Source organism: Pseudoxanthomonas mexicana (assembly GCF_001556105.1).
GTDB lineage: Bacteria > Pseudomonadota > Gammaproteobacteria > Xanthomonadales > Xanthomonadaceae > Pseudoxanthomonas_A > Pseudoxanthomonas_A mexicana_A.
Genome location: NZ_LSIF01000009.1, coordinates 1 through 56,387, shown reverse-complemented (window position 1 = coordinate 56,387; position 56,387 = coordinate 1). Strand labels below are relative to the sequence as shown.

General features: G+C 64.4%; 53 protein-coding genes and 4 tRNA genes (1 of these 57 running past the window's edge). 18 read left to right on the top strand and 39 right to left on the bottom strand.

The window, feature by feature from the left end:
- Window positions 1-276: the 5' portion of a hypothetical protein gene (locus tag AX730_RS01385; RefSeq protein ID WP_062350822.1), read on the bottom strand. 24 nt of this gene lie to the left of the window's left edge; the window shows 276 of its 300 coding nt (coding positions 1-276); it begins with the start codon at window positions 274-276; its stop codon lies off the left edge, out of view.
- Between the two features lie 119 nt (window positions 277-395).
- On the opposite strand from AX730_RS01385, the gene ftsY reads away from it, so the two are divergent.
- The 3 genes from ftsY to AX730_RS01370 all read left to right on the top strand — a co-directional run bounded on the left by ftsY (window position 396) and on the right by AX730_RS01370 (window position 3,038).
- Window positions 396-1,619, top strand: coding sequence for a signal recognition particle-docking protein FtsY (gene ftsY, locus AX730_RS01380; RefSeq protein WP_062350819.1), 1,224 nt, complete (start codon window positions 396-398; stop codon window positions 1,617-1,619).
- Window positions 1,620-1,712: 93 nt separating this feature from the next.
- A complete protein-coding gene (gene mutY / locus AX730_RS01375) occupies window positions 1,713-2,765 on the top strand; it encodes an A/G-specific adenine glycosylase (protein WP_062350815.1) in 1,053 nt (350 codons plus the stop codon).
- Between the two features lie 3 nt (window positions 2,766-2,768).
- Window positions 2,769-3,038 (top strand): oxidative damage protection protein, encoded by a 270-nt coding sequence (locus AX730_RS01370; RefSeq protein WP_062350812.1) that lies wholly within the window; start codon window positions 2,769-2,771, stop codon window positions 3,036-3,038.
- A gap of 18 nt (window positions 3,039-3,056) precedes the next feature.
- Here AX730_RS01370 and AX730_RS01365 read toward each other — a convergent pair whose 3' ends face one another.
- Window positions 3,057-3,509, bottom strand: coding sequence for a DUF6491 family protein (locus AX730_RS01365; RefSeq protein ID WP_062350809.1), 453 nt, complete (start codon window positions 3,507-3,509; stop codon window positions 3,057-3,059).
- A gap of 176 nt (window positions 3,510-3,685) precedes the next feature.
- Here AX730_RS01365 and AX730_RS01360 point away from each other — a divergent pair.
- From AX730_RS01360 to AX730_RS01345, 4 genes are all read left to right on the top strand, one after another.
- Window positions 3,686-3,761, top strand: a tRNA-Phe gene (locus AX730_RS01360).
- A gap of 131 nt (window positions 3,762-3,892) precedes the next feature.
- Complete coding sequence (locus AX730_RS01355) at window positions 3,893-4,603, top strand: rRNA pseudouridine synthase (protein WP_062350805.1); 711 nt, start codon at window positions 3,893-3,895, stop codon at window positions 4,601-4,603.
- A gap of 129 nt (window positions 4,604-4,732) precedes the next feature.
- Window positions 4,733-5,017, top strand: coding sequence for a hypothetical protein (locus AX730_RS01350; RefSeq protein WP_062350802.1), 285 nt, complete (start codon window positions 4,733-4,735; stop codon window positions 5,015-5,017).
- A gap of 511 nt (window positions 5,018-5,528) precedes the next feature.
- Window positions 5,529-5,849, top strand: coding sequence for a hypothetical protein (locus AX730_RS01345; RefSeq protein ID WP_062350798.1), 321 nt, complete (start codon window positions 5,529-5,531; stop codon window positions 5,847-5,849).
- 164 nt (window positions 5,850-6,013) lie between these two features.
- On the opposite strand, the gene AX730_RS01340 is transcribed toward AX730_RS01345, so the two are convergent.
- Both AX730_RS01340 and AX730_RS01335 read right to left on the bottom strand, forming a co-directional pair.
- Complete coding sequence (locus tag AX730_RS01340) at window positions 6,014-7,477, bottom strand: MFS transporter (RefSeq protein ID WP_062350795.1); 1,464 nt, start codon at window positions 7,475-7,477, stop codon at window positions 6,014-6,016.
- Between the two features lie 124 nt (window positions 7,478-7,601).
- Window positions 7,602-10,145 (bottom strand): glycoside hydrolase family 3 protein, encoded by a 2,544-nt coding sequence (locus AX730_RS01335; protein WP_232310143.1) that lies wholly within the window; start codon window positions 10,143-10,145, stop codon window positions 7,602-7,604.
- A gap of 942 nt (window positions 10,146-11,087) precedes the next feature.
- Between AX730_RS01335 and AX730_RS01330 the strand changes: the two genes are divergently transcribed.
- From AX730_RS01330 to dxs, 4 genes are all read left to right on the top strand, one after another.
- The gene (locus AX730_RS01330) at window positions 11,088-11,561 is read left to right on the top strand and encodes an LEA/WHy family protein (protein ID WP_062351022.1); all 474 of its coding nucleotides are present in this window, start codon (window positions 11,088-11,090) and stop codon (window positions 11,559-11,561) included.
- Window positions 11,562-11,599: 38 nt separating this feature from the next.
- Entirely contained in the window at window positions 11,600-13,396 is a 1,797-nt protein-coding gene (locus AX730_RS01325) for an acyl-CoA dehydrogenase C-terminal domain-containing protein (RefSeq protein ID WP_062350789.1), read from the top strand.
- Between the two features lie 94 nt (window positions 13,397-13,490).
- Window positions 13,491-14,144 (top strand): HNH endonuclease, encoded by a 654-nt coding sequence (locus AX730_RS01320; RefSeq protein WP_062350786.1) that lies wholly within the window; start codon window positions 13,491-13,493, stop codon window positions 14,142-14,144.
- 127 nt (window positions 14,145-14,271) lie between these two features.
- Window positions 14,272-16,179, top strand: coding sequence for a 1-deoxy-D-xylulose-5-phosphate synthase (gene dxs / locus AX730_RS01315; protein ID WP_062350783.1), 1,908 nt, complete (start codon window positions 14,272-14,274; stop codon window positions 16,177-16,179).
- Between the two features lie 21 nt (window positions 16,180-16,200).
- Here the strand turns inward: dxs and AX730_RS01310 are convergent, their stop codons facing one another.
- The 13 genes from AX730_RS01310 to uvrB all read right to left on the bottom strand — a co-directional run bounded on the left by AX730_RS01310 (window position 16,201) and on the right by uvrB (window position 28,097).
- Window positions 16,201-17,226 (bottom strand): TraB/GumN family protein, encoded by a 1,026-nt coding sequence (locus tag AX730_RS01310; RefSeq protein ID WP_083537629.1) that lies wholly within the window; start codon window positions 17,224-17,226, stop codon window positions 16,201-16,203.
- A gap of 89 nt (window positions 17,227-17,315) precedes the next feature.
- Complete coding sequence (locus AX730_RS01305; RefSeq protein ID WP_062350778.1) at window positions 17,316-17,786, bottom strand: cupin domain-containing protein; 471 nt, start codon at window positions 17,784-17,786, stop codon at window positions 17,316-17,318.
- Between the two features lie 105 nt (window positions 17,787-17,891).
- Window positions 17,892-17,968, bottom strand: a tRNA-Pro gene (locus tag AX730_RS01300).
- Window positions 17,969-18,054: 86 nt separating this feature from the next.
- Window positions 18,055-18,411, bottom strand: coding sequence for a MerR family transcriptional regulator (locus tag AX730_RS01295; protein ID WP_055936060.1), 357 nt, complete (start codon window positions 18,409-18,411; stop codon window positions 18,055-18,057).
- Window positions 18,392-18,691 carry an integration host factor subunit alpha gene (locus AX730_RS01290; protein WP_055936063.1) on the bottom strand — a complete coding sequence of 100 codons (300 nt, stop codon included), beginning with the start codon at window positions 18,689-18,691 and terminating at the stop codon, window positions 18,392-18,394. Before AX730_RS01290 ends, AX730_RS01295 begins: the two co-directional genes overlap by 20 nt.
- A 56-nt stretch (window positions 18,692-18,747) precedes the next feature.
- The gene (gene pheT, locus AX730_RS01285) at window positions 18,748-21,141 is read right to left on the bottom strand and encodes a phenylalanine--tRNA ligase subunit beta (protein ID WP_062350775.1); all 2,394 of its coding nucleotides are present in this window, start codon (window positions 21,139-21,141) and stop codon (window positions 18,748-18,750) included.
- An 84-nt stretch (window positions 21,142-21,225) separates the two neighbouring features.
- Entirely contained in the window at window positions 21,226-22,221 is a 996-nt protein-coding gene (gene pheS / locus AX730_RS01280; protein WP_062350773.1) for a phenylalanine--tRNA ligase subunit alpha, read from the bottom strand.
- Between the two features lie 133 nt (window positions 22,222-22,354).
- Window positions 22,355-22,714, bottom strand: a complete 360-nt coding sequence (gene rplT / locus AX730_RS01275) for a 50S ribosomal protein L20 (protein ID WP_056878215.1) — start codon at window positions 22,712-22,714, stop codon at window positions 22,355-22,357.
- A 10-nt stretch (window positions 22,715-22,724) separates the two neighbouring features.
- On the bottom strand, window positions 22,725-22,922 hold the full coding sequence (gene rpmI / locus AX730_RS01270) for a 50S ribosomal protein L35 (RefSeq protein ID WP_014160066.1): 198 nt from the start codon (window positions 22,920-22,922) through the stop codon (window positions 22,725-22,727).
- A gap of 285 nt (window positions 22,923-23,207) precedes the next feature.
- Window positions 23,208-23,732 (bottom strand): translation initiation factor IF-3, encoded by a 525-nt coding sequence (infC, locus tag AX730_RS01265; protein WP_198146955.1) that lies wholly within the window; start codon window positions 23,730-23,732, stop codon window positions 23,208-23,210.
- Between the two features lie 50 nt (window positions 23,733-23,782).
- The gene (thrS, locus tag AX730_RS01260) at window positions 23,783-25,690 is read right to left on the bottom strand and encodes a threonine--tRNA ligase (protein WP_062351020.1); all 1,908 of its coding nucleotides are present in this window, start codon (window positions 25,688-25,690) and stop codon (window positions 23,783-23,785) included.
- Between the two features lie 235 nt (window positions 25,691-25,925).
- A tRNA-Val gene (locus tag AX730_RS01255) sits at window positions 25,926-26,000 on the bottom strand.
- A gap of 75 nt (window positions 26,001-26,075) precedes the next feature.
- The gene (gene uvrB, locus AX730_RS01250; protein WP_062350766.1) at window positions 26,076-28,097 is read right to left on the bottom strand and encodes an excinuclease ABC subunit UvrB; all 2,022 of its coding nucleotides are present in this window, start codon (window positions 28,095-28,097) and stop codon (window positions 26,076-26,078) included.
- Between the two features lie 152 nt (window positions 28,098-28,249).
- On the opposite strand from uvrB, the gene AX730_RS01245 reads away from it, so the two are divergent.
- Both AX730_RS01245 and AX730_RS01240 read left to right on the top strand, forming a co-directional pair.
- Window positions 28,250-28,816: a GspH/FimT family pseudopilin gene (locus AX730_RS01245; RefSeq protein WP_083537627.1), complete on the top strand. Its 567-nt coding sequence runs from the start codon at window positions 28,250-28,252 to the stop codon at window positions 28,814-28,816.
- 89 nt (window positions 28,817-28,905) lie between these two features.
- A tRNA-Asn gene (locus tag AX730_RS01240) sits at window positions 28,906-28,982 on the top strand.
- A gap of 140 nt (window positions 28,983-29,122) precedes the next feature.
- Here AX730_RS01240 and AX730_RS18265 read toward each other — a convergent pair.
- From AX730_RS18265 to AX730_RS01225, 6 genes are read right to left on the bottom strand one after another with little or no spacing between them, the layout of a single operon-like run.
- A complete protein-coding gene (locus tag AX730_RS18265) occupies window positions 29,123-29,542 on the bottom strand; it encodes a type IV pilin protein (protein WP_269746974.1) in 420 nt (139 codons plus the stop codon).
- A gap of 2 nt (window positions 29,543-29,544) precedes the next feature.
- A complete protein-coding gene (locus tag AX730_RS18260) occupies window positions 29,545-33,204 on the bottom strand; it encodes a PilC/PilY family type IV pilus protein (RefSeq protein WP_083537626.1) in 3,660 nt (1,219 codons plus the stop codon).
- 2 nt (window positions 33,205-33,206) lie between these two features.
- Window positions 33,207-33,773: a pilus assembly PilX family protein gene (locus AX730_RS18255; RefSeq protein ID WP_083537625.1), complete on the bottom strand. Its 567-nt coding sequence runs from the start codon at window positions 33,771-33,773 to the stop codon at window positions 33,207-33,209.
- On the bottom strand, window positions 33,770-34,618 hold the full coding sequence (locus AX730_RS01230) for a PilW family protein (protein ID WP_157074037.1): 849 nt from the start codon (window positions 34,616-34,618) through the stop codon (window positions 33,770-33,772). The genes AX730_RS18255 and AX730_RS01230 overlap by 4 nt, the downstream gene beginning before the upstream one ends.
- Window positions 34,619-34,638: 20 nt before the next feature.
- The gene (locus AX730_RS18700) at window positions 34,639-35,115 is read right to left on the bottom strand and encodes a PilV family protein (protein ID WP_232310144.1); all 477 of its coding nucleotides are present in this window, start codon (window positions 35,113-35,115) and stop codon (window positions 34,639-34,641) included.
- A gap of 5 nt (window positions 35,116-35,120) precedes the next feature.
- A complete protein-coding gene (locus AX730_RS01225) occupies window positions 35,121-35,678 on the bottom strand; it encodes a GspH/FimT family pseudopilin (protein ID WP_062350753.1) in 558 nt (185 codons plus the stop codon).
- A 128-nt stretch (window positions 35,679-35,806) separates the two neighbouring features.
- Here AX730_RS01225 and AX730_RS01220 point away from each other — a divergent pair, with 128 nt between their 5' ends.
- Window positions 35,807-36,877: a sensor histidine kinase gene (locus AX730_RS01220; protein WP_232310142.1), complete on the top strand. Its 1,071-nt coding sequence runs from the start codon at window positions 35,807-35,809 to the stop codon at window positions 36,875-36,877.
- Between the two features lie 10 nt (window positions 36,878-36,887).
- On the opposite strand, the gene ppnN is transcribed toward AX730_RS01220, so the two are convergent.
- From ppnN to grxD, 5 genes are all read right to left on the bottom strand, one after another.
- A complete protein-coding gene (gene ppnN, locus AX730_RS01215; protein WP_062350750.1) occupies window positions 36,888-38,270 on the bottom strand; it encodes a nucleotide 5'-monophosphate nucleosidase PpnN in 1,383 nt (460 codons plus the stop codon).
- Window positions 38,271-38,400: 130 nt separating this feature from the next.
- Entirely contained in the window at window positions 38,401-41,808 is a 3,408-nt protein-coding gene (locus tag AX730_RS01210; protein WP_157074035.1) for a TonB-dependent receptor, read from the bottom strand.
- Window positions 41,809-42,072: 264 nt separating this feature from the next.
- Complete coding sequence (locus AX730_RS01205; protein ID WP_062351011.1) at window positions 42,073-42,675, bottom strand: YhgN family NAAT transporter; 603 nt, start codon at window positions 42,673-42,675, stop codon at window positions 42,073-42,075.
- Window positions 42,672-43,418 (bottom strand): SDR family NAD(P)-dependent oxidoreductase, encoded by a 747-nt coding sequence (locus tag AX730_RS01200; protein WP_062350747.1) that lies wholly within the window; start codon window positions 43,416-43,418, stop codon window positions 42,672-42,674. Before AX730_RS01200 ends, AX730_RS01205 begins: the two co-directional genes overlap by 4 nt.
- A complete protein-coding gene (grxD, locus tag AX730_RS01195; RefSeq protein ID WP_062350744.1) occupies window positions 43,415-43,735 on the bottom strand; it encodes a Grx4 family monothiol glutaredoxin in 321 nt (106 codons plus the stop codon). Before grxD ends, AX730_RS01200 begins: the two co-directional genes overlap by 4 nt.
- Before the next feature lie 158 nt (window positions 43,736-43,893).
- Between grxD and AX730_RS01190 the strand changes: the two genes are divergently transcribed.
- Window positions 43,894-44,472, top strand: coding sequence for a superoxide dismutase (locus AX730_RS01190; protein WP_062350741.1), 579 nt, complete (start codon window positions 43,894-43,896; stop codon window positions 44,470-44,472).
- A 75-nt stretch (window positions 44,473-44,547) separates the two neighbouring features.
- Here AX730_RS01190 and AX730_RS01185 read toward each other — a convergent pair whose 3' ends face one another.
- Window positions 44,548-45,690, bottom strand: a complete 1,143-nt coding sequence (locus AX730_RS01185) for a 5-(carboxyamino)imidazole ribonucleotide synthase (protein WP_062350739.1) — start codon at window positions 45,688-45,690, stop codon at window positions 44,548-44,550.
- Window positions 45,687-46,196, bottom strand: coding sequence for a 5-(carboxyamino)imidazole ribonucleotide mutase (purE, locus tag AX730_RS01180; RefSeq protein ID WP_062350737.1), 510 nt, complete (start codon window positions 46,194-46,196; stop codon window positions 45,687-45,689). The genes AX730_RS01185 and purE overlap by 4 nt, the downstream gene beginning before the upstream one ends.
- A gap of 64 nt (window positions 46,197-46,260) precedes the next feature.
- On the opposite strand from purE, the gene AX730_RS01175 reads away from it, so the two are divergent.
- Genes AX730_RS01175 through AX730_RS01165 form a run of 3 tightly spaced genes read left to right on the top strand, consistent with a single transcriptional unit; the run spans window position 46,261 to window position 47,736 of the window.
- Window positions 46,261-46,530, top strand: a complete 270-nt coding sequence (locus AX730_RS01175) for a Trm112 family protein (protein WP_062350734.1) — start codon at window positions 46,261-46,263, stop codon at window positions 46,528-46,530.
- Complete coding sequence (nadC, locus tag AX730_RS01170) at window positions 46,527-47,393, top strand: carboxylating nicotinate-nucleotide diphosphorylase (protein ID WP_062350731.1); 867 nt, start codon at window positions 46,527-46,529, stop codon at window positions 47,391-47,393. The genes AX730_RS01175 and nadC overlap by 4 nt, the downstream gene beginning before the upstream one ends.
- Before the next feature lie 7 nt (window positions 47,394-47,400).
- A complete protein-coding gene (locus AX730_RS01165) occupies window positions 47,401-47,736 on the top strand; it encodes a DUF3301 domain-containing protein (protein ID WP_062350728.1) in 336 nt (111 codons plus the stop codon).
- Window positions 47,737-47,779: 43 nt separating this feature from the next.
- Here AX730_RS01165 and AX730_RS01160 read toward each other — a convergent pair whose 3' ends face one another.
- The 9 genes from AX730_RS01160 to AX730_RS01120 all read right to left on the bottom strand — a co-directional run bounded on the left by AX730_RS01160 (window position 47,780) and on the right by AX730_RS01120 (window position 56,192).
- Window positions 47,780-48,226, bottom strand: coding sequence for a ClpXP protease specificity-enhancing factor (locus AX730_RS01160; protein ID WP_062350725.1), 447 nt, complete (start codon window positions 48,224-48,226; stop codon window positions 47,780-47,782).
- Window positions 48,227-48,289: 63 nt separating this feature from the next.
- Complete coding sequence (locus tag AX730_RS01155) at window positions 48,290-48,925, bottom strand: glutathione S-transferase N-terminal domain-containing protein (RefSeq protein ID WP_062350722.1); 636 nt, start codon at window positions 48,923-48,925, stop codon at window positions 48,290-48,292.
- A gap of 183 nt (window positions 48,926-49,108) precedes the next feature.
- Window positions 49,109-49,855 (bottom strand): cytochrome c1, encoded by a 747-nt coding sequence (locus tag AX730_RS01150; RefSeq protein WP_062350718.1) that lies wholly within the window; start codon window positions 49,853-49,855, stop codon window positions 49,109-49,111.
- Window positions 49,848-51,107 carry a cytochrome b gene (locus AX730_RS01145; protein ID WP_062350716.1) on the bottom strand — a complete coding sequence of 420 codons (1,260 nt, stop codon included), beginning with the start codon at window positions 51,105-51,107 and terminating at the stop codon, window positions 49,848-49,850. The genes AX730_RS01150 and AX730_RS01145 overlap by 8 nt, the downstream gene beginning before the upstream one ends.
- 3 nt (window positions 51,108-51,110) lie before the next feature.
- Window positions 51,111-51,722: a ubiquinol-cytochrome c reductase iron-sulfur subunit gene (gene petA / locus AX730_RS01140; protein WP_062350712.1), complete on the bottom strand. Its 612-nt coding sequence runs from the start codon at window positions 51,720-51,722 to the stop codon at window positions 51,111-51,113.
- A gap of 185 nt (window positions 51,723-51,907) precedes the next feature.
- On the bottom strand, window positions 51,908-52,540 hold the full coding sequence (locus tag AX730_RS01135) for a hypothetical protein (protein ID WP_062350709.1): 633 nt from the start codon (window positions 52,538-52,540) through the stop codon (window positions 51,908-51,910).
- A 15-nt stretch (window positions 52,541-52,555) separates the two neighbouring features.
- Window positions 52,556-54,031, bottom strand: coding sequence for a hypothetical protein (locus AX730_RS19060; protein WP_062350707.1), 1,476 nt, complete (start codon window positions 54,029-54,031; stop codon window positions 52,556-52,558).
- Window positions 54,028-54,930: a hypothetical protein gene (locus AX730_RS01125; RefSeq protein ID WP_157074034.1), complete on the bottom strand. Its 903-nt coding sequence runs from the start codon at window positions 54,928-54,930 to the stop codon at window positions 54,028-54,030. Before AX730_RS01125 ends, AX730_RS19060 begins: the two co-directional genes overlap by 4 nt.
- Window positions 54,931-55,295: 365 nt before the next feature.
- Window positions 55,296-56,192, bottom strand: coding sequence for a lytic transglycosylase domain-containing protein (locus tag AX730_RS01120; RefSeq protein ID WP_062350699.1), 897 nt, complete (start codon window positions 56,190-56,192; stop codon window positions 55,296-55,298).
- Window positions 56,193-56,387 lie beyond the last annotated feature (195 nt).

Below are 56,387 nucleotides of genomic sequence, written 5' to 3'. Positions count from 1 at the left end.
GCCCAGCGTCTGGTCCGCCACCTTCAGCACGAACAGGTTCGCGCCCGCCATCGCCTTGTAGGTCAGCATCGCGGCCACATCTTCGACCGGAGCTGCCGGATCGGCGGGCGCCTCGATCACCGTCGCGGAGACACCGCCGGTCGCACCGGCCGACAACGCCACCGACTGCCGCGTGGCATCGGGCGTGGCCAGGTTGGCGAGGTTGTGCGCGGCGGCCTGCAGGCCGGTCGAGGCGGCGCGCAGGCCCGAGGTAGCGATGCCGGTGATGGCGTTCATGCAGGGATTCCGGGTTCTCCGCCCTCGATATCGGCCGCCGACGGCCCCACTTGAGTCCTGTGCCCGGGCGTCCGACAGCCGGGTGGTAGCATGTCGCCCTCTTCGAGATACCCCCTGCAATGATCGGTTTTTTCCGCCGCAAGAAGCCCCAGGACGGCCCGGACGCCGCCCAGGCCCGCCCCAGCACCGAGGAACTCGCCGCCGCCTCCCCGCGTGCGCCCAGCGAGCCGTTGCCGGCGGATGGCGCCTCCCCTTCTCCCTCGCCAGCGGTAGAAGCGGTGCCGCAGACCGATGAGAGCGAAAACCAGGTCGTCGCGCAGACAGAAGCTGTTGCGCAGCCCCCCTCACCCCAGCCCTCTCTCCCGCAAGCGGCAGAGAAGGGGCATGACGCCGACGCTGATGCAGCGCCGGCCGCCCCCGCCGGCAAGTCCGGCTGGCGCGACCGCCTGCGCCGCACCAGCGCCGCGCTGGGCCTGGCCGGCCTGTTCACGCGCAATCCGCGCCTGGACGACGACCTGCTGGACGAGATCGAGACCGCGCTACTGACCGCCGACGTAGGCGTGCCCGCCACCACGGCGCTCGTCGAGGATCTGCGCAAGCGGATGAAGGAGCGCGAGTTCAGTGACGCGCAAGCGTTGCTGAAGGCATTGCGCGCAGATCTGATCGCGCTGATCACCCCGGTAGCGAAACCGCTGGTCATCGACGCCAGCCGCAAGCCCTTCGTCGTACTGACGGTGGGCGTCAACGGCGTCGGCAAGACCACCACCATCGGCAAGCTGGCACGCCGCTTCAAACAGGACGGCCACAGCCTGATGCTGGCGGCCGGCGACACCTTCCGCGCCGCCGCCGTCGCGCAGTTGCAGACCTGGGGCGAGCGCAACGGCGTGCCCGTGGTCGCGCAAGGCCAGGACGCGGATGCCGCCTCGGTCGCCTTCGATGCGCTGCAGTCGGCCAAGTCGCGCGGCTTCGACGTGCTGATCGCTGACACCGCCGGCCGCCTGCACACGCAGACCGGCCTGATGAACGAGCTCGGCAAGATCCGCCGCGTCCTCGGCAAGATCGACGCGGATGCGCCACACGAAGTGCTGATGGTCATCGACGGCACTACCGGCCAGAACGCGCTCTCGCAGCTGCGCCAGTTCCATGCCGCGGTCGGCGTCACCGGCCTGGTGGTCACCAAGCTGGACGGCACGGCAAAGGGCGGCGTGGTGTTCGCGCTGGCGCGCGAGTTCGGCATCCCGATCCGCTATGCCGGCATCGGCGAGCGCGTGGAAGACCTGCGTGTGTTCGATGCCGAATCCTTCGTCGACGCGCTGCTGCCGGAAGCGCTGGGTGGCGGCTGACCCAAACTCGCGCCTCGCGGGAGCGACGTCAGTCGCGATAGACCGCCGCGATGGCGTCATCGCGGCTGACGTCGCTCCCACAGGTCGCGACGGATGAGCGGCAACGCTTCTTTCGCCGGGCGCCTGCTGGCCTGGTTCGACCGGCACGGTCGCCACGACCTGCCGTGGCAGCATCCGCGCACGCCGTATCGCGTGTGGCTGTCCGAGATCATGCTGCAGCAGACGCAGGTGACCACGGCGACGCCGTATTTCCTGCGCTTCGTCGAACGCTTCCCCACCCTGCCCGACCTCGCGGTCGCCACCACCGACCACGTGATGGCGCACTGGGCGGGGCTGGGCTACTACGCCCGCGCCCGCAACCTGCATGCCGCCGCGAAAGCCTGCGTCGCGGACCATGGCGGCGAACTGCCGCGCGATTTCGACGCGCTGCACGCGTTGCCCGGCATCGGCCGCAGCACCGCGGGCGCGATCCTGTCGCAGGCGTGGAACGACCGTTTCCCCATCCTCGACGGCAACGTCAAGCGGGTGCTGGCGCGCTTCCATGGCATCGCCGGCTGGCCCGGCCTGCCTGCGGTCGAAAAGCAGCTGTGGGCGCTGGCGGAACAGCACCTGCGCGACGTCCCCAACGGCCGGCTCGCCGACTACACGCAGGCGCAGATGGATTTCGGCGCCACGCTGTGCACGCGCGCGAAACCGGCGTGCGTGGTGTGCCCCGTGCAGGAGGACTGCGTGGCTCGCCGCGATGGACTGACTGCCGCATTGCCCACGTCCAAACCCTCGAAGGTGCTGCCCGAACGCGAGGCCGTGGCGCTGTGGCTGGAGAACGTCGACGGCGAGATCCTGCTGCAGCGACGTCCCGAGACCGGCATCTGGGCCTCGCTGTGGACGCTGCCGCAGGCGGACACCGATGCCGGCATGCGCGACTGGTTCACGCGCGAGATGAAGGGCAGGTACGACAACGCCGAGGAATTGCCCGTCGTCGTGCACACCTTCAGCCACTACCGGTTGCACCTGCAGCCGCTGCGCCTGCGCAAGGTCGCCCTGCGCGACGCGGTGCGCGACAATGACGACCTGCGCTGGGTGGCGCGTGGCGACCTCGCCACGCTGGGCTTGCCGGCGCCGATCCGCAAACTGCTGGGGAACTGATCCATGTCGCGCACCGTCTACTGCCAGTACGAACAACGCGACACCGAAGGACTCGACTTCGTGCCTTACCCCGGCGAACTGGGCAAACGTATCTACGCGAACATCGGCAAGCCCGCCTGGGCAGCATGGCTGGCACACCAGACCATGCTGATCAACGAGAACCGCCTGTCGCCACGCGATCCCAAGCACCGCGCCTTCCTGGAAACGGAACTGGAAAAGTTCCTGTTCGACGGCGGTGCCGACAAGCCAGCCGGCTACGTGCCCACGCCATAACGTCGGCCAGCGGCACCCTCACACCTTCGCTTCGCGCTCCACAGTCGTCGCCTCGCGCAGTTCCTTTTTGCTGGCGCGCAAGGCTTTCACGTCCAACGGGCGGATGGTCTCGATGCGGCAGGGAATCTTGATGCTCGACGTGCCTGCGCCCAGCGGCACCACGTCATCAAAGCGCGCCAACACCCGGCTGCCGAAGTTCGTGATGCGGATGGCCACCGCGTAGTCGAGGTCCCGGCAGGGGCCCGACAGCTCCAGCAGGAAGGCCTGGCCGGGCTTGGTCCACACCGCCAGCGCACCATCGCCGAGTGGCACCCAGCCACTGAGGTGGCCGAAGTAGCGGAAATCCTTGACCGGCTCGCCGGCATAGCCGCGGTACAGGGCCAGCTTCTCGGCAGTGGTCTGTTTGCCGGCGCTGGCGCAGCCTGACAATGCGGCCACGACCAGCAGGACGATGGGCATCAGGCGGGTCATGGTCGAGCTCCTGTCGGCGCGGCGGGGCGCTCAAGGGCCCCATGATGCGCCCCACCGCGGGTGCAGGCAGCGCCCGCCGGGTGAGCATTCAGCCGAGGGTGCGGCTTGCCTTCCCTCGCCCCGGTCCGTATCATCTGCGGCCTTCGCACCGGCGCTGCCGACCCGCGAAAGATCCTGGCCTGGTAGCTCAGTTGGTAGAGCAGCGGATTGAAAATCCGCGTGTCGGTGGTTCGAATCCGCCCCGGGCCACCATATCGTTTCGGAAAGGCCTGCAGCGATGCAGGCCTTTTTCGTTCGTATCCACTGCCTTGCTCTTCGGCTTCCGCGGTTCTGCGACAGCATATCCCGCCCACTACCCCGTCTTCGAAGACACCGGACCCCGCATGCCCGACCCCATCCGCCTGGCCAAGCGCGTTGCAGAACTGACCGGCTGCTCGCGCACCGAGGCCGAGCAGTACATCGAAGGCGGCTGGGTCACCGTGGATGGCGAGACGGTCGAAGCCCCGCAGCATCCGGTGACCGGCGAACGCGTGGAGATCGACCCGACGGCCAGGCTCACGGCGACCGAACCCGCCACACTGCTGCTGCACAAGCCCGAAGGCGTGGCCTGGCAGGACGCCGCGCCGTTGGCCGTCCCGGCTACGCACATGGTCGACGACGACAGCGGTGTGCGGCCGTTGAAACGCCACCTGCAGCGCCTGACGGCGTTGGTGCCGCTGGACACCGAGGCCAGTGGTCTGCTGGTGCTCAGCCAGGATGGTCGCGTATGGCGCCGCCTGACGGAAGACTATGCGCAGATCGAGCAGGAGTTCGTGGTCGAGATCCGCGGGACGGCCGATCCGTACACGCTCAGCCGCATCGGCCACGTCACCACCTACCAGGGTCGCGGCTTGGCGCCGTGCAAGGTCAGTTGGCAGAACGAAGTGCGACTGCGCTTCGCCATCAAGGATGTGCAGCCGGGCGAACTTCGCCACCGCTGCCGCGAAGGTGGGCTTGATGTGGTGTCAATCCGCCGCCTGCGCATCGGGCGCATCGCACTGGCGAAAGTGCCGGTCGGGCAATGGCGCTATCTGCCGGCTGGTGCACGGTTCTGAATACCGCAGCCACCGCGAAGTCGTGACGGGCTCCGGATCATGACGGACACGCGGCCCGCCGCACCGCACTTCACGTCCCCATTCCTGCACGCTGCCTAAGCTGGCCGCCCGGTTTTCCGAGGACTTGCCATGCGACCGTCCATCCTGTTTTTCGCTTTCCTGCTGACTGCGTGTGGCCGTGATGGCCTCGCGCGTGACGAAGGCGCACCTGCCTGCGCCAGCGTCGCCGCGAAGCAGCGCACCGCCGCGAAAGTCGACAAGGCCTACGAAGACATCCGCCAGCGCACCGTGGCATCCCCGACCGAGAAGAACCAGCGAAAGCTTGCGGAAGCCGCCGAGGAATCCGCTGCAGCCAACGGCACGCTCAAGTCAGCGCAGGCGGAACAGGCCGCCGGCCGCTGTCCGCCGGACTAGGCTCGCGGTGCAGTCGCGACGATGGACGTTGCAGGTATCGATGCATCATCGCCTGCCACCGGCATGACGTCGGAAACGGCCTCCTGGGAACGACATGGGCCCGCACAATTTCGCTCGCTCTCTGCCGACACGACCGAGGGTTTGCAGCGTGACGCGTGGTCATCGACGGCATGCCCATGCGCGTGGAGCCAGGCGGCGAGCAACACGACAGCGACGACGCACCATCCAAGGATGGATCGGGAATTCGAATCTAGAGGCATGATGGAAACTCGTTGAGACGTATTGCCGCCGATGACGGGTACGCAGCGCAGGTAAGGTCACGCGTTGATAAGTGATATCGCCGCGCGCACCTCGATCCGGACAACCACGGACGCGGATGATCGCCCCCCCCTCACGACACGTCCGTCACGCGTTCCCGCGCCAGGCGAGCAGCACCAGGGCTGTACTGCCTTTGACGCGGTGTCCACGGCCCGTGCCGCAAGGTCGCCCCATCCCCCCTTGGAGACGCCATGTGGACATCGTCTTGAAGAAGGCAACGCGTGCCCTTCCCGACCGTTTCGCTTGGCATCGCACCGACGCCGGCAACGCACTGTACGTGGATGGCGTGACGATCGCTGAAGTGCATTCGCAGCAAGACGATTTCGTGTTGCGGATCCTGGTGGATCTCGGCGACATCGCACCGTTCGATATGGCGAGCGATTGCGAAGAACGGGCGGTGGGGTGGGTTACCCAGTGGGCCTGCCAGCGGGCGGGCCTGCTGGATCGCTACGCCAACCAGCAGCGCGTGACGGCACGGGACAGCACACCTGTACTGGCGTTGGCCGCGGCCTGAGCGTCGCTGTACGCGGCAGGATGATCGCTGCGCTTTCCCGCCATCGGGACATCGAGGTCATGCAGCTCTCGTTTCCCGTATCCCCAAAGAAAAGCCACCGGACTGGAGAGTAGCCCGGTGGCTCTGGGAGATGCGCGCCGGCCTCTCTCCGGCGCGCACCGCACTCAGTGGCCGTTGCCGGCGGCGAGCTTGTCCAGATCGATGCCTTGTTTGCGCAGCGTGCGCGTGGCGGCGATCGCGTAGAACGCGAGGTAGGCGAAGCACAGCACGCCCACGATGAAGCTGTAGTGGATACCAACCTTGTCGGCCAACGCACCCTGCGCCCAGCTGACGATGCCGCCGCCCATGATCATCATGATCAACAGGCTGCTGCCCTGGTTGGTCTTGTTGCCCAGGCCGGTGATGGCCAGCGCGAAGATGCACGGCCACATGGTGCTGCAGAACAGGCCCACGCTGATGAAGGCGATGACGCTGGTCATGCCGGTCGTGAACATGCCGATCAGCTGCGCGGCGATGCCACAGATGGCGAAGTACAGCAGCATGCGCGCCGGATTGCCCTTGCTGGCCAGCGTGGCCAGGATCATCAGCACGATGACCGCCGCGTAGCCGAAGAACTGCGAGGCATCGTGGCCGGTGATGGCGTTCACCGCCAGGAACACGCCGAATGCCAGGTAAGGCAGGATCAACATCAGCATCTTCTTCGCGCCCGCGCCGACATCGAACGCGCCCGCCGCACCGCTCCAGCGGCCGATCATCAGGCTGGCCCAGTACAGCGACACGAACGGCGCGATCATCGAGGTCTCGATACCCAGCCCGCCCTTCTCTACTGGCAGCTCCAGGTAGGCCGGCAGGTTGTCGATGGTCGAGACCTCGACGCCCACGTACAGGAAGATGGCGATCATGCCCAGCACCAGCTGCGGGTACGACAACGCCGACTTCTTGTGGATCAGATTGCTGCTGTCTGCCGCTTCGGTTTCCGACAGTTTCTCCAAGTCGATGTGGTTGGGCACCGAAGAGAACTTCAGGAAAATCGCCACCAGGATGAAGGCCGCGCCCAGCACCAGATACGGCGTCTTGACGCTTTCGATGCTCGCTTCGGTGTTGCCTGAGGTGACGCTGCCGAAGATCGCCACGCTGACCAGCAGCGGGCCGATGGTGGTGCCGAAGTTGTTGATGCCGCCGGCCATCGTCAACCGCTGCGCACCGGTCTTGGGGTCACCCATGACGATGGCCAGCGGGTTGGCCGCGATCTGCTGCAGCGAGAAGCCCAGGCCGACGATGAACAGGCCCGACAGCATCAGGTTGAACGAACCGGTATTGGCGGCCGGATAGAACAGCAACGCACCGAGCGCCGAGATCACCAGGCCCACGCAGATGCCGTTCTTGTAGCCGATCTTGTTGAGCACGTCCTGGCCCATCGCCTTCGAGATCGCGACGTAGATCAGCGAGCCGACGGTATAGGCCACGTAGAACGCCAGCGCCACGTACATGCTCTGCGCTTGCGTCAGGTCGAAGGCCTTCTTGAACACCGGGATCAGGATGCCGTTGCTGGCCGCAACGAAACCCCAGAAGAAGAACACGGTGATCAGCACACTGAACTGCGACCATCGGGTGGTTTGGGTGGTCATGGATTGGTATGCCTGCTGGTATGGGATCCGGACGGAACGGCCAGCCTACGGAGCGGCCGCGCGATTGCAAATTGCACTGCGTCAGCGTCCCGCGGCCGTATCGCGGGGCGCTGTTCCAATACGCTTACTGCGCGCACTTCACCACATCGTCGGCGTCGCCCGCACCAGCCACCACCTGGATATCGGTGAAGGCGGCGGCGAACGGCGCGTCGGCAGTGATGCTGAAAGGCGTGTCCACGCCGGCCAGGTCCGCACCGAGCTTGCCGAAGCACGCCAGCGGGATCTTGACCGTCTGCTTCCTGCCGACGGCATCGCCGGAGAAGGTGGCGCTCAGGTCCAGGCTCGCGCCACAGCTCGCACCGCAGCCGACGGTGAACTGCACCTGCTTGGTCGGCGCCTGCTTGACGATCACATCGAACTGCACGACGCCGCGGGCCGTCGCCATGGCGGCCAGGTTGTTCTTCGAAGGATTGCGGGCGAAGACGCGCGCGGGCGCCAGCCAGGTGACTTCCTTGGCGTCCTGCTGCGTGTTGACCTGCACGGTGGCGACCTGCAATGCCGGCTTGGCCTGCGGCCAGCGCTGCGTCGCATTCATGTCGCTACCGACGGCCTGCGTTGCGCCAGCCACCTCCATCTGCAGGGTGAAGGGCGCGATGTCTGACTGCTTGAAGATGCCCAGCGCGGTGGCTTCGCCGCAACTCGTCGCGCTGTCCTCCTGCAGCTTGCCGACGTTGCTGCTGTCGCTGTAGCGCAGCCCGGCATCCAGTGCGAACTGCGGCTTGCTGTCCGCCTTCGGGCAGGCCAGTGCCGGCCACGGAAACGTCAGCTTTCCGCGAAAATCGTGCGCCGGCTTGCCATCGGCACCGGCCACCAGCACATCGGTGACGCCCTTGCCTTCCGTACCCGGCAGCCACGCGGCGACGAAGCTGCTGGACAGGTTGATCAGGTCGTTCACGTAAAGCGCGCGGCCGGACAGCAGCACGGTGACGACCGGCTTGCCAGTGGCGGCAGCCGCCTTCAGCGTGGCCAGATCCTCCGGATGGCGACGGCTGTGCGACAGCGTGTCAAACGGCACGATGTCGCCGTTGGTTTCCGCATACGGCGTTTCGCCGATGACGGCCACGATGACGTCGTAGCTCGCGGGGTCCACGCCTTCGGCGCTGTCGCGCAGCAGCACGTTCGCCTCGCCGAGCTGTTCGCGCAAGCCAGCGGCCAGGCTGTCGGCATTGGGGAAATCGGCATTCGTGTTGTCGGTGCCCTGCCAGGTCAGCGACCAGCCGCCGGTCTGGTTGGAGATGCTGTCGGCGCTCTTGCCCACCAGCAGCACGCGCTGGTTCTTCTTCAACGGCAATGCACCGCCATCGTTCTTCAACAGCACCAGCGACTCGCGCGCGGCACGGCGGGCCAAGTCGCGATGCACCAGCGACTCGAGCTTGCCTGCATGCCGGCTGGCCGACGGCTTCTGCTGCCACAGGCCTGCGCGCAGCTTGACGCGCAGGATGCGGGTGACGGCATCGTCGATGCGTACCTGCGGGATCTCGCCCGACTTCACCTGCGCGATCGTGTTGGTGATGAAGGTCTTCCACTTGTCCGGCACCATCACCATGTCGATACCGGCGTTGATCGCCTGCGCGCAGCTGTCGTCCTTGCAACCGGCGACCTGGCCGATGCCGTTCCAGTCGGAGACGACGAAGCCGTCGAACCCCATCTTCTCCTTCAGCGCGACGGTCAGCAGATCGCGCGCGCCGTGCATCTTGCCGTAGTCCTTGCCGGCGGCGACATCGTTCCAGCTGTTGAACGACGCCATCACCGTCTGCACGCCGGCTTCGATCGCGCCGTAGTAGCCCTGGCCATGGACGTTGATCATCTGCGATTGGGTGATGGTGGCGATGCCCTGATCCTTGCCGCCGTCGGTGGCGCCGTCGCCGATGAAATGCTTGGCGGTGGCGACGACGTTGCCGTCCTTGTCCAGCAGGCCCTGCATGCCCTTGACGTAGGCAGCCGCGTATTCGCGGATCAATGCAGGCTGCGAGGAATAGCTTTCGTACGTGCGGCCCCAGCGCGCATCCTGCGCGACGGCGACGGTCGGGGCGAACGTCCATGCCACGCCCGTGGCGCGCGTGGACTGCCCGGTGGCCTCGGCGATGCGCTCGATCAGCTCGACGTCGCGCGCGGCACCCAGGCCGATGTTGTGCGGGAAGATCGTCGCGCCGTAGACGTTGCTGTGGCCATGCACGGCGTCGGTGCCCCAGATCACGGGCACGGGGATCTTGGCATCAGTCGACAGGGAGGCGTCGTAGTAGGCATCCGCCAGCTTGACCCAGTCTTCGACCTTGGCGTGCTTGTTCATCGCCGGCCACGAACCACCGCCGTTGAGCACGGAGCCGATGTAGTACGTGCGCACCTCATCCGGGCTGATGGACTTGATCTCCGGCTGCACCATCTGCCCGATCTTCTGTTCCAGCGTCATGCTCGCGAGGATCTCGGCCACGCGCGCCTCGACGGCAGGGTCCTTGGCGAAGCTGCTTTTCAGCGCAGGCCAGTCCTTCAGTTCTGCGGCATCGTCCGCGGCTGCGCCGGCGGGCTTCTGTTCGGGGTCCTTCTGCGCCGTACACGACAGGCATGCCAAAAGACTGGCCCCCAGCAGGGTCACTCGGATCGGATTCACTCGTTTCTCCCAGAATGGCGGCGCGCACAACATCCCCGACAGGATCCGCGCCTGAATAAAAATCGGACGGGACACGAGAGCAAGCTCCACATTCCGCCACATGCAGTAGTTTTCAAGCGGGCACGCGAGCTCACGGCCCGCGGCGAAACATGGACGTGCACTGGTACCGCACGCGCTGATGCTCCGACGACGGGGGAATCAGCTGACCGATGCTGCAGGCTGCCGCACGCCGCCCAAGATGTTGCAGAACCGGTCGCCCGAACTGGCGCCCGGCATGGCCTTGTCGCGTCTGCGTGGCACGAGGCATGGAACAAGGACGTTCACGCCCGCAACGCGTTTTGAATGCCTCATGCGGCCCCTCTCCGACCGTTGTTGACAGCGCTGTCATATCGAAGCTTCAATGTGCTGTCAATGAATTCCTGGCAACTGCCGCATACCGGCGCGTGCGGTACTGGATCTGCTTACCGCAATGACGCTCGCGCCTGAGTACTCGCTGCGGTGCAGCAACAGGTTTGCGTGGCTTGTGCGAGCGATTCGGGAGCGCCCGCGGAAAGATCTATCGCGGCGCGAAACCCGCGGCCCCTACTTCAGCCCGGCCGGCGAATGGCGTCGTGAGGCTAGCTCTGCCGCGCAAGGTGCGGGTCACAACGGATCACCACGTCGGGTCATGGGATCTCATTGCCAGCATCAACGCCTGCCCGGCTCCCACCATGATGGTCCGGAAACGCAGAACATCACCGTTGAGGACTCTCGGAAGTTCACGGAAATCATCGGCATCGGCACGCTAGCCTACACGTTGCCCCCGATGCAGCGTCGCCACGTTCGTGTGAAAGCCTGACGCAGCGCAGTACGACTGCCCCATCCCCGCAAGCGACCGGACTGTCATTCCAGCTGCCATACGCCGTAGTATCCTGCCGCATTCCCTCATGGAGCCGCGGCATGATGCGACGTACTTCCCTGCTGGCACTTCTGGCGGCGACCACCCTGCTGGCCGGTTGCGGCGACGGCGTGGTGCGGCGGGTCTCCGACCCGGCCGTAAGCGTCCAGCAACTGACGGTGAGAGCCGACGGCCAATGGGCGGTGGACCTGAGGCTGCAGAACTACAGCAGCATCCCGATGCGCTTCGATACCGTCGGGGTCGACGTCCAGGTCGGCGACCAGGACGCCGGCAAACTGAGCGCCACGCCCGGCGTGTCCATCGGGCCCGAGTCCGCCGATGTCGTCACGGTCGCGTTCTCGCCCAGCAGTGCCGCCCGCATCGTGGTGGCGGACGCCCTCGCCGGCCGTCGCACCCTGCCGTACACGCTGAAGGGCAGCGCTGCCGCCACGCCGGAAGAGGCGAAGCAGCGCAGCTTCGACGTCGACACGCGCAGCACCCTCAATCCCGTCCCCGGCCTGGACGGTGTGCTGCGCTGAGCGCGGCCTTTCCCTCATCCGCGATTCCGAGAACCCGCATGCCTGCGTCCTACAAAGCTCCCCTGACCGACCTCCGCTTCGCCCTGTACGACGTGCTGGGCGTGGAGCCGCTGTTCCAGCGACTCGGCTACACCGAAGCCACCCGCGACATCCTCGACGCCGTGCTGGATGAAGCCGCACGTTTCACCGAGACGGTACTCGCGCCGCTGAATAGCGTGGGTGATGAAATCGGCAGCCAGCTCGATAAGGCCACCGGCGAGGTCACCACGCCGCCGGGCTTCAAGGCGGCGTACTCGCAGTTCGTCGATGGCGGCTGGACCGGATTGACCTCCGCGCCCGAGTTCGGCGGACAAGGCATGCCGCATACGATGGGCGTGCCGCTCAATGAACTGGTCAACGCCAGCAACCTGGCCTGGGGCAATTTCCCCCTGCTGTCGCATGGCGCGGTTGAAGCGCTCAAGCACCATGGCGAGGCATGGCAGCAGGAGGTCTTCCTCAAGCCGCTCGTGGATGGCCGCTGGACCGGCACCATGTGCCTGACCGAACCGCACTGCGGCACCGATCTCGGCCTGCTGAAGAGCAAGGCCGAACCGAACGCCGATGGCAGCTACGCCATCACCGGCACCAAGATCTTCATCACCGCCGGCGAGCACGACCTGGCCGACAACATCGTGCACCTGGTGCTGGCCAAGCTGCCGGACGCGCCGGCAGGTGCGAAGGGCATCTCGCTGTTCGTCACCCCGAAGTTCAAGGTGGCACAGGACGGCACCGTGGGAGAACGGAACGCGGTGACGTGCGGCTCGATCGAGCACAAGATGGGCATCAAGGCCTCCGTCACCTGCGTGATGAATTTCGACGGCGCCCAAGGCTATCTGGTCGGCCAGCCGCACAAGGGCCTGCAGGCGATGTTCACCATGATGAACACCGCGCGCCTCGGCGTCGGCCTGCAGGGCATCGGTCTGAGCGAACGTGCCTATCAGAATGCGCTTGCCTACGCGCGTGACCGCCTGCAGACGCGCTCGCTCAGCGGCCCAAAGTTTCCCGACAAGCCGGCCGACCCGATCATCGTCCACCCGGACGTGCGCCGCATGCTGCTGACGATCAAGTCGCTGGTGGAAGGCAGTCGCCTGCTCGCCCTGCACGCCGGTACGCTGATCGATGTCGCCAACCACGCGGAAGATCCCGCCGAGCGTGAGCGTGCCGATACGCTGGTGAGCTTCCTCACCCCGATCTCCAAGGCCTGCCAGACGGAATGGGGCATCGAGAACACGTACCATGCGTTGCAATGCTTCGGTGGCCACGGCTACATCCATGAGCACGGCATGGAACAGCTGGCGCGCGACGCCCGCATTACCACGCTGTACGAAGGCACCACCGGTATCCAGGCGCTCGACCTGATGGGTCGCAAGACCGCCGCCACGCAGGCCGCCGGCCTGAAGCTGTTCCTCGCCGACGTGCACGCCTTCGTCCAGCAGCACAAGGACGACGCATCGCTGACCGAATTCATCGATCCGTTGCAGCAGAAGGCGGCCGAATGGGCGGGACTCACGAAGAACATCCTGCAGCGCGCGGCGACGAATCCCGAAGAAATCGGCGCTGCCAGCACCGACTACCTGTTCTACTCCGGCTACGTCGTGCTTGCCTATTGGTGGGCGCGCAGCGTGGCCGCCGCGGATGCATCGACGCACAACGGTGCCTTCAAGCAGGCCAAGCGTGAAACCGCGCGGTTCTATTTCGCCCGCATCCTGCCGCGTACCCTGTCCCATGCCGCCGCCATCGAGTCGGGCGCGGACACGCTGATGGCGATGGACGACGCGCGCTTCGGCGAGGCGTGATCCCGTACCGGCGGAGCGCAGTCGACGCGCTCCGCCGGTGAAAAGCCGCGCGCAATACACATTTCGTCAACATTTGGGTATAACCTGCTTCTCCATGGAAGCAGACAGCGCTCAGCTTCACCTGGTCCAGACCGGTTTGCGTTCGCCGCCGGTCCCGTCGCCGTCGTCCCCTCGCCCCCATCCTGCCGCCTTGCGACTGCTGTCGCTGGATGCGCATGGCCGCGTGCTCGATTGGATCAACTGGCAGGACGCCACCTGCCTGTACGCGCGCGGCGCCGTCGCATGGACCTTGGGCGACCCCTGCCTGCACGTGCACGGTGGTCTCTCTCGGCTGACCGGCGAACAGAGCCTGATCGAACTGCATCCCATCGTGGCGTCGCGTGGCCACGCGCGGGCGCACGCGCTTTCACCCACGCCGACGCTCACCAATACCGCGCTGTTCGCCCGCGACGCGCACCTGTGCCTGTACTGCGGCCATGAGTACTCGCGACCGCACCTGACCCGTGACCACGTGCTACCCCTGTCCAAGGGCGGCAAGGACATCTGGGAAAACGTGGTGACGGCCTGCTTCCACTGCAATTCGCGCAAGAGCAACCGGACCCCGCAGCAGGCGCACATGCCGCTGCTCGCCGTGCCGTACCGGCCCAGCTGGATCGAACACCTGATCCTGTCGAACCGGAACATCCTGGCCGACCAGATGGCCTTCCTGAAGGCCCAGTTGCCGAAGAAGTCCAAGCTGTCGGCCTGATCGCCTCGCGGGGCCCACGCCCCACTTCCTGAACCACGCAGGCCCACCCCACGCCGGCTTCACGCGCTTGCTTGCCCCGCTTCACACCGGGGGGGGACAATGACGGCTCAGAACAAGCCTGCTGCCGATGATCGCTCCCGACCGCTATCCCCGCCTTTCGCGTATCCACGTCCCGGCCGACCTGCGTCAGTTCGACGAATCCGAACTGCCCGCCATCGCCGAGGAACTGCGGGGCTACCTGATCGAGTCGGTCGGCAAGAGCGGTGGGCATTTCGGGGCGGGCCTGGGCGTGATCGAATTGACGGTCGCCCTGCACTACCTGTTCGACACGCCGCGCGACCGCCTGGTGTGGGATGTCGGCCACCAGACCTACCCGCACAAGATCCTGACCGGCCGCCGCGACACCATCCACACGGTCAAGCAGAAGGACGGTGTGGCGCCGTTTCCGAAGCGCGAAGAAAGCGAGTACGACACCTTCGGTGTCGGGCATTCGTCCACGTCCATCTCCGCCGCGCTCGGCATGGCCATCGCGCTGCAACAGCGGGGCGACGATCGCAAGGTGGTCGCGGTGATCGGCGACGGTGCGATGACCGCCGGCATGGCGTTCGAAGCGCTCAATCACGCCGGTGGCATGGAGCCGGAGCCGAACCTGCTGGTGATCCTCAACGACAACCAGATGTCGATCTCCGAGAACGTCGGCGGGCTGACCAAGATGCTGGGCCGACTCAGCAGCAGTCGCACGCTCAATGCGCTGCGCGAAGGCGGAAAGAAACTGCTGGGAGACAAGAAGAAGCCGCCGGCACGCTTCATGCGCCGCTGGGAAGAACACTGGAAGGGCATGTTCGTGCCGTCCACGCTGTTCGAGCAGATGGGCTTCCACTACACCGGTCCCATCGACGGTCACGACGTCGAAGCACTGGTCGGCGCGCTGAAGACGCTGAAGACCCTCAAGGGTCCGCAGCTGCTCCACATCCTGACCACCAAGGGCAAGGGTTACGAACTGGCCGAGGGCGACCAGATCGGTTACCACGCGGTCGGCCCGTTCGACCCGGAGAAGGGCCTGGTCAGCAAGGGTGGTGCCAAGAAGCCGACCTATACCGACATCTTCAGCGACTGGCTGTGCGACATGGCCGCCGCCGAACCGACGTTGCTGGGCATCACCCCGGCGATGCGCGAAGGCTCCGGCCTCGTGCGTTTCAGCAAGGAGTATCCGGAACGCTACTTCGACGTCGCCATCGCCGAGCAGCACGCGGTGACGCTGGCGGCGGGCATGGCCTGCGAAGGCAGCAAGCCGGTGGTGGCGATCTATTCGACCTTCCTGCAGCGCGGTTACGACCAACTGGTGCATGACGTGGCCGTCCAGAAGCTCGACGTGCTGTTCGCCATCGACCGTGGCGGCGTGGTGGGGCCGGATGGCGCGACCCATGCCGGCAACCTGGACCTGAGTTACCTGCGCTGCGTACCGCACATGGTGGTGATGGCGCCGGCCGATGAAAACGAGTGCCGGCAGATGCTGAGCACCGGCTACCACTTCAATGGTCCGGCCGCGGTGCGCTACCCGCGCGGCACCGGTCCGGGCGTGGCGCTGCAGACAACCCTGGATACGCTGCCCATCGGCAAGGCCGACCTGCGCGTGCGCGGCAACCGCGTCGCGCTGCTCGCGTTCGGTTCGACCGTCGCGGCCGCCGAACAGGCAGGCCGCGAACTGGGCCTCAGCGTAGTGAACATGCGCTTCGTGAAACCGCTTGACCGCGACCTGCTGCTCGACCTGGCGAAGACGCACCAGGGATTCGTCACCATCGAGGACAACGTGGTGATGGGTGGCGCCGGTTCCGGCGTGGCCGAACTGCTCAATGCCGAGGGCGTATCGCTGCCCGTGCTGCACCTGGGCCTGCCGGACGAGTTCCAGCACCACGCCAGCCGCGAAGACCTGCTGGCCGAAGCCGGCATTGATGCCGCCGGCATCCGCACCGCCGTTTTGAAGCGCTGGCCTGCGCTGGCGGCTACGCAGCCGCCGCTGACCGCAGCGGGCTGATTCAGGACGCGTGGCGCAGGATCATTCCGGCGCTTCGATCTCGTAACCCTTGGCCTGCAGCGCCGCAAGGTAGCCGTCGGGCTTCACCAAGTTCCATACCGACATCGTGGCGAACGTGATGCGGTTCCGGCGCAGCGAGGCTTCCGCGGTCTCGAGCCATTTCGTCCGTACACGCGTGTCGATGTCGCGTACGCCATGCTTGCGCGCCGTCTCTGTGTCGAGCCATGCAGAATCGCAGGCGGCGCGCTCATCGATACGCGCTGCGTTGCGGATGGCGGTCCAGTCGCCGACCGCCCAAGCGCGTGCGCTGACCGCGGCCTGCGGAAGCTCGTGCTCGATCAGGTCGAGCGTCTTGCTGAAGCAGACCAGGTCCTGCGGCTTCAGCGGCTCCTTGCGGATATCCGCCAGCGCTCCCCTGGGATCTTCCAGCGTGATCTTCAGCTGGGTCGGCGTACGCTTCATGCCGCGCGCCTTCAGCGCACCTTCGATCACCGGAGTAACCACGCCCCCGCCACTCTGCAGGCCGCTTCGCGACAACGCCTTGCCATAGAGCTCGTACACGGCAAGCAAAGGCCGCTTCTTCTCGATGCCGCCGTCTCGCCCGATGTAGCGCTGCTTGAGCACGGACCAGCGTGCGTACAGGTCGGCAGGCAGGACGTCCTCCAGCCTCTCTCCATCCGGGTTCTTCGCCGCCTTCAGCGCCGAAGGCAACATCGTCAGGCCGCGGAAGAAGCCCACGTCGGCAGTCACGGCGACACCGGGCGGGCCGAGGACTTCGTCGGTCAGCGCAAGGACCTGCGTGACCTCCTCCGAGCGCCACGTCATGTTCTTCGGCAGCGGCGACTGGGTCCCGAGGATGTACAGCAGATGGTCGCCGTGCCGCACTTTCCACAGGCCGGGACCGGGTTGCACGCCCGCAACGACCACCGTGTCCATGTCGATCACGCCATCTTCGGCCACCACTGGCTCCGGGATCCCCTGCGCTGCCGCATGGCCAGGCAGGACCAGCAGCGACAGCCACACCATTCCGTAGAACCAAAGACGCATCCCGGCGACTCCATGCGGAAGAATCCCGAGAGTGTGCCCGTGGAGAACCTTGGTGGTGCGCAGTGCAGCGCAGCCGAAGGGGGATCCGTTCAGGCGACCTTGCCGCCCGCTTCGCGCAACCGGTGCGCGACGTCGCTGCCACTCTGCAGCAGTTCGAATCCCTGCCAGCTGAAGCCCGGCGACACGGAACAATCGACCATCGTGAACTCGCCCAGCGAACGCGCGCTCTGCCAGACACCAGCTGGCACGACCTGATTCGACTGCCCGCCACGCGCGGACGTGTCCAGTTGCACGCGCGTCAGCGTGCGCTGGTCGGGATCGAACATCGACAGTTCCATCGCACTGCCGTCATGCCAGTCCCAGACCTCCGTCGCGTCGACGCGATGCCAGCGGGTGACCACGGCTTCCGGCAACAGGAACTTGATCGCGGTCAGCGTGGGCCGTTCGATCCCGTTGACCTCGGTGCGCCTGGCCGATTCGTAGACACGGCGGAAGTAGCCGCCTTCCGGATGCGGTGACAGCTGCAGCTCGCGGATCAGCGCTTCTGTCACGGGATGCATGGACGTTCCTGCGCGCGGCGGTCGGGTTTTGTCGGCGCAGGTAGCGCTGCTCGACGGACAAAAAAAAGCCCACGCGGTAGCGCAGGCTTGATGTAGAACCGCGATTGGTCGGGACGGCCGGATTTGAACCGACGACCCTCTGCCCCCCAGGCAGATGCGCTACCAGGCTGCGCTACGCCCCGAATCTCGCGGATCAACCCGCCTTTCGACGGGTCGCGCATTATAGCCGGAATTCCTCGGCGACTCCCAGCAGGAGCGCCGTCGAACGTCACCGGCGCAGCAACTGGAGGATTTCCTCCAGCTCCATGCGCACTTGGCGCACGATCTGCGCGCTCATGGCGGATTCCTGCTTCGCACCCTCGCCTTCCAGGCGCAGTCGCGCGCCGCCGATGGTATAGCCCTGCTCGTAGAGCAGGCCGCGGATCTGACGCACCATCAGCACGTCATGGCGCTGGTAGTAACGGCGGTTGCCACGACGCTTGGCCGGCTCCAGGCTGGGGAATTCGGTTTCCCAGTAACGCAGCACGTGCGGCTTCACGTCGCACAGCTCGCTCACCTCACCGATGGTGAAGTAGCGCTTCGCCGGGATCGGCGGAAGCTCGCGGTTACTGCCCGGATCCAGCATACGTTTCCACCCGCTCCTTGAGTTTCTGGCCCGGCCGGAAGGTCACCACCGTCCGTGCCGAGATCGGGATCTCCTCGCCGGTCTTCGGATTGCGGCCCGGGCGCTGGTTCTTGCGGCGCAGGTCGAAGTTGCCGAACCCCGACAGCTTCACCTGCCGACCCTGTTCGAGGGCCTCGCGCAGCACGTCGAAGTACGCGTCGACGAATTCCTTCGCCTCGCGCTTGTTCAGGCCGACCTCGTCGAACAGACGTTCGGCCATCTCCGCCTTCGTCAATGCCATGGATTACTGCATCCCCATTGCGGCCGTCGCCGGCCCTGCTACCGCTTTCATACCGGTCATCCGCGGATCTTCGCGCCGTGCGCTTCATCGATCGCGGCCACGACAGCCGCCACTACCTGCGCAACGTCGCCCTCGGTGAGAGTGCGTGAGTTGTCCTGCAAAATCAAGCCCATAGCGAGACTCTTTTGACCGGATTCGACCCCCTGCCCGACGTACCGGTCGAACAGCTGGACATCGCGCAGCAGTGGGCCGGCGGCGCGCCGGACCGTCGCCGCCAGCGCGGCCCAGGACACGTCTTCCGCCACGACGAACGCGAGGTCGCGGCGGACGGACGGGTAGCGGGACAGCTCGGTTGCGCGCGGCAGCGCCTTGGCGCTCAACGGAGCAAGGTCGAGTTCGAATGCGATCACGTCGACATCCAGATCGAGATGGCGTTGCAGGCGGGGATGCAGTTGCCCGATCCAGCCAATCCGGACCCCGTCGCGGTACACGTCCGCGGACCGGCCGGGATGGCCATGGGCAGCAAGCGACGGACGGAATTCGAGCGACGCTCCCGCCAGGGTGGCCACGCTTTCCAGGTCCCCCTTGAGATCGTGGAAATCGACCTTGCGCGAAGGCAGGCCCCACTGCTCGGCAACCGCCTCGCCGGTGATCGCGGCGGCAATGCGCAGCGACTCGACGGGCGCATCGCCCGCCTGCGCCGGTGCCTGGAACACGTTGCCGATCTCGAACAGGCGCACGCGTCCCGCCTGTCGCGCGGCATTGCGCTGCAGGGCGGCCACGAGGCCGGGCAGCAATTGCGTGCGCATGATCGCCAGTTCGGCGCTGAGCGGATTCGCCAGCGGTACGGCGCCGTCCGCAGCGCCCCAATGCGCCAACCACTGCACATCGACGAAGGCGAAGTTGACCGTTTCGAAGTAATCGCGCGCCGCCAGTTGCCGGCGCACGACGCCGTCCTCGACCCGCGTTTCGCTCGGTGCCGCGACGCGGGTCGCCCCGCCCGGCAGCGTGGTGGGCACGCGATCGTAACCGTGGATGCGCGCGAGTTCCTCGATCAGGTCTTCCTCGATGGCGATGTCGAAGCGTCGGCTGGGCGCGACCACGCTCCAGCCCTCGGCGACCGCGGCCGCCTGCAGGCCGAGCGCGCGCAGGATGCGCTCGACTTCGGCGTCCGGAATATCGACACCCAGCACGCGGGCAATACGTGCGCGCCGCAGCAGGATGGCGGTGGGCTTGGGCAGGTGCTCCGCATGATCGACCACCGTGGTCGGGCCGGGTGTTCCGCCCGCGATCTCGAGGATCAGGCGGGTGGCGTACTCCACGGCGATGCGCGGCAGTTCCGGATCGACGCCGCGCTCGAAACGATGGCCGGCGTCCGTATGCAGGCCCAACTTGCGGCTGCGGCCGATGATCGCGGACGGAATCCAGTGCGCGGCTTCCAGGAAGACGTTGCGCGTGCTGTCGGTGACGCGCGTATCCAGCCCGCCCATGATGCCGCCCAGCGCGACGGCACGGGCAGCGCGACCGCCGCGGCCATCCGAGACGACCAGGAAATCGTCATCGAGTGCCACGGTACGGCCATCCAGCAGCGCAACGGCTTCGTCCTTGCGCGCAGGACGCACGACGATGCCGCCCTCCAGCGTGTCCTTGTCGAAGGCATGCATCGGCTGGCCGAGCTCGAGCATCACGTACTGGGTCACATCGACCAGGAAGCTGATCGGGCGCACGCCGCTGCGGCGCAGGCGCTCGACCATCCATACCGGCGAGGGAGCGGTCGCATCGACGCTTTCGATCACGCGGCCGGCGAAACGCGGCACGCGCGCGCCAGCCTCAAGTTCGACGCTCAGTTCGGACAGACTTTGCGCCGGCACGGGCGCAGCATCGAACGGCTTGACCTCGCTGCCCAGCGACGCCGCGACGTCGTAGGCGATGCCGCGCACGCTGAAGCAGTCGGCACGGTTCGGCGTCAGCTTGATCTCGATGCTGGCGTCCGGCAGACCCAGATAGTCGCCAATCGCGGTACCGATCGGCGCATTCGCCGGCAACTCCAGCAGGCCGGAGGCATCGGCATCGATGCCGAGTTCCTTGGCCGAACACAGCATGCCGTTGGATTCCACCCCGCGCAGCTTGGCCGCCTTGATGGCGATGCCGCCGACATTCGCGCCGACCATCGCCAGCGGCGCCAGCAGGCCCGGACGCGCGTTGGGCGCGCCACAGACGATCTGCAGCACGGCGCCCTGCCCCGCATCGACCTGGCAGACCTGCAGGCGGTCGGCTTCGGGGTGCTTGGCGCAGTCGACGATGCGCGCCACCACCACGTTCGCCAGGCCATCGCCCAGCGCCGTGACGTCTTCGACCTCCAGGCCGATCGCGGTCAGCGTCGCGGACAGTTCATCGCGGGTGGCCTGTGTGGGGACATGGCTGCGCAACCAGTTTTCAGAGAACTTCATCGTTCGTGATCCGTAGGGCGGGCCCAGGCCCGCCGTCTTCAAGAGTCAGGTGTCGTCGTGCGCGTGCGGTGTGTCGTGGCCGCGTTACGCGAACTGCTTCAGGAACCGCACATCGTTCTCGAAGAACGCGCGCAGGTCGTTGACGCCGTAGCGCAGCATCGCGAAGCGCTCCACGCCCAGGCCGAAAGCGAAACCGGTGTAACGCTCCGGATCGATGCCGCAGTTGCGCAGCACGTTCGGATGCACCATGCCGCAACCCAGCACTTCCAACCAACGTGTGCTGCCATCGGGTTGCTGCCAGGCGATATCGACTTCCGCACCGGGCTCGACGAAGGGGAAATAGCTGGGACGGAAGCGCATCTCGAAGTCGCGCTCGAAAAACGCACGCACGAACTCGGCGAGCGTGCCCTTGAGGTCGGCGAACGTGGAATGCTCGTCCACCAGCAGGCCTTCCACCTGATGGAACATCGGCGAATGGGTCTGGTCGCTGTCGCTGCGGTAGACCTTGCCGGCAGCGATCATGCGCAGCGGCGGTTGATGCGTGTCCATGTAACGCACCTGCACACCGGAGGTATGCGTACGCAACAGACGGCCGTCGCCGAAGTAGAACGTGTCGTGCATGGCGCGCGCCGGGTGGTGCGGCGGGAAGTTCAGCGCCTCGAAGTTGTGCTGGTCGTCCTCGATTTCCGGGCCGTCGGCCAGTTCATAGCCAAGGCGACCGAAGATGTCGGCGATGCGCTCCAGCGTGCGGCTGATCGGATGCAGGCCACCGCGCGCGCCATTGCGACCGGGCAGCGTCACATCGATGGTCTCGCCCGCCAGGCGCGCGTCGAGCGCGACGTCCTCCAGCACGGACTTGCGCACCGACAAGGCCTCACCGATCGCATCGCGCGCGCGGTTGATGGCTTCGCCGGCAGCCTTGCGCTGGTCGGCAGGCAACGCGCCCAACTGCTTCAGCTGCGTCGTGATGCTGCCGCTCTTGCCCAGCAGCGCGACACGCAGCTGTTCCACCACGTCTGGCGATTGCGCAGCGGCGATGTCGGCCAGCGCCTGCGTGGACAGGGATTCGATTTCGCTCATTGGAGATCCATGAGAGGGTGCCAGGCTGTGGCACAAAAACAGAAACCACAAAAAACAATGGGGAAGGACTCGCGCCCTTCCCCACGTGTTCCCGGCGATGGACTGCCGGAGTGCTGTACGGTGGAGACGCGGCTTACGCCGCGAGTGCGCCCTTCGCCTTTTCAGCCAGGGCCGCAAAACCGGTCGCATCGTGCACGGCGATGTCCGCCAGCACCTTGCGGTCCAGGGTGATGCCAGCCTTCAGCAGGCCGTTCATGAAACGGCTGTAGCTCAGACCGTTCAGACGGGCGGCCGCGTTAATACGCGTGATCCACAGCGAACGGAAGTTGCGCTTCTTCTGCTTGCGGCCGATGTAGGCGTACTGACCCGCCTTGATCACCGCCTGCTTGGCGACGCGGAATACCTTGCGACGGGCGTTGTAGTAGCCCTTGGCGAGGTGAAGGACTTTCTTGTGACGGCGACGCGCCGTCACGCCACGCTTAACTCGTGCCATGTCTCAATCCTCAGAGGTAGGGAAGCATGCGGTTCAGACGGCCGCTGTCTTCGGCGCGAATGATGTTCGTCGCACGAAGGCCGCGCTTACGCTTGGTCGCTTTCTTGGTGAGGATGTGGCTACGGTTGGCGTGGCCAGCCTTGAACTTGCCGGATGCGGTCTTGCGAAAACGCTTCGCCGCCGCCCGGTGGGTCTTGATCTTGGGCATTGCTATGTCCTTGACGGGTTTATGTCACTGATCCGGGCGGCAGTCTTGCGACCACGCTTTCCATCCATGCCCATATCGGCTTGTAAGTCGTTGATTCCATAGCGGAACCTGCGACGGGTCCATCGACTGCGAACAGCCTCCCGGCGTACCGGGCCGCGTATTATGCCCGCTGCCGATTTCTCTTGCAAATCCGGCCACTTAGCCGGGCCGCGAGTACCGGAAACAGCAAGGGCGCCCTGCGGCGCCCCTCCCGTCAAGGACCTGCGCGCCAAGGCGCGCGGCGGGTCACTTCTTCTTCGGCGCGATCATCATGACCATCTGCCGGCCTTCCAGGCGCGGACGGGATTCGATGACGATCTCGTCGCCCAGTTCCGCCTCGATGCGCGCGGCCATCTCGCGACCCAACTCCTGGTGGCTCATCTCGCGGCCACGGAAACGGATGTTGACCTTGACCTTGTCGCCTTCTTCCAGGAAGCGGCGGATATTGCGCATCTTGATCTGGTAGTCGCCCTCGTCGGTGACGGGACGGAACTTGAGTTCCTTGATCTCGACCTGCTTCTGCTTCTTCTTGGCCTCGTTGGCCTTCTTCTGCGCTTCGAACTTGAACTTGCCGAAGTCCATGATCTTGCAGACAGGCGGCTCGGCGTTGGGCTGGATTTCCACCAGGTCCAGGCCTTCGTCTTCCGCTTTCGCCAGCGCTTCGTCGCGCGAGAGCACGCCGATCATTTCGCCGTCCGAACCGATCACGCGCACGCGCGGCACGCGGATCTCGTGGTTTTTGCGGTTTTGCTTGTTGTCAGGGATGCTGATGTTGCAGTCTCCAGGGAGGGGTGCGCCGGCCCGCGAAGGACCGGAACCAATTATTGCGCGGCGTGCTCGTTCCGCAAACGTTCTGCGAAGGCGGCAACGGACATGCTGCCCAGGTCTTCTCCAGAACGTGTACGCACGGCGATGGCGCCATTGTCCTTCTCGCGGTCACCGACCACCAGCAGGTATGGCACCCGCTGCAGCGTGTGCTCGCGAATCTTATAGCCGATCTTCTCGTTCCGCAAATCGGCTGCGACCCGGAAGCCTTGATTTGCAAGGGTTTTCCGGACGTCGGCCACATAATCGGCCTGGGCATCGGTGATATTCATGACCACAGCCTGCTGGGGGGCCAGCCAGGACGGGAATGCACCAGCATGGTGCTCGATCAGGATGCCGATGAAGCGTTCCATCGAGCCGACGATGGCCCGGTGCAGCATGACCGGCTGCTGGCGCTGACTGTTCTCGTCCACGTACTCGGCGCCGAGGCGGCCCGGCATCATGAAATCGACCTGCATCGTGCCCAGCTGCCAGGTCCGGCCGATGGCGTCCTTCAGGTGGTACTCGATCTTGGGGCCGTAAAACGCGCCCTCGCCCGGCAGCTCCTGCCATTCCACGCCACAGCTGCGCAGCGCGGCGCGCAGGGCAGCCTCGGCCTTGTCCCAGGTGGCGTCGTCGCCCAGGCGCGATTCGGGGCGCAGGGCGATCTTGATCTGGATGTCCTCGAAACCGAAGTCCGAATAGACCTTCAGTGCCTGCTGGTGGAACGCGGTGACCTCGGCTTCGATCTGGTCTTCCGTGCAGAAGATGTGGCCATCGTCCTGCGTGAAGCCGCGCACGCGCAGGATGCCGTGCAGCGCGCCCGACGGCTCGTTGCGGTGGCAGGCGCCGAACTCGCCATAGCGGATCGGCAGGTCGCGGTAGCTGTGCAGGCCCTGGTTGAACACCTGCACATGGCCCGGGCAGTTCATCGGCTTGACCGCATAGGTGCGGCTCTCCGACTCGCTGAAGAACATGTTTTCCTTGTAGTTGTCCCAGTGCCCGGATTTCTTCCACAAGGCCACGTCGAGGATCTGCGGGCAGCGCACTTCCTGGTAGCCGCTGTCGCGGTAGACCTTGCGCATGTACTGCTCCACCACCTGCCAGATGGCCCAGCCCTTCGGGTGCCAGAACACCAGGCCCGGCGCCTCCTCCTGCAGGTGGAACAGCTCCTGTTGCTTGCCGATCTTGCGGTGGTCGCGCTTCTCGGCTTCCTCGATGCGCTGGATGTAAGCCTCGAGCTGCTTCTTGTCGGCCCAGGCGGTGCCGTAGATGCGCTGCAGCTGTTCGTTCTTGGCGTCGCCGCGCCAGTAGGCGCCGGAGATGCGCGTCAGCTTGAAGGCCTTCAGGAAGCGCGTGTTCGGCACGTGCGGACCGCGGCACATGTCCACGTATTCCTGGTGGTAGTACAGGCCCATCGCGGTGATGTCTGGCCCCATGTCGTCGATCAGGCGAAGCTTGTAGTCCTCGCCGCGGGCCTTGAACACGTCCACGACCTCGGCGCGCGGCGTCACCTTCTTGATGACGTCGTAATCCTGCGCGATCAGCTCCTGCATGCGCTGCTCGACCGCCGCCAGGTCGTCGGGCGTGAACGGGCGCTCGCTGTAGATGTCGTAGTAGAAGCCTTCCGCGATGACCGGGCCGATGACCATCTTCACGTCCGGGTACAACTGCTTCACCGCGTGGCCGACCAGGTGGGCGCAGGAGTGGCGGATGATCTCCACGCCCTCCTCGTCCTTCGGCGTGATGATGCGCAGCGATGCATCGCGGTCGATGACGTCGCTGGCGTCGACCAGCACGCCGTCGACCGCGCCGGCCACGGTGGCCTTGGCCAGGCCGGCGCCGATGGACTGCGCGACCTCCATGACGGAGACGGGGTTTTCGAACTCGCGGCGGCTGCCGTCGGGGAGCGTGATGGTGATCATCGGAGGCGTGGACTCGGTCTGGATGACGCCGGCGCCGTGGCAGCCGGGCGGGTGTGCAGGCATGAAAAAAGCGCCACGAGGGCGCCTACGGGATGCGATGCCTCGGGCAAAACCAGGTTCAGGCGATGGTAGTGCTCATGTCGCACGCTCGGCCGGCGTTTCCGCGGGCCACCTCGTGAATACGGATGGCGCATCGGGCTGGCCCCAGAAGTCCGGAATCCACGCCGTGGAAGCGTGGTGGGCGGTACAGGGTTCGAACCTGTGACCCCTACCATGTCAAGGTAGTGCTCTACCGCTGAGCTAACCGCCCGGTCTGCCCTTTGCAGGGGCGCGAATTCTAGCCCGGAAGCGGGGTCGCCGACAACCGGGACATGATTTCTATTGCTCAGCCGCCCAGGCTGGCCTCCTTCAGTCGCTGGATCTGGTCGCGCAGGCGCGCGGCGTCCTCGAATTCCAGGTCACGCGCATGCTGGTACATCTGCTGCTCCAGCGCCTTGATGCGGGTGACCGCCTGGGCCGGATCCATCACGCCGTACTCGGCTGGCTCTTCCGCCACCCGACGCGACTTGCCCCGCCCGCCTTTGCCTTCGTTGGCCGCCTCGCTGCGCGCACCCTCCAGGATGTCCACGATGGGACGGGCCACGGATTTCGGCGTGATGCCATGCTCAAGGTTGTATTCCACCTGCTTCTCGCGGCGACGGCTGGTTTCGTCGATCGCCGCCTGCATGGAGCGGGTCATCTTGTCGGCATAGAGGATCGCCTTGCCGCGCAGGTTGCGGGCAGCACGACCGATGGTCTGGATCAGCGAACCGGTAGAGCGCAGGAAGCCCTCCTTGTCGGCATCCAGAATAGCCACCAGCGAGACCTCGGGCATGTCCAGACCCTCGCGCAGCAGGTTGATGCCAACCAGCACGTCGAACTTGCCCAGCCGCAGGTCGCGGATGATCTCCACGCGCTCGACCGTGTCCACGTCCGAGTGCAGGTAACGGACCTTGATGCCGTGCTCGCCCAGATACTCGGTCAGGTTCTCGGCCATGCGCTTGGTCAGCGTGGTGACCAGCACGCGATCGCCCCACGACACGCGTTCGTTGATCTGCGACAGCAAGTCATCGACCTGGGTACCGACGGGACGGATCTCCACCTCCGGATCGATCAGGCCGGTGGGACGCACCACCAGCTCGACGATCTCGCCGTTGGATTCGCGCAGCTCGTATGGCCCGGGCGTGGCGGAGACATAGATGCTGCGCGGTGAACGGACCTCCCACTCCTCGAAACGCAGCGGCCGGTTGTCCAGTGCCGACGGCAGGCGGAAGCCGAATTCCACCAGCGTTTCCTTTCGCGAGCGGTCGCCCTTGTACATGGCACCGATCTGCGGAATGGTCACGTGCGACTCGTCGATCACCAGCAACGCATCGGCCGGCAGGTAGTCGAACAACGTCGGCGGCGGCTCGCCGGGCGCCTTGCCGGTCAGGTGGCGCGAATAGTTCTCGATGCCGGAGCAGAAGCCGACTTCCGCCATCATTTCCAGATCGAACTGGGTCCGCTGCGCCAGCCGTTGCGCCTCGACCAGCTTGTTCTGCGAATAGAGCTGCTCCAGCCGCTCCTTCAGTTCGACCTTGATGGTGTCGATGGCGGCGAGCACGCGTTCGCGAGTGGTGGCGTAATGGGTCTTCGGATAGACGGTGTAGCGCTGCAGCTTCCGCAACGATTCGCCGGTCAATGGATCGAACAGGCTCAGCCCCTCGACCTCGCCATCGAACAGCTCGATGCGCACGGCCTCGGCGTCGCTTTCCGCCGGATGCACATCGATGATCTCGCCGCGCACGCGGAACGTGCCGCGCTGCAGCTCGTACTCGTTGCGGGTGTACTGCAGCTGGGTCAGGTGGCGGATCAACTCGCGCTGATCGATGCGCTCGCCCAGCGACAGGATCAACCGCAGCGACAGGTAGTCCTCAGGCGCGCCCAGGCCGTAGATGGCGGACACGGTAGCCACCACCAGTGCATCCGGGCGCGACAGCAGCGTCTTGGTCGCCGCCAGCCGCATCTGCTCGATGTGCTCGTTGATCGAGCTGTCCTTCTCGATGAAGGTATCGCTCGACGGCACGTAGGCCTCTGGCTGGTAGTAGTCGTAGTAACTGACGAAGTACTCCACCGCGTTGTGCGGGAAGAACGCCTTGAACTCGCCATACAGCTGCGCCGCCAGCGTCTTGTTCGGCGCCATGATGAGGGTCGGCTTCTGCACCTGCTGCACCACGTTGGCGATGGTGTAGGTCTTGCCGGAGCCGGTCACGCCCAGCAGCGTCTGCTTTGCCAGGCCGGCCTCGAAATTCTCGACCAGTTTTTCGATCGCCCGCGGCTGGTCGCCGGCGGGGAAATATGGAGAAACAAGCTGGAAACGATCAGTCATGGAAAACGGCCCGCCGACGATTGACCAGTATAGACCGGCCGTTGTCATCATCCGGACGGCGATTTCCTACATGCGGACAGGACGTGCCCTGATGGCTTGGGCGCGTCGTGGAACCGACGCTGGGACCGTCCACAACCAGCAAGGAGCCACCGATGGCATGGATGCCCTCGCCTTCCCGGGCACCGGGAAGCACGTGCCCGCACAATCGTGTGCGCGGCGTCACCCTCATCGAACTGTCCGTTGCACTGGCGGTACTGGCCCTGATCACCGCCATCGCTATCCCGTCGCTACAGAATTTCCGCGTACGGCAGCAGGTCAATGCCACGATGAACCTGCTCGTCTCCCACTTCGCCTCGGCGCGCATGACAGCGATCAGCCATGGCGTGCCGGTCGTGGTGTGTCCCAGCGAAGGCGCAGGCACGTGCCGCCACGACACCGACTGGGGCGGTCACTGGCTTTCCTTCCGGGACCCGGATGGCAACCGGCAACCCGACGAAGACATCGACATTTACCGCAACGACACCGTACCCAGCGATCCACGTATCCGCATCGTGTCGACCCAGGGCCGGCGCCATGTGCGCTACCAGTCCTCCGGCATGAGCTACGGAACCAACCTGACCATCCGGATCTGCTACGACGACCATGTGGCTGGCAGTGTGGTGCTGAACAGCACCGGGCGCGCCCGCACCGTCCAGGGCAACCTGAGCACACCTTGCTGAGACCGGTCCAGCCAGGGCGCATGATGGATATGCCACGCGCTGACGAGAGACTTGTCCCCGCGTAAAGGGCTGGCTACAATACGCGCCCCGCCCGAATAGCTCAGCCGGTTAGAGCACTTGACTGTTAATCAGGGGGTCGTTGGTTCGAGTCCAACTTCGGGCGCCACATTGGAGAAGGCCGCATCCTTGGATGCGGCCTTCTTATTTCCTGTGTTGCTAAGGGTGTCGCGCGAAGAGCGCCGTTGACTTGCATATGCAATCAGCCAGAAGAAGCGATGCCTCTCCCCGGCAACCCTGGCTCCGCGCCTACCAGCAGCCAGCAGTTCCTGGCGTCTTTGTTCCTGCCTGATTTAGCGTCATCGTCCCACACACCCCGTCTGGCTGCGCAGCCGTAGGAATCGCGCTAAGCGTATATGTCCTCGCACCGGCCGCAGTGGTTCGAACGGCATAGAAAGGAGCGACCGAGGAATCGCAAGGGAAAACGTTCGGGAGATTCGCATAGCTGAGCTCAGTGGTGTAAATACGCTCCGCCTGCTGCGTAGCCTGGGTAAGGCAGGCCTTGCCAGCGTCACGCCGACCCTTGATCACGTACTGGGTGTAGCTTGGCCATGCGATCGCCGCAATGATGCCAATGATTGCCACCACCACCATCACCTCAATGAGCGAAAAGCCTTCCGTACGACGGCGCGACATCGTAACTCCAGAGTCTTGAATACCGGACATCATAGTCAATCCCTCCTGACCTCGCGCCACGAGACGCGCTCCCAATTCGCACCTAAGCCGCGCAAACCACGACCCCCGGTCCCGCCTGTTCCATCAACCACGGTCAATCCGCGCAGAAGATTGGGCAGTGTCGGCATGCCAACGCCGAGATTTACGGAGCCTATCGGCAATTGATTGGCACCCGATGTCACTGAATCATCACTGGTTTGACCGTTCCCATTGAGATCGAAGAAAGCAATCCCGCCACTGGTGCCAGTAAAAGCGCTCAATGCATTGATGTAGCCGGAACCATCTGCCTCGCATGCATTACCCGTAGGAACCATGCTGGCCGTAACCAGGAACGCAGAGACGACCTGGGCGTCTTGAACAATACGCTCGCCAGCAGCCGGCAGATTGATGTACCAACCCTTGGATCCAGCAGGCAGATTTGCGGCCGCCTGGAATGCACGAACCGGATATCCATTCGCCGTATCGTTGGTCACCGCAACAGTGCGTTGCGTAAGATCGCTGCGAGTAACAGCCATGGATTCATCGACAAAACCGTACATACTTTGCACATCCGTAGTGGCAGAGCTTGCATCATCCACCGTCATATAGCGGCCTGTTCCGAAGAAGATCCAGCGCTTGCGGGTAAGCGGATGTGTGGCGATCGTCACCCTTGCGGTAATAGGCTGCGCCTTCCCACCGCTGTCGACCGCACTAAACAACCGGGTAACAGTCCAACTCGCAGGTAGGGAATCGGTCAGATCGAACTTCCAGACATTTCCCTGCATATCACCAGCGAATACATACTTCAGCGTCTTTCCGTCCACGTCATAGGCGGCAGCCGGAGCGGACAGCCCATTCGGCAGCGCGGTCGAACCCACCCCGGTGTCTATTTCCCGGATAACGGCACCGGTTTCGGCGTTCATCACCACCAGCACCGCACGCTCACGCGTACTGTTGATGCCATTTCCAATGACCGCAACGGACGTGCCGCCGGTCATATTGGCCAGTACGGGACGCCCCAGCACCAGACCCATGTTGTTGCCTGGAGTTTCTGCCCTCTCCCACTTGGCCACCGAAGTTGCCGATGCCGAACCAGGCGCGGTCACATCGAGCGAGTAAACGCCTTTCCCGCCACGACCCAGCGTCCCCACCAGAAGGTTTCTACCGGGCGTAAGCGCTCGACTGGTCACCGCGATTGGGCCATCTACAAAGAACTTATGGGTATAGTCACCACGGCTTAGCGTGGCCAGATGGCCAAAATTTATGATGTTGGGCACATATGCAAACAACTCCTGACCGCTGGACGCATCGAAAGCATGCATCATGCCGTCGTTGGCACCAACGTACAGCGTATTGGTGTCGGCAACGTACGCCGGTGACGAGCTGACGATGTCCCCGAGTATGGAATTGCGATTGCGGAGCTTGCCCGTATTGTTCCGTTCTTCCAAGCGCGCCTCGCCCTTGATGTAATTGGCGTTGTCGTTGGCCAGAACCGGATAGTCCGCAGTACCACCAACACGTAGCAAAGAAGCGGCCTGGAGCGTCGTCGGAAAGCTCACGCCGGTCAGCCCATCGGAAGTGAATACCTTCCGCGTGCTCCAGCTTGGAATCGACGATGTCCAAGCGACGCCCCCCACTCCGCTGGTACTGACAGAACGTGCTGTCACCTGGCCGGTCCACGCACCGGACACATAGCTCGCACTGAATACCTGAGACCCTGTATCCAAGGACACCGAGTTGGACGACACGTTGGAATAGGAGCTCGTGCGCTCTGCGATGGCAGCAAGCGCCAATCCTAAGCCCGCCGTGAACTCCGCAGGATCGCTGGCTGATACGAAGGCGCCACGACTATTGACAGCAGCATGCAGCAAGTCATCAATTCGATCCGCATTCTCTTCCACGGTCGCGTCGGCCCAGGTCGCGTTGTCGGGCACCTCTTCTACGCTGGTCCACCCCTTGTTGCCTTTCAATCCGATCGAGATGCCGAAAGTGACCATGTGCTGCCAAAAAGCGGGGTTCTTGGCCGTCGTCGGAACATTATTGGTCATGGAAGAATCGGTACGCAGGTCCCGCTTCCAGTAATACATCGCCACGTCCGCCAACGTATTGGAATATCCATCACGATAGGGCGAGTTGGCTGTGTACGTATAGGTCTGGTTATTCGGACCAGTGATGTTCGTACCTCCTACATTGTCCTGATTCCCGACATCGACCCCCTGGTAATTGTTCCAATAGCCGTCAGTCGTCAGGATCGCAAAGTTCTGCCGGCAGGAGTACTGATTCGGCGAAGACTGCGGTCCGTAAGGACCGGTAGGATCGCTGTTGCTGAAGTAGGCGCCCGCGGAATTCAATGCGCCATGTAGAGGTGTGTTGCCGCCGCTGGTGGCGTTGTGCAGCCGCTGATACCACGTAGAGCGAGAGGTCGTGGACTCGTTTGCAGAAGTACGAGGATCATCAGGATTGTCGACGAATCGACCATCGTTACCGTCAGTGACAGGGATACTGAAAGTATTGCGGTTCCAAATGGTACGGAAACCCACACGCACCTTGCTGTCGAGTGGCTTGAAAGCATCGCTCGCTCCAGCCTTCGCCGCCTTCATGCGTGTGCGGTGGTAGGAGAACCAAGTGGCGAAGTTATTCCGCTCACCAGCCTCGTCTCGCTGCCTGGTGACACCTTGATTGTCGACATACGAAGGCGTGATGCGGGTGCAATTGCGCCAATTGGCACCGGAGGTGCTGGAGGCGCATCCGTAACCGCCTTCGTAGCTGTAACTCGCGGTCACAGGGCCGACATAAGCCGCCTGCGCATAGATGCGCAAATAGTATGTGCCCGCCGCCGGCGAAGCCAGCGTCACGGTTTCCGTGTTGCCGTTCGTGCTCGCACCCCAGTCATAGTTACTGGTGCTCACCGTCGAGTTCCCCCGACGAACGTACAGGTCGGCCCCCCTGCCCGTCGCCGTACCGCCAGAAATGCGTATATTGAGGTTGCCGGCCCCATCCGGCACCTGAAATGACCAAGTGGTGCTGTAGATGCCGGGAAGCACCGAACCAACATTGACTCCGAGTGTAGCTGACGTCGTGGTATTGGTGGCCGTGTAACCCAATCGTTCCGCACGATACACACTACCGTCTGCGAGAATCTGATAGCGGTAATAGTTCGCCGAATCGGACAGGTTGGCCGCCGTCGTATTCGAGGGCGTTTTCGGCACGAAGTATGTCTGAACACCACCGCACACACTCACATTGGCGCCGTTCTGCGTATGAGTGCTGCAGCTGGAACTATCAGCCAAGTTGATCGTGTTGCCAGTGGCTCGATCAAAGTCGGCATATGCGGCGCCATACGTGGTGCCTCCGGCAATTCTGTTGCCAGCGGCATTCGTCCACGTCTCGTAAGTGATGGCAGGATTGTAGTAGACCGTATTGGTCGCGTAAGAGAGTGCACGGACCGTGCCGTCACCCGATGTCCTGCTTACCGAGGGATTGTACATCTCATCGAACGACATAGATCCGGAGTCGTCCAAGATGAAAAGCACGTTGGGCGCAACACGTGCGCCAGTTGTGAGTGGATCATCTGGAATCGCAATTCCAGCATTGACAGGAAGCGCCAGTACGGTAGCCAAAAAGGTGGCGGGCGCCGCCCACCACTTGCGCGTCTCGCGGACATTGGATGCGTTCATGATTAGGGGCCTGCCTGCTGCGTACCGCCGGCGACGTTCGCCTGGATGACCACGTCAGCACGCCCTTCCGAACGGCTGCGCACGATCACGCGATATATCTGTGTCCTGCAATTCTGATTCGCGGCTCCCGCCTGACCCGCCGCACCGCACTGATTGTCGTCGTCGATCATGTTTGCGACGTCTTCGCCGATATGTTCTACCCAGTACTCGGGTGCCACCGGCAAGCGCGCTGAATCATAGGCCGATGCTGGAGCAGCTCTCCATGCTGCAGCGGAACCTCTCGGGCAAACACTTCGTGTCGCGCAGTCATTCGCCACCGGTGCCGCCTGCTCCATGGATCCTACCGACATCACTTGGTTTTGCACGTATCGCAAAGTCGATTCCACAGCTTCGAATGCCAAACTTCGATCACGCAGATTGGCGGCCATGCGCTCTTGCATCGCCGAACTCCGCATCACAGCCACGCCGAGCAATGCGGTAACGACAAGGAGAACCAGTACCACGACAAGCGCAATACCGTCGTGACCCGTGCCCAAGGACGTGGATGGCGGTTTGTGGCGGGTAGTCATGACGACGTCAGGCTCCCTCTCCTGAGATTCGTGATATTGGAGGACCGCCGCGTGAATGCACGACCTTCGATGCTCTGGCCTCGAAGGGTCATCGTGATCCTGACCGCAACAACTTCGCCAGCTGGCGCAGCCGCGTAAATGTTGGAACCGCTCTGCAGATAGCCGATGGTCAAATTCTCTACGCCTTCAGCTACTTCTTGGGCGCCCCCCCCTCCACGCGACATGAAGAGAGAAGTGCCTCCCCTGGGGTTTACATCCACGTACCACTCGATATCACGCATGCGCGCCAAAACGGCCGTCGTAGGGCCGACAGGTGTAGCATTGATGCTGACGCCGGCCGGTAGCGAAGGCGAGAAATTCACCGTAGTGCCGCTGACATTAGTGACCTCAACTACGAAAGTCTTGCTGGGATTGCACAGAACCAGCACATCACCGTCGTCGAACACTTGCGGAGTCGTAATATCGGCCGGGTCGAGCGTGATGGAGCTGCTCGTAGCTGAAACCACGCGATAAGCCACGTTGTCACCACCCACAAGGCGCAGACGCGTACTGCTCCCACTTACCGGCGTATCGCGGAAGCGCACTGCCTCTTGCCGACTGTCGCTTCCAGCAACCAGAGAATACTTGGAACACGAGTTCCCTCCAGCCGCCCTGACATCCGCTGACATCAACTCGAATGCGATCCGCGCACTTTCCTGCATCCGATTCAGCCCTTCGTTCGAACGATAGGTCAGCTGATTGGATTGAAAGATAGCGAACGCGGCGCCCACGACTAGCAAGCCCAACACCAGTGCGACCATCAATTCGATGAGGCTTAAACCTCGCGTGCCATACGCGACGTTCATGCGACCTCCGCTTCTCATCCTCATATGGCGCTCCGGGTCTCAATCTCACGCGCTGCGTTTCCGCCCGCACGCTGGTCATTCCAACGAACGGTGATCACGCAATTGGCTGGGCAGCCCCTGATCTGTCCACATGTCGTCGTATCGCCCGGCGTGCCCATGGTGGCCTTGAGTTCATTGACCCAATCGCGCAGATCGTTCTGTGCGAGCGTGCCCGCGGCTCCCGCAGTACACACCATTCCACCTGTGTTGTAAGCGTTGGAGTTCCCGCTATTGGCGCGCATCGATTCTAGGATTGAGGTCGTCTGGATGACGGCCTGACTGGTTTCTAGTGAACTCTGACCACCGCGCAGTGCAACCGACTGCATGGCGGCAACACCCAAAAGACCGATACTGAGAACAACGACCGAAACAAGCACTTCAACAATGCCGACACCACGCTCGCGGAAGGAGGTGGAGGATCGGCCACGACGTGCCACATGGTAAGGAACGGAAAACATCTGATTCACGAGCAGGACCCCTTTGAGCTCCGGGCAGAGCCACTGATCAACACGGTGACGACACGCTGGTTCTGCGGGACTGTCGCGTTGGGCAGGCAGGCAGACACCGTGGTTTCCGCGTTGAGAAGTCCCGAGGGATTGAAATGGACTCCCGCCGCGGGCCCGGTCAGCGACATACCCGCGGGCATGACACTGTCGCGAATCACCGTGATGACCTCGGCACCCGCCGCATCCGATGCCGCGTTGTCTCGACCGACAATGATCCAGCGACTCCAGTCTGTGCCGTTGGCACACGTTGTGCCATTGGCACTTCCACACATCGTGACCGTGGTCGCTCGACGGATCGCTTCGGACCGTGCCAGTTGCATGGCAGTGGTGAGCTCTTCGGCCATGCTGTTCAATCTGCCGCTGTTGATCAGCGACTGCATGGCGGGGACCGCTATGGCCGCAATGATGGCGGCCACCGCCAACGTCACGACCAGTTCGATGAGCGTGAATCCGGCAGCAGGAAACCTCCGATCAAGGCAACTTTCTCGACGGCGCGTCTTTCGGAGAAAGGACATACCACCCCCCTTGTAGGAGATCTACACTAGATGAGCCATGCATCCGAGAACCACCGCTTTTCGCATGAACGGCCGGTTCTGGTTACTGAGTGGCAATGATAAGGCTGTCCTGTCTGGAGTTCGCAGGCATGATGACGTCACCCCGCCTTGGTACACGCATGCCCTCGCCTTCAATTTCCTCGACCCGACTGAGCCCACTGGATACCCTCTGGCAAGCAAGTACCATCATCTGGGTATTGCTTGCCGGTGAAGCATTGGCGGCCGTGCTTGCTATTGCGCCGGGCGTGACTGGTGATCGATTGACCAGCTTCGGCGTAGCGTCGTTGGCTATCCAATGGGTGTTCCTGACCGCAATGGGGCTGCTTTATTTGCTGAGGCGCTGGCTGGCGGCTTTCAGCCCACCGGTCCTGGCGCAGGTTAGCCTGGCGGCCTTGCTTGTCAGCACCTGGGCATTCCTTCTTTTGGCTTGGCTGGCCGTGAGAGACGTCCTGTTGCCGCCAACGGGCGGTTGGCAGATCCTGGCACTACAGATTAGCGCCATCGCATTGATCGTGGGATTACTGGGCGTGGGCGCCTTCCAAGCCCAATGGCGGGCCAAGCAGTTGGCTGTGGCTGCAGAGCACGCCAAGTTGCAGGCGCTACAAGCCCGGATCCAGCCGCACTTCCTGTTCAACACGCTCAATACCGGCATTTCGCTGCTGCACGTGAAGCCTGATCTCGCGGAGCAGTTGCTGCTGGACCTGTCGGACTTGTTCAGGGCAGCACTGTCGTCGCGTGAAACCCTGCCCTTGGACGAGGATCTCGCACTGGCCCGCCGCTATCTGGAAATCGAGCAGCTTCGACTGGGAGATCGGTTGCGCCTGAGCTGGGAGGTACCCGACTCGCTTCCCGCGTTGCAGGTTCCGACGCTGTCCATCCAGCCATTGGCCGAGAACGCGATCCGCCACGGTATCGAACCTTCGACGACGGGAGGCGAAGTGAGCATCGGCGTCACCGTCGTCGACGGGCACCTGCAGATCTCCGTCACCAATACGCTGCCCCCAGCGTCAGCGCACGTTTCCCCAGGTCACCAGGTGGGCCTCAGCTCGGTGCGAGCGCGCATCCATGCGGCCACTCAGGGCCGCGGACAGGTGGATACGCGAACCCACGATGGCGTCTATGCGGCCATCGTTCGGCTACCCCTCAATCCGCCGCAATAACACTGCTGCCTCAGGTTACGACGCGATAACAAGGCTTGTACTCGCCGGCGATCTTCATGCGACGCTGTTCGACGAACGCGCGTAGCAGCTCATCCAGCGCCTGCATCATCGCGGCATCGCCATGGATTTCGAACGGACCGAATTCCTCGATCCGGCGCATTCCGTCTTCCTTGACGTTGCCGGCGACGATACCGGAAAACGCACGGCGCAAGTCCGCTGCAAGATCATGCACGGCGCGTCCCGGCCGCAGCTGCAGCGCGGCCATTGCTTCATGCGACGGGACGAAAGGCTGCTGGTAATCCTCGGGAATCTGGATGGCCCAGTTGAAAAAGAACGAATCCTTGTGCTCGATCCGGTTTTCCCGCACGCGGCGAATGCCGGCCCCCATCTTCTTCGCTACCGCGACCGGGTCGCCGACGATGATCTCGTACCGCTCCGCCGCGGCGTCGCCAAGCGTCAGGCGGATAAAGCGGTCGATCTGCTCGAAATAAGGCGCTGCGATGGTCGGGCCGGTCAGGATCAGCGGGAACGGCAGGTGCGCGTTGGCCGGATGCAACAGGATGCCGAGCAGATAGAGGATCTCTTCCGCCGTGCCCACGCCGCCCGGGAACACGATGATGCCGTGGCCGATGCGGACGAACGCCTCCAGGCGCTTCTCGATGTCCGGCATGATCACCAGGTGGTTGACGATGGGGTTAGGCGACTCGGCGGCAATGATGCCCGGCTCGGTCACGCCGATGTAGCGCGTCTTGGCACGACGCTGTTTGGCATGCGCGATCGTCGCGCCCTTCATCGGGCCCTTCATTGCGCCGGGACCACACCCCGTGCAGATGTCCAGGCCACGCAGGCCCAGCTCGTAGCCGACTTGCTTGGTGTAGAGGTATTCGTCGCGCGAGATCGAGTGGCCACCCCAGCACACGACCAGGTTGGGATCGCTGGGCTTGAGGATGCGCGCATTGCGCAACAGGCCGAACACCGCATTGGTGATGCCGGCGGAGGATTCGAGATCGGCCGCGTACTCCGGGCCGAGTTCGATCGCGGTGTAGGCAAGGTCGCGGACTACCGCGAACAACAGTTCGGCAATGCCTCGGATGATCTCACCGTCGACGAATGCCATCGCCGGTGCGTTGATCAGGTCGATGCGTACACCGCGGTCCTGCTGCAGGACCTGGATGTCGAAGTCGGGATAGAGATCGCGCGCCGCGCGCGGGTCGTCGGACGCGCTGCCGCTGGTCAGCACCGCCAGCGCGCAGCGGCGGAGCAGCTCATGCATGCCGCCGCTGGAGGCGTCACGCAGGCGCGCCACTTCGGCGCGGGAAAGTACGTCCAGGCCACCACGCGGATAGATCCGCGCGTCCTGCACCGGCAACGCCCTCGATGCCGTTCGATTCATGGGAATTCCTGTCATTCGTTCGTAAGAGCCGGGACTTTAGCGCAGTCACGGAAGCAAGAGGAGTCCGCCCAAAAGAAAACGGCCGGGTTTCCCCGGCCGTCCGTGTCGCATTCCGCGGGACTGCTGCGGATCAGAACTCGTACTTCAGGCCCACCTGCAACGACCACTGCGAGATGCCATTGGTCTGGCTGTCCGCGTTGGTCGGCATGCCGTACGCGGTCGCCTGGCCGAACTCGGTGCCCGAGCGGTAGCCATACACGTACTGACCGTTGTGGATGCCCTGCAGCGTCGCCACGGCATTGTTGGCATTGAAACCGTAATCGAGCACGTGGCCCCAATCCTTGTTGATCAGGTTGCCGACGTTCTGGATGTCGAGCCAGACCTTGGACTTGTGGCCCTTCATGAAGCCCGGCAGTTCCTGGCTGATACGGATATCGAAGGTATTGACCCAACCCGAGGTGAAGCCATTCTCCGGCGCGTACGTGCCCTTGTAGCGGCTCAGGCCATCCTGCTTCTCAAGCCAGGTCCAGAAGGCCTGCTCCATCGCCGCGTTCGCGGTGAATACACCGGTCGCGCTGAGGCTACCGAACTTCACGTCGTTGCCGGTGCCGTTGGGCACGTAGAACAAGTCGTTGAAGGTACGGTTGTCGCCGTTGGCGTCGCCGCTGAAGATGTAGCTGAACGGACGGCCGCTGCGACCTTCGTAGACCAGGCCGACGTGAGTGTCGTAGTCACCGAAGAAGTTGCGCGACCAGTTCAATGAGCCACTGAAGCGGTCCTTGATCTCGTAGCGGGCCGTCGAGCTGGTCGGCTCATTGATATTGACGCCCAGCTGCGAACCGTAACCCGAACTGGCGGTGGAACTGGTCAGCGCGGACACTTCCTCGGCGTTGGTACGGGTGTAGCCCAGGGTCCAGGACCAGTCGCTCTCGGTCGAGAACGGCTTGGTCAACGAGACCGTCAGCTGCTGGCCCTTGCCCTTGTTGGTGTTTTCCAGCAGGAAGACGTCGCCGAAGTAGGTGTTGCGGCCGGTACGCGCGCCATTCGCCGCCAGCGCGCCGGTGCCGGCACTGGTGTTGCCGAACGGACGAGCGCTGTTCGGATTCCAGTACAGCACGCGGCCATCCGGACCGACGTAGCCGGGGCCGACGTTGAGGCTGCGGTAGAACAGACCGTTGTTGACGTCCGTCAGCAACAGCTCGGCGGAGGCGACGATACCGTTCCACGGCGTCTCGACGTCGATCGCCAAGTTGGCCTTCCACACCGACGGCAATTCGAAGTCATCGCTGATGGCATTGACGTTGCGCACGCCCGAACCGCCCGGCGGCACGTTCTGGTTCAGGCCATCGGCGCTGAACGGGACGAGCGTGGGGTTGGTGTAGTTCTGGTAGGAGACGTAGTTCATGCCCGTGCTGCTGTAGGCATTGCCCACCCACACGTTCGGCGCGTCACCCTGGAACAGGCCCACGCCACCACGCAGCTGCATGGAACGCTCGCTGTCGAAGGTGTAGTTGAAGCCGAAGCGCGGCTGGATGATGTAGCTGCCGTTGTACGTATTGTTGTTGGCGATGCCAAAGCCACCCGTGTAACCGCTACCGCAGGCAGCGTTCGCCGTGCCCGGCGCCGCGGCGAAGCACGCGTTGTACGGCGGATTCGGGCTCGCGTCCGGCTTGTCCGCGCGCACGCCGACGGTCAGCGTCAGGTTAGGCGTGACGTACCAGGTGTCCTGGACGAAGAAGCCCATGCTCTTGTTCTTGTAGCGGGCCGCGATCGCGTTCGGATCGGCCGGATTCGTCTGCAGATCGTAGTCGAAGTAGCGACCATTCCTGAGGTTGCTGAAGTCGGAAACGCCACCAACCGTCGGCACGTAGAAGCTGTAGTTGCCCCACGAGTCCTGCAGGAAGAAGTTGTAGATATCGCTCTCGCTGTACTCGGCGCCGAACTTGATGTCGTGGTCGCCAACGGTCCAGGTGCCCGAACCGAAGTAGTTCCACGTCTTGGTCATCAGCGAATTGCCGGGCGAGCTGCGCTCGGTACCCAGGCGGATCGCATCCAGACCGGAGAAGCTGTTGCTGGAGGTTCCGATCGGGTTGTCGTTGCCGTTGCCGGCCACGCCGTCATCGAAATAGACCTGGATGGTCGGCGCGGTGGTCGGGCTGATGCGGATGGCCGAGTAATCGCGGTAAGACACCTTGAACTCGGTCGAGAACGTATCGGACCAGTCGCTGAACAGCTGACCGACATAGCTCTCGACGGTCTTGGCGTGATTGAACCAGTTCGAGCTCAACGCCAGGATGCTGGCGGTCGACGCTTCCGGACGCACACGGTTCTGCTCCAGCTTGCTGTAGCGCAGGCTCGCGCGATGGGCATCGCTGATGTTCCAGTCCAGCTTAAGTGCGTACTCTTCCAGCTGGGTGTCGCCGCCGCCGGTCAATCCGCCGGCATCGAAGCCCCACACATTGCGTGCTATGTCCTGCACGGCCGCCAGATCCGCAGCGTCGAAATCGGCATTGCCCGCAGCCAGCGGGTTGGTGCCCTGGCTCTTGCCGGCCGGGCCGATGTTGGTCTGCTTGAACTTCTCATAGTTGGCGAAGAAGAACAGCTTGTCCTTGACGATCGGACCACCCAGCGTCACGCCCCAGGTGGACTCATTGTCGTATTCGTCGAACGGCATACCGGTGACGTTGACCGCCGTGCTGCCGGCCACGCGACCCGGGTAGTCGCCGAACCAGTCGCCGTCACGATAGGTGCCGTACACGGAACCGTGGAATTCGTTCGTACCCGACTTGGTCACGGCATTGACGTTGGCACCGGCGGCGCCGGACATCGTCACGTCGTAGTTCGACAGGTTGACGTCGATGGCTTCGATGGCCTCCATCGAGACCGGCTGGCGCTGTGTCGGCATGTTGTTGCCTTCCAGGCCGAAGGTGTCGCTGGCCGACACGCCGTCGATGGTGATCTTGTTGAAACGCGGGTTCATGCCGCCAGCGGTGATGCTGCCCGAGGCGCGATCGCTGAAGGTCACGCGCGGATCGAGGCGCATGTAGTCCTGGATGTTGCCGTTGACCGACGGCAGGGCCTCGATCGTCACGCGGTCGACACTGGTGCCCGAGCCCATCTTGGTCGCACTGAAGACTTCCGAACCACCGGAGAAGCCCACGGCGGTGACGGTTTCCAGCGTGGTCAGGTCGCCGGTCAGCGCGGCGTTGACGGTGTTCACCTGGTTCAGCGTCAGGAACACGTTGTCTTCGGTCTTGGTGCCCGAACCCGACTTGGTGATCGTCACCTGATAAGGACCGCCGACGCGCAGGCCGCGCGCGTTGTAGCGGCCACTGTCATCGGTGGTGGCACGACTGACCGTGCCGGATTCGACGTGGGTGATGGTCACCTCGGCGCCGGCGACGGGCTGGCCGCCATTGTCGGTGACCAGGCCGCCCACACCGGCCGACGTGCTCTGCGCGAAGGCAGGAGCGGCGGCAAGCGCGACGACGAGGCCAAGGCTGAGCTTGGACAGGCGAAGACGACGGGTTTGGTTCATCGGATAAACCTCAGGTACGGGAGTGATGTGGCGAAGCTGGCTGACGAGACGTGCGCGGAAGCGACCGTGAAGGTCGTTTCGAAGGGCGTGCTAGGGGTTCCCATGGCCCACGCGGCGTCCGCGGAGGTTAATAACAGGTTAACACGATAGGACCATTTTGTGACCGCGGCATGACAAAGTTTCCGCAGTGCAGCACGGTCGAGGCCCCTCCACGTCGGAAGCCTCACACGACGATCGGGCCGGCGCTCGGCCCACCCGGCTCCGTCAGATGTTGGGAGGTGTCAGCTTGAGGTACGTGCCAATGCCATCCAGCACCATTTGGACGGAGATCGCCACCAGAAGCATGCCCATTAGCCGCTCGATCGCAGTCAGCACCCGCCTGCCCAGCCATTTGTAGAGAACGGTGGCGGAGAACAGGATGATCGCGGTGGCGCTCCAGGCCAGTAGCAGTGCCAGACTCCAGTCACCCAAGCGCGATGGGTCGTTGCTGCCCATCAGCATGACGGCCGCCATGCCGGAGGGGCCAGCCACCAGCGGGATGGCCAACGGCACGATGAAGGGCTCACCGCCCGGCAGTTCGCCCATCAGGCCTTCCGGCCGAGGAAAAATCATCCGCACGCCGATCAGGAACAACACGATGCCGCCGGCGATGGCGACCGACTCCTGGCGCAGGTGCATCAGCTCCAGGGCGTACTTTCCACCCCACAGGAACAGCATCAGCACAGCCAGGGCAATCAGCAGTTCACGCACCACCACGATGCGCTGGCGACGCGGCGCCAATGGCTTGAGCACGCTCAGGAACACCGGGATGTTGCCCAGCGGGTCCAGGATCAGGAACAGCAGCAGGGCCGCCGAGAGGACGGTCATGCCCGCACCTTCCATATCTGCCCCCTGTACGTGGTGCCCGCAGATGACAGCAGGGTGACACAGGCGTTCGCGTAGTCGGCGGCGTCGCGCGCATGGGAGTCCGTGTCGTCGGCGTAGGCGCGCGAGCGCAGCCCGGTCCGCATCGGGCCTGGCTGCAGTGCGGAGACCCGCACGCTGCTGGTGGCCAGTTCCGCATGCAGCATGCCAACCATCGAGGTCAGCCCATGCTGGGCGACGCCATACGCACCCCAGTAGGCCTGCCCCACCCGCGCAAGATCATCGACGCTGAAGACCAGCGCCGCGTCATCCGACTGCTTCAGCAGCGGGAGGCAGGCTTGCGATAGCCACCACGGCGCAGTGAGGTTGACGTGCACGACGCGCGCGAAGGCAGCGGGGTCCGTGTGTTCCAGCGGGGTCAGTCCCTTGAACTCGGCCGCACAGTGCAGCACGCCATCAAGTCGACCCAATTCGGCATGCAGGCGATCGGCGAGCTCGGCGTAATCGTCCGGCGTCGCGCCCTCCAGATCGAGCGGATACAGCAGCGGCTCCGTGCCGACCTGCGCCACCGCGTCGTACACCCGGTTCAACTTCGGCACCTTCCGGCCCAGCAACACGACCATCGCACCCGCTTCGGCGCACGCGACCGCCGCGGCGCTGCCAAGACCGCCATGCGCACCACTGACCAGCACGACGCGCTGGTCCAGCGCGCGCGGGGCACGCGTCGGCAGCCCGACCAGGCTCACGGTGCGAAGGCCTCGGTCACGATCCGCTGGAGTTCGCCGGATTCGTGCAGCTCCAGCGTGATGTCGCACCCGCCGATCAGTTCGCCATTGATGAAGAGCTGCGGAAACGTCGGCCAGTTGGAGAAACGCGGCAGGTTGGCGCGGATCTCCGGCTCTTCCAGCACGTTGATCGTGTAGAGATGTTCGGCGCCCGCTTCGCGCAGCGCCTGCATGGCCCGGCTGGAGAAACCGCACATCGGGAACTGTGGCGTGCCCTTCATGAAAAGGACGATGGGGTGGCCATCCACTTCGGCCTGGATGCGTTCCATCACCGGCATGCTGATTTCTCCTTCCTTGACGGTTTGGCAACCGCCGTCGGGTACACTTTCGGTCCGTTCCGCCGGCCGCGCCTGCGGATTGCATAGTGTAAGCCCTCGCATCGCTTCGACGATGCCGGCCCGCCTTTTTTGACCCGCCTAGCGAGAGGAACCAAGCCATGGCCATCGAACTGCCCCCCCTGCCCTACGACCGTACCGCGCTGGAGCCGCACATCTCCGGCGAGACCATCGACTTCCATTACAGCAAGCACCACAAGACCTACGTCGACAACCTCAACAAGCTGATCGAGGGCACCGAGTTTGCCGATGCGTCGCTGGAAGAGATCGTGCGCAAGTCGCAGGGCGGCATGTTCAACAATGCGGCGCAGGTGTGGAACCACACGTTCTACTGGAACGGCCTCAAGCCCAATGGTGGTGGCGAGCCGACCGGCAAGCTGGCCGACCTGATCAACAAGACCTTCGGCGACTTCGCCAAGTTCAAGGAAGAATTCACCAAGACCGCCATCGGCACCTTCGGCTCGGGCTGGGGCTGGCTGGTGCAGCGTCCGGATGGTTCTATCGCACTGGCTAGCACCTCCAATGCCGCCACCCCGCTGACCGGCGAGGACAAGCCGCTGCTGACCATCGACGTGTGGGAACACGCCTACTACATCGACTACCGCAACGCGCGGCCGAAGTACGTGGAATCGTTCTGGGCACTGGTGAACTGGGATTTCGTGGCCGGCAACCTGCGCTGATTGCAGGTATCCGCGTCATGCGAAAACGGCCGGGGAAACCCGGCCGTTTTCATTTCCATTCGAACCTGGGTCGTGTCAAACGGTCAGTCTTGCAACGACCGACGCGACCTGCGCCTCGCGTCCCAGCGCAACACCGACACGGGCCACGGCATTGGCCAGCGATTGCGCATCGTCTGCGCGCAGCGTCGCATGGCCGACCTTGCGACCCGCGCGCGACTCCTTCCCGTAGTCATGCCAATGGCCGCCCGCCTCGTCGAGCACGGCGACGGCCTCCGGCATCGTGCCGATCCAGTTGAGCATGCACGCATGCCCCAGCACGCGCGTATCGCCGAGCGGCAGGCCAAGTACCGCGCGCAGGTGATTCTGGAACTGCGACGTCTCCGCGCCCTCGATCGTCCAGTGCCCGGAGTTGTGCACGCGCGGCGCCATTTCGTTCGCCAGCAGCTTGCCGTCGCGGCGGAACAGCTCGAGCGCGAATACGCCGACATAGTCCAACGCCTCCGCGAGGCGACGGGCGTGCGCGCAGGCCGCTTCCGCCAACGCCGTTTCGACTCGCGCAGGCGCCAGGCTGGCGGACAGGACGCCATCGACGTGCCAGTTCTCGGTCAACGGCCACGTGCGGAACTCGCCATCGCGGCCGCGTACAGCCACCACCGACAGTTCCCGCTCGAACGGAATGAACGCTTCGACGATCAGCCCGACCGTGGCCGCCTGCGCACCCAGCGCCCGCCAGGCCGCGTCGACATCGGCCGGCGACTTGATGCGGAACTGCCCCTTGCCGTCGTAACCCAGCCGGCGCGTCTTGAGAATGCACGCACCACCCAACCGCTCGACCTCGGCACGCAGCACGTCGAGGCTGCCCACGTCGGCGAATGCACCGACCGGGATACCGAGTTCCTGGAACAGCGTCTTCTCGACCAACCGATCCTGCGCGACGGCCAGCGCGCGCGGATTCGGAAACACGGGCACGCGAGCGGCAAGCCACTCCGCGCTTTCAGCCGGCACGTTCTCGAAATCGAAGGTGGCGACATCCACCTTGGAGGCGAACTCGGCGAGCGCCGCTTCGTCACGATAATCGCCCACCAGCAGCGGTGCGAACTGGCCCGCACAGGCATCCGCTGCGGTATCCATCACCAGGAAGCGCAGTCCGAGCGGCGCGCCCGACAACGCCAGCATGCGCGCGAGTTGTCCGCCGCCGAGGATGCCGACCGTCGTCATAGCGGCTGGCGGGGATCGTCGTGCGCCATCACGTCATCGGTCTGGCGCGTCCGGAAGGCCGCGAGCGCAGCACCGATGGCCGGATGGTCGGAGGCCAGCAACGCAGCGGCGAACAAGCCCGCATTCGCGGCACCTGCATTGCCGATGGCAAAGGTCGCGACGGGAATACCCGCGGGCATCTGCACGATGGACAGCAGCGAGTCCATGCCGTTGAGCGCCTTTGACTGCACCGGCACGCCGAGCACCGGCACCGCCGTCTTCGCGGCGAGCATGCCGGGCAGGTGCGCCGCGCCTCCGGCGCCGGCGATGATGGCACGCAATCCGCGCGACGACGCTTCCTCCGCATACGAGAACAGCACGTCCGGCGTGCGATGGGCCGAGACGACCTTCACCTCGTAGGGAACGCCCAACGCATCCAGCTTCTGCGCGGCATGCTGCATGGTGTCCCAGTCGGAGCGGGAGCCCATCACGATACCCACCACGGGGCTGGAAACGCTGGCGGTCATGGCCGTCCTCGGTCGCAAAGACGTATTCTACCCTCCTGACCGAACTGCTGATCGAGTCCCCCACATGGACCGCAAACTCCTCGACCTTCTCTGCTGCCCCACCACCCGCCAGCCACTGGCGGTGCTCGACGCACGCGGGCTGGAGGCCATCAACCGCGCCATCGCCGATGGGCAGGTCAAGCGTGCCGACGACACCGTACAGACCGAGCCATTGCGCGAAGCGCTGGTCACGCACGACCGCAAGACCGCCTATCGCGTCGAGGACGGCATCCCCGTACTGCTCGCCGAGGAAGCGATCGCCACCGCGCAGGCCAGCGACTTCGCCGCACGATGAGCCAGCGCCCGACGCCTCCGCCGGCGGACGTCATCGCTTCGGATGTCGCGCGCGCCCTGGCTGAAGATGTGGGAACCGGCGACGTGACCGCCGCACTGCTGCCCGACGTACCGGACATCGCCTACCTGCTGTGCAAGCAAGAGGCCGTCGTTGCCGGGCAACCCTGGTTCGACGCGTGCCATCGCGCGCTCGATCCCCACGTCCAGATCGATTGGCGCGTGCGGGACGGCGATCGCGTATCCGCCGGCACCGTGCTCGCCACGCTGACCGGCCAGACGCGCACGCTGGTCACCGCCGAGCGTTCGTCGCTGAACTTCCTTCAGACCCTGTCCGGCACCGCAACCGTCACGGCTGCCTACGTCGACGTGGTCCGTGGCACGGGCTGCACGATCCTGGATACCCGCAAGACCCTGCCGGGGCTGCGCCTGGCGCAGAAGTATGCGGTTCGCTGCGGCGGCGGGATGAATCATCGCATCGGCCTGTACGACACGGTGATGCTGAAGGAAAACCACGTGCGCGCCGCAGGTTCGCTGACGGCGGCCATCCGTACCGCCCGCAGCGCGCAACCGTCGCTGCCGCTCATCGTGGAAGTGGAAACCCTGGCGCAGCTCGACGAGGCGCTGGCGGAAGGCTGCGAACGCATCCTGATCGACGACTTTGACGCGGACACGCGGCGCGAAGCCGTGCGGCGCGCCAAGGCCGCACCATATGCCGGACGGATTCCGCTCGAAGTCTCCGGTGGCGTTGATCTGTCCACGCTGCGCGCCATCGCGGCGGACGGGGTCGATTTCGTCTCGATTGGCGGCCTGACCAAGCATGTCCATGCCATCGACCTGTCGATGAAGCTGGGCCCCGCACCATGAGGCCGTCATGTCGCCGCTGAGCGCATTGCTATGGCTGATCACGGCCGGCGTGGCGTTCGCCTACTGGAACGCGGCACGTGCCGCTGCCGAACGCGCTGGCGCACTGGGAAGGAATGCCTGCCAGGCCGCGGGTGTCATCTGGCTGGACCAGAGCGTGCACGCCAGCGGGCTGCGACTGTCCCGTGGCGACGATGGCTGGCTGGGCTTCGAACGCAGCTTCCGCTTCGAATACTCGCACGATGGCATCGACCGCCATGTCGGTCGGCTGGTGCTACGGAAAGGCCAACTGGTGTCGTTCGTCGGCCCGGTAACACCCTCGGTGCGGTCGCTCGACCTGCATTGATGCGTCGCACGCCACGCAAATAGCGTGGATTCGATGCCGGCGCCTACTTCACTACGCGCAGGAACGGCGGACGCTTGCCCGGCGGCGGCGCATCGTCATCCGGAGGGGAGTCCTGAGACGGTGACGCATGGTCGTCATCGCCATGGGATTCGCTGTCGTGCGCGACTTCATCGGGCAGCGCCATGCCCTGTCCCGTCTCGCGCGAGTAGATGGCCAGCACCGCACCGATCGGAACGTGGACCGCCTGGCTCACGCCACCGAAACGTGCGGTGAAGCTGACCGCCTCGTTGTCGATCAGCAGGCGCACCACCGCCCGCTCGGCGATATTCAGTACGACCTTGCCTTCCTTCACCGCGCTGGCAGGCACCTGCACGCCCGCCTGCGTGGCGTCCACCAGCAAGTGCGGCGTCATGCCGTTGTCGGCAATCCATTCGTTCAACGCCCGCAACAGGTAGGGGCGATGACTGGTCATGCGGGACGTGTCTGTCATTTCACTTCTCGGCGTCGGTCGCGTCGCGGTATCGCGCTCGACCCGGCGTCAGTCTGCGACCCGTCAGCTCGGGATCTCGCGCAGCTTCTTCTCCGCATCCGTCAGGCTGCGCAGGAAGCCGGGGTGGCGGAAAATGCGGTTGCCGTAATCCTCGATCGTCTTGCCATCCTTGGGCAGCGGCACGTCCAGCGACGGCAGGCGCCAGATGATCGGCGCCATCGCGCAATCGGCCAGGCTCATCTCGGGATTCAGGAAGAACTTGCTCGCCTTGAACAGCGGCACCGACGCGGTCAGCAGTTCCTTCAGGCGCTTGCGGCCGGCTTCGGCCTGCTGCTTGTTGCCCAGTTGGATCGCCTGTACCTGCGGCACCCAGTCGTGCTCGATGCGCAGCATGGCCAGGCGCAGGCGAGCGCGCGACAGCGGATCCACCGGCATCAGCGGCGGATGCGGATAGCGCTCGTCCAGATACTCACTGACGACGGAAGCCGCATACAGCACCAGATCGCGCTCCACCAGGGTGGGCACGGAATGGTAGGGATTCAGGTCGATCAGATCTTCGGGCGGGTTCTGCGGATCCACCGGTACCAGGTCGTAACTCACGCCCTTGGCGGCGAGTACCAGTCGCACGCGGTGGCAAAGCACGTCATCGGTGGAGGAAAACAACGTCAGTGTATTGCGCATACGTTGGCTCGCAGCCATTCACGGCTCTCCGACGATCGGAATCCGCCGATCGCACCGACGCCGCCAGCCCCTTGCTGACGGTCGCCACGGTCCCCGAGTGTGCAATCCCTGCCGGAAAAAGCCAAGCAACCCAGGCTTGGCCTCTCACTCGCCGGTGCAGGCGTTGCCGCCTGCCCCGGGGCGTCGGACACGCAACGCCGTTTAGTGGACGTCCTTCCAGTACTCCTGCTTCAGCAGGTAAGCAAGGAACGTCAGCGCCGACAGGAACAGGATCACCCACACACCGATGCTCTGCCGCTTCAGGGCCGCCGGCTCGCCGACATACTCCAGGAAGTTGGTGATGTCGCGCGCGGTCTGGTCGAACGCCTGCGCGTCCTGGCGGCCGGCCTGCGTGACCTTGAGGCTTTCCACCTGGCGCTCGCCGGTCGCCGCATCCGGCTGCCCGAACTCGGCGTGCTGCAGGCCCTGCAGTTCCCATAGCGGATTGGGCATCGACGCGTTCGGGAACAACTTGTTGTTCCAGCCCAGCGGGCGCGACTCGTCGAGGTAGAACGACTTCAGGTACGTATAGATCCAGTCGCTGCCGCGCACGCGGGAGATCACGCTCAGGTCCGGCGGCATCTTTCCGAACCACTTGGTGGCCGGATCATGGGGCATGGACACCTGGATCTGCTCGCCGAACTTGGCGCCGGTGAAATTGAGGTTCTTCATCACCTCGTCTTCGGTCAGGCCAAGATCCTCGGCCATGCGCGAGTAGCGCATGTACTTCAGCGAGTGGCAGCCGGCGCAATAGTTCATGTACAGCTGGGCGCCGCGCTGCAGGGAGGCGCGGTCGCTGAGGTCGTTGCCGGCCTGCAGCTTCTCTCCGCCGGCAGCGGCGAACACGGAGAAGGAAATCAGCAACCCGCTGGCGAAGACAGCTAGGCGAGAGGCGAAAATCTTAGTCATGCGTCGTCACCCGGTCGGGCACTGGCTTGGTCTTGTCGATCCTGGTCCAGATCGGCATGGTCAAGAAGAACAGGAAGTAGAAGGCGGTGAGGAAGCGACCGATGATGGTCTCCACCGGGTCCGTACCGGGGCCGGCACCGATCTTGCCCAACCAGACGAAGCAGATCGCGAACAGGCCCAGCAACACCTTGGACAGCACGCCGCGGTACCGGTAGGACTTCACCTTCGCGCGGTCCAGCCAGGGCACGAGGAACAGGATCGCGATCGCGCCGAACATCACCAGCACGCCACCCAGTTTGTTGGGCACCACGCGCAACATCGCGTAGTACGGCGTGTAGTACCACACCGGCTTGATGTGCTCGGGCGTGACCAGACGATTGGCCTCGGAGAAGTTGTCGTGCTCGAGGAACCAGCCGCCCATGGCCGGCGCGAAGAACACGATGAAGGCTGCGAAGATCAGGAAGCCGCCGACGTAGAAGCCATCCTTGACCGTGTAGTACGGGTGGAACGGCACGCCGTCGGCGGGTGCGGTCGGCGACCAGCGGTTGCCCTTCGGGCCCTTCTTGATCTCGACGCCGTCGGGGTTGTTCGAACCGACCTCGTGCAGCGCGAAGATGTGCAGCACCACCAGCAGCAGCAGCACCAGCGGCAGCGCGATGACGTGCAGCGCGAAGAAGCGGTTCAGCGTGGCATCGCCGGGCAGGTAGTCGCCCATGATCCACTCGGTCAGGCCGTTGCCGATCACCGGGACGGCACCGAACAGCGAGATGATGACCTTGGCGCCCCAGAACGACATCTGGCCCCATGGCAGCACATAGCCCAGGAAGGCTTCGGCCATCAACACCAGGTAGATCAGCATGCCGAGGATCCACACCAGCTCGCGCGGCTTCTGGTACGAGCCGTACATCAGGCCGCGGAACATGTGGATGTAGACGACGATGAAGAACAGCGAGGCGCCGGTGCTGTGCATGTAGCGGATCAGCCAGCCCCACTCCACGTCACGCATGATGTATTCGACCGAGGCGAAGGCTTCCGCCGCGCTCGGCTTGAAGTGCATCGTCAGGAAGATGCCGGTCAGGATCTGGTTGACCAGCACCACGATCGACAGCACGCCGAAGATGTACCAGATGTTGAAGTTCTTGGGCGCGTAGTACTCGCTCATGTGCTTGCGGTACACGGGCATGAAGCCTGGCGCGCGCGCATTGAACCAGTCGACCACGCCCTCAGCGGTGCGGGTAATGATGTTCGCCATGGCTTACGCGCCCCCTTGCGGATCGAGGCCGATCACGATGGTGTTGTCGTCCTGGTAGAAGTGCGGCGGCACCACCAGGTTGGTCGGTGCGGGCACGCCCTGGAACACCCGTCCGGCCATATCGAAGCGCGACTTGTGGCAGGGGCAGAAGTAGCCGCCCTTCCAGTCCGGATCGTACGGCTCGGGCTTGATCTCGGCCGCCATTTCCGGCGAGCAGCCCAGGTGGGTGCACAGGCCGACCAGCACCGATATCTCGGGTTTGACCGAACGGAGTTCACCGGTGATGTAGGACGGCTGCTGGTCCTTGTTGGCGGACTGCGGGTCACGCAGGTTGCCATCCAGCGTCGGCAACGCATCCAGAATCGCCTTGGAGCGCTTGACGATCCAGATAGGCTGGCCGCGCCATTCCAGCACCAGGCGCTGGCCTTCCTGCAATCCCGTGATGTCGGCGGTCACCGGGGCACCGGCCAGCTTGGCCCGTGCGCTCGGATTCCACGACTTGATAAAAGGTACTGCTGCAATACCGGCACCCACTGCACCCACCACCGCGGTGGTTGCAGTCAGGAACCGGCGTCGGCCCGTATTCACAGGCCCATTGACCCCATCGATGGCCATCCGGCACTCCGCAAAACAATCAGGTAGCTAAAAAGGCTGCCAAGGCCGCACCCCAGACACAGGGGCGGGCCGCAAAAGACGGCAAAGTGTAACGGAAGCCTTAATGGGCCGACAATCCGCCGCTCCCGCCGCCTGTAGCGCCCACCCTGCCTGCCTGAGGTGGCGAGAGTCGCGTAATCAAGGACTTACGGAGTTTCGCCTGCTTCGGACCTGACCCTGACGGGCCGATACTGAAGGCGGTCGCCTTGCCCGCGAACGGAGATATCGACGTTGGCGCAAAGGCCAACACCGCATTTTACCAGGTCGGCCTGGCCGATCCGGGCCCCCAGATCTGCCTCGACACTGTGCTGGCGCGCCTGGCGCCCCATATGCCATGCCCAGAGGGATGTCCCCAGCAACAGAAATACTCCTCCGACGCCCAGCCAGACCAGGCTCACCCGGACAAGTGCACGTTGCGAACGCGCAAGGCCCTCCATCTGCCTCGCCGCCAGTTCGCCGGACTGGGTTATCCGCCTCGCGGCCAGATCAATGCCCTTCTTCGCATCCTCAAGGGGCTGCCCAAGGGCTTCGCCGATCCGCTGTCGCCCCTCGCTCCCGAGCACGTGCAGCACCTCCCGGGCCAGTCGCTGCCCAGCCTCACCTAACTCGCGCGCGCCCGCCAGCAGCGATGCATGGGCCTGACTGGCGCGCTCCCGCGTCTGCTCGTGCTCCTGCCGCTGGATTTCCAGCATGCGCGCCATCTGCGCGAGCTGCCGCTTCTGGGTGTCCACGACCTCCAGCAGCACGTCCCGGGTCTGTCGCCCCTCCTGTGCGTCCATACGCTCCCCCTTTCCTCATGCGCCCCGTGTGAGAGCAGGTTGCATGTCCTGCGTCATGGCAGGGCTCGTCGTCGCCTGTCGGGTCGCCGCTTCCATGGCGCGCTCAAAGGACAGCGACTCCCTGCCTTGCCGATCGAGCTCCTGCACCTGCGGCAGCGAGCCGTACTCGTGGGTGGCGGACCTGCGTGCAGCAAGGTCGCCGCGCTCGCTGGAGGCAAAGAAGCGCTCCAGGTATGCGTCCTCCGCCGTCACGGGAATCTGCGATGCTTGGGGACGGTCACGCGGATGCTCCCGCGGTCCATGCGGGCGCTGGGCAGGCGGCCGACGCTCTTCGTCAGGAACATCGAGGCGTCGGGGATCGTGTGCTTCGCGCTGCGGGGCCTGATCGCGCTGCACTTCGACGCGGACATCGCGAAACAGACCGGTGGTGGTGTCGGTCAGGACGTATTGCCAGCGTTGCTGCTGGGAATTCGCGTAGGCCAAGTCCATGAATGCATCGAAGCGATCCGGATGGATAGTCTGACACCCCGCCGAGAAGGTGTTCCATTCCCCGCCACGATGGATCTTGAAAGTGTTGTTCAGTGCTTCCAGACCGCTGATGTCGGCTGTGGTGAAGTAACCATCGGCATCCGTATCACGCCGAACCATGTCCCGGCCGTCCGCGACGGCTGTAGCACTGGGTCGGAACGAGAGGTGTTGGTCGGCACCATGCCTGGCATCAACCATCTCGATGGTTCCAGGCTGCAGCCGCCCCAAGTCGCGAATGCCATCACCATTCGCATCGCGTCCTTCGATTTGACGCGGACGAGTGACTTGGTCAAACCGCTCGGCCGTCTCCAATAGGGGAGCCGGCCGTTGCGAGTCGGCAAACAGGCGGCGCCCATTGCTGCCGGCGTGATGGTCGTACTGTGCAGTCGGTTCCGTGTTGGCTAGGTCGGCGACATAGAGACTGCGCTCGCCTTGCGCATCGCGATGCAGCACCACCAAGTGGTCGTCGTATGCGCCGGTGCCGGCTCTGCGACTATCGTGGGATGCCAGCGTGGAATTTTCCTGACGCAACCCGAGCAGCACGCTGTGATCGTTGCGACGCAACGCGTCAAAGGCCGCTTGGTTGCCCCGCGCTTCCACGATGCTGGCATAGACGTCGTACTGCTGGGTCTTGGAGAGGCGGGCCAGCTCATTGGGGACGTTCGGATCCGTGCTCCGGCTGAAGGCTGGCATCCTAGGCGCCGCCAACGCCCCGCCAAGTCGCTCCAGCGTTGAGGCATGCTCGGGCAGTTCCGCTCGCCGCATTCCGGTAAGCGCGTCATGCGCTCCCGCCGCTACATAACGATCCAGTGCCTCCTGGACTACGGGACGCTCGCCTCGCCGTTCCTGTTCCAGCAAACGCAACGCTTCTGACTGCCGACCCTGCTGCAACCCCACGATCACCCGATCTGCACTGGCACGGATGTCGATGTCCTGCTCGTCGGTAATAGGCGGGTTCGTCATGGCTTGCTCCGGTCCGGCCACTCGGTGTCGTAGTCAAGAAAAGAGTCGTCTCGCTTGCCTGTGGTCAGCGCGCCATCACAACTGATATCCGGCCGTGCAAGACTGCATTTGTATCTTGGCCATAGCGAGTCGGAGACCCGTTCGCGTACGTCGAAGCCTCTGCCGTTCCACACCGCGAAGCCAAAGTGTGCTTCGAACGAAACAACTCTCCCGTATCGACGTGACTCAGACACAGGGAAAGGCTCCTCACCTGGGGGACTCGCGCGCCACCGTAACGTCGGTGCGTAGGTCAGCTTGCTGCTGTCGAGCCTCGGCGAGCCTGCATCGTACTTGTGCCGCTCACTCCGCCGGATGACGGGCCTCGGCAGTAGTACCCGCGTGACGTCATACAGCGTCCCGTCCGCGCGACGGCGATAGAGCCTATGATTTCGGAACGCGTACGGGCACTTTCCTGCCTCCAGTTCGTCGTATCCGTCCTCGTACGATTCCTCCTTGATGCAATCGAAAGGCCCCTCCACGAAGTACACCGTGTCGGCCGGCACAGTGCCCTCGAACGAACGAACGACGAACCAAGTTCCACTTGCCTTGACATGCACCATGAAGTCCGGCTTTCGACCGAATCCCGGCAAAGCCAGGTAATGCTGGGGTTGGCGCAAATACTTGACGCGCACGCCCGCTGGCAGATGGATATCGGCCACCGGAATGTCCCGCACCACCTCGGCCAGCGCGCGCGGCATCAAACCGAAGCACGGGCGATGGAGGCCGGCGAAGCCTACATCCGCCTCACGATCGTGCTGCACACCGGGGCATCGCTCCGCACCCAACTGAAGCTCAGCCACGTAAGGGCGCCACGGATCAGGCGCCGGCAAAGATCCCTTGGGCAACATCGACAGGTCCAACGCGGGATCGAGGGCGACTGAAGACGGCTGTGCAAGAACCCTCGTCCCACCGCACCCTGCCGTCAGCGCCACGACCAAACAGGCACACGCGCTTCGGCGTGCCAACGCTCCTGCACAGGCGCGCGCACCTGCTCCCCACCATTCGAGCCTTCGCCGGATCTCCATGCGACCTCCTTGTCCCTGTGGCGATGCCGCAGCGCCGGACACGCCGCCGTGCGATGCATCCTGCATCGCACGCAATCGGGTTCGCAATTAACATTCTTGAGGCGCACTGGCCGCGTACGCACGCACGGCGGAGCCGCGCGGGTCTCTGTCGCTGATGTCTCGAGTGGAGAGGTGCGGGCAATCAACCCGCCCGCCGCGGCTCAGCGCGCGGCGACGGCGTGCCGGTAGCGGTCGGCGAGGACGGCGACGCGCTCGACGTAGCGCTGGGTTTCCTTGTACGGCGGGACGCCGCCGTGCCGATCCACCGCGCCTTCGCCCGCGTTGTAACCAGCCGCCGCCAGCGTCAGGTTGCCGTTGAAGCGCTTCAGCAGCCAGGACAGGTACTGCGCACCGCCGCGGATGTTCTGCCCGGCGTTGTACGAATCGGTCACGCCGAACCGGCGCGCGGTCGCCGGCATGAGCTGCATCAGGCCCTGCGCACCGGCGTGCGACAGTGCCATCGGGTTGTAGGAGGACTCGGCGTGCATGATCGCGCGCAGGATGGATTCCTCCACGCCGAATTCGCGAGAAGCAGCCGCGATCTCGGCCGCGTAGGCGGAGGTGTTCAAGCGCAGCCGGCCGAAGTCGACGCCCGGGTTGCCGCAGGCGAAGCAGGTTTCGATGTAGCTGTACTTGATGGTGCGCAGGCTGGCCACCTGGGTGCCGCCCTGCGGGCGGGCACTGGTGTAGTGGCGCACGCCATCCTTGATGTAGGAATAGACCTGCCCGCTGACCACCCGGCGAGGACCGGTCGCGGCAGGCGCCGCGGTTGGCATGGCGGCCGGGACGATGGCGCTCGCAGAGTCGGACAGTGCGGGGGCGGTCGCGGCACCAATGGCCGGCACGGCTTCGGCCGGACGGGAGACGGAGGCAACCTGGGTCGGGCGGCTGCGGTCGGGCGTGTAGCGGCTGACGATTTCGCAGCTGGCGCCGCTGACGCGCTTGCTGACGTAGTTCGGGACCCCGTCGTTGCCAGTGCACTTGTACAGCGTGCCCGCGCTGGCCGGCAGTGCGGTCAGCGCGGCCAGCACGGCCAGAAGCGTCAGAGTCCCCCTCATGCCGCGCAGTGTCCCGAATTCCCGGGTGATTGCCAAGTCCTTGTCCAACAAAGGTTTCCTCCAATCTGTGCAGCCGGTCGGAGTTCGACGCATCGGCAGCACGGCGGCCCGGTCCGGGCCTGATACCCCCTATCAACGCCATCGGGGCCGGCTTCCGGCCGCGTGCGCAGCGCGTAAACTACGCGACCCCTGCCC

Excerpts from the sequence above, each read along its gene's own strand:
- ftsY (WP_062350819.1), top strand. The coding sequence starts at position 396 with ATGATCGGTTTTTTCCGCCGCAAGAAGCCCCAGGACGGCCCGGACGCC.
- AX730_RS01290 (WP_055936063.1), bottom strand. The coding sequence starts at position 18,691 with ATGGCATTGACGAAGGCGGAGATGGCCGAACGTCTGTTCGACGAGGTC.
- AX730_RS01145 (WP_062350716.1), bottom strand. The coding sequence starts at position 51,107 with ATGGCGAACATCATTACCCGCACCGCTGAGGGCGTGGTCGACTGGTTC.
- AX730_RS18265 (WP_269746974.1), bottom strand. The coding sequence starts at position 29,542 with ATGATGTCCGGTATTCAAGACTCTGGAGTTACGATGTCGCGCCGTCGT.
- AX730_RS01175 (WP_062350734.1), top strand. The coding sequence starts at position 46,261 with ATGGACCGCAAACTCCTCGACCTTCTCTGCTGCCCCACCACCCGCCAG.
- AX730_RS01190 (WP_062350741.1), top strand. The coding sequence starts at position 43,894 with ATGGCCATCGAACTGCCCCCCCTGCCCTACGACCGTACCGCGCTGGAG.
- AX730_RS01330 (WP_062351022.1), top strand. The coding sequence starts at position 11,088 with ATGCGACGTACTTCCCTGCTGGCACTTCTGGCGGCGACCACCCTGCTG.
- AX730_RS01205 (WP_062351011.1), bottom strand. The coding sequence starts at position 42,675 with ATGACCGTCCTCTCGGCGGCCCTGCTGCTGTTCCTGATCCTGGACCCG.
- pheS (WP_062350773.1), bottom strand. The coding sequence starts at position 22,221 with ATGAGCGAAATCGAATCCCTGTCCACGCAGGCGCTGGCCGACATCGCC.
- AX730_RS01135 (WP_062350709.1), bottom strand. The coding sequence starts at position 52,540 with ATGGACGCACAGGAGGGGCGACAGACCCGGGACGTGCTGCTGGAGGTC.
- AX730_RS01310 (WP_083537629.1), bottom strand. The coding sequence starts at position 17,226 with ATGCGTCTTTGGTTCTACGGAATGGTGTGGCTGTCGCTGCTGGTCCTG.
- AX730_RS01165 (WP_062350728.1), top strand. The coding sequence starts at position 47,401 with ATGTCGCCGCTGAGCGCATTGCTATGGCTGATCACGGCCGGCGTGGCG.
- AX730_RS01150 (WP_062350718.1), bottom strand. The coding sequence starts at position 49,855 with ATGACTAAGATTTTCGCCTCTCGCCTAGCTGTCTTCGCCAGCGGGTTG.
- pheT (WP_062350775.1), bottom strand. The coding sequence starts at position 21,141 with ATGAAGTTCTCTGAAAACTGGTTGCGCAGCCATGTCCCCACACAGGCC.
- AX730_RS01370 (WP_062350812.1), top strand. The coding sequence starts at position 2,769 with ATGTCGCGCACCGTCTACTGCCAGTACGAACAACGCGACACCGAAGGA.
- AX730_RS01210 (WP_157074035.1), bottom strand. The coding sequence starts at position 41,808 with ATGAACCAAACCCGTCGTCTTCGCCTGTCCAAGCTCAGCCTTGGCCTC.
- AX730_RS01340 (WP_062350795.1), bottom strand. The coding sequence starts at position 7,477 with ATGACCACCCAAACCACCCGATGGTCGCAGTTCAGTGTGCTGATCACC.
- petA (WP_062350712.1), bottom strand. The coding sequence starts at position 51,722 with ATGGCCATCGATGGGGTCAATGGGCCTGTGAATACGGGCCGACGCCGG.
- purE (WP_062350737.1), bottom strand. The coding sequence starts at position 46,196 with ATGACCGCCAGCGTTTCCAGCCCCGTGGTGGGTATCGTGATGGGCTCC.
- AX730_RS01230 (WP_157074037.1), bottom strand. The coding sequence starts at position 34,618 with ATGAACGTCGCGTATGGCACGCGAGGTTTAAGCCTCATCGAATTGATG.
- AX730_RS01365 (WP_062350809.1), bottom strand. The coding sequence starts at position 3,509 with ATGACCCGCCTGATGCCCATCGTCCTGCTGGTCGTGGCCGCATTGTCA.
- AX730_RS01185 (WP_062350739.1), bottom strand. The coding sequence starts at position 45,690 with ATGACGACGGTCGGCATCCTCGGCGGCGGACAACTCGCGCGCATGCTG.
- thrS (WP_062351020.1), bottom strand. The coding sequence starts at position 25,690 with ATGATCACCATCACGCTCCCCGACGGCAGCCGCCGCGAGTTCGAAAAC.
- AX730_RS01305 (WP_062350778.1), bottom strand. The coding sequence starts at position 17,786 with ATGCATCCCGTGACAGAAGCGCTGATCCGCGAGCTGCAGCTGTCACCG.
- AX730_RS01220 (WP_232310142.1), top strand. The coding sequence starts at position 35,807 with ATGATGACGTCACCCCGCCTTGGTACACGCATGCCCTCGCCTTCAATT.
- AX730_RS18700 (WP_232310144.1), bottom strand. The coding sequence starts at position 35,115 with ATGTTTTCCGTTCCTTACCATGTGGCACGTCGTGGCCGATCCTCCACC.
- dxs (WP_062350783.1), top strand. The coding sequence starts at position 14,272 with ATGATCGCTCCCGACCGCTATCCCCGCCTTTCGCGTATCCACGTCCCG.
- AX730_RS01225 (WP_062350753.1), bottom strand. The coding sequence starts at position 35,678 with ATGTCCTTTCTCCGAAAGACGCGCCGTCGAGAAAGTTGCCTTGATCGG.
- AX730_RS01245 (WP_083537627.1), top strand. The coding sequence starts at position 28,250 with ATGGCATGGATGCCCTCGCCTTCCCGGGCACCGGGAAGCACGTGCCCG.
- AX730_RS01350 (WP_062350802.1), top strand. The coding sequence starts at position 4,733 with ATGCGACCGTCCATCCTGTTTTTCGCTTTCCTGCTGACTGCGTGTGGC.
- mutY (WP_062350815.1), top strand. The coding sequence starts at position 1,713 with ATGAGCGGCAACGCTTCTTTCGCCGGGCGCCTGCTGGCCTGGTTCGAC.
- nadC (WP_062350731.1), top strand. The coding sequence starts at position 46,527 with ATGAGCCAGCGCCCGACGCCTCCGCCGGCGGACGTCATCGCTTCGGAT.
- AX730_RS01295 (WP_055936060.1), bottom strand. The coding sequence starts at position 18,411 with ATGCTGGATCCGGGCAGTAACCGCGAGCTTCCGCCGATCCCGGCGAAG.
- rplT (WP_056878215.1), bottom strand. The coding sequence starts at position 22,714 with ATGGCACGAGTTAAGCGTGGCGTGACGGCGCGTCGCCGTCACAAGAAA.
- uvrB (WP_062350766.1), bottom strand. The coding sequence starts at position 28,097 with ATGACTGATCGTTTCCAGCTTGTTTCTCCATATTTCCCCGCCGGCGAC.
- rpmI (WP_014160066.1), bottom strand. The coding sequence starts at position 22,922 with ATGCCCAAGATCAAGACCCACCGGGCGGCGGCGAAGCGTTTTCGCAAG.
- AX730_RS01355 (WP_062350805.1), top strand. The coding sequence starts at position 3,893 with ATGCCCGACCCCATCCGCCTGGCCAAGCGCGTTGCAGAACTGACCGGC.
- AX730_RS01160 (WP_062350725.1), bottom strand. The coding sequence starts at position 48,226 with ATGACAGACACGTCCCGCATGACCAGTCATCGCCCCTACCTGTTGCGG.
- AX730_RS01325 (WP_062350789.1), top strand. The coding sequence starts at position 11,600 with ATGCCTGCGTCCTACAAAGCTCCCCTGACCGACCTCCGCTTCGCCCTG.
- grxD (WP_062350744.1), bottom strand. The coding sequence starts at position 43,735 with ATGCCGGTGATGGAACGCATCCAGGCCGAAGTGGATGGCCACCCCATC.
- AX730_RS19060 (WP_062350707.1), bottom strand. The coding sequence starts at position 54,031 with ATGACGAACCCGCCTATTACCGACGAGCAGGACATCGACATCCGTGCC.
- AX730_RS18260 (WP_083537626.1), bottom strand. The coding sequence starts at position 33,204 with ATGAACGCATCCAATGTCCGCGAGACGCGCAAGTGGTGGGCGGCGCCC.
- AX730_RS01120 (WP_062350699.1), bottom strand. The coding sequence starts at position 56,192 with ATGAGGGGGACTCTGACGCTTCTGGCCGTGCTGGCCGCGCTGACCGCA.
- AX730_RS01155 (WP_062350722.1), bottom strand. The coding sequence starts at position 48,925 with ATGGCTGCGAGCCAACGTATGCGCAATACACTGACGTTGTTTTCCTCC.
- AX730_RS18255 (WP_083537625.1), bottom strand. The coding sequence starts at position 33,773 with ATGACTACCCGCCACAAACCGCCATCCACGTCCTTGGGCACGGGTCAC.
- ppnN (WP_062350750.1), bottom strand. The coding sequence starts at position 38,270 with ATGAATCGAACGGCATCGAGGGCGTTGCCGGTGCAGGACGCGCGGATC.
- AX730_RS01320 (WP_062350786.1), top strand. The coding sequence starts at position 13,491 with ATGGAAGCAGACAGCGCTCAGCTTCACCTGGTCCAGACCGGTTTGCGT.